Raw genomic sequence first — 56,646 nt, 5'->3', positions numbered from 1 at the left:
GCCGATCAGGGGGCTGGGTGCCTCGTGCGGTTCGTAGTACCCGGACCGCCAGTGCAGTATTCCCGCGAAGGCGGCGCTGCGGTCGGGTGCGTAGCCCTTCGCGACGAGGGCGTCGGCGATGTGTGGCCGGCCCAGCGTCGCCCCCGAACTGGCCTGGGCGAGGACGTCGCCCCAGGTGAGGTCGTAGTCGGCGGCGATGCGCTCGACGATGCGCTCGGCGCGGTGCAGACGGCTGTCGCGGAGGCGTGCCGTCTCGGCGACCAGACCCGGGTGCGCGGGGTCGAAGAGGTAGCCGAGCATGTGCACGCTGTTCAAGCCGAGCCGGGTGCTGAGCTCCATGCCGGGGACGAGGGTGAGTCCCGTCCCGGCGACGGCGGCCGAGGCCTCGGACCACCCGGCGGTGCTGTCGTGGTCGGTCAGGGCGACGGTGTCGAGCCCCGCCCGCACGGCCGACGCGATCAACGCCGCGGGCGCCTCGGTGCCGTCCGACACGCTCGAGTGAGTGTGCAGGTCGACCAGGCGCGTGGGCATCCCCCCATCGTAGGCGGCGCGCTTCCGAGCCGTCCGTGCGGCGCCCTACCTGCGGTCGGGGGTTCCCCTAGGCTCCAGGGGCCATGATCCGTCGTCTCGTCGCCCTCGTCTTCGTCCTCGCCGTCGCCGCCGTGCTGGTGGCCGCCCTCTGGCCCCAAGCCGTCGGGCTGCAGCGCGTCTTCCCGGTCGCTCAGGTGGTGTCGTTCCGCCTGGTCGCCGCGGCCGTGGCGATCGTCCTGACGGTGCTGTTGCTCGTGCTCGGCCTGATCGCCCGACCGATCCGGTCGTTGACGGCGAGTGCGGCCGTGCTGCTGCTCGTGTTCGGCGTCCTCTCGGCCGGCGTGGTGACGGCTCGAGGCCTCGGCCGCACCGACTTCGTCGAGAAGACGCCCACCGACGTCACCGTCCTGTCGTGGAACACGCTCGGCGCGGCGACCGGGGCCGACGCCGTGGTCGCCCTCGCCACCGAGGTCGGCGCCGACGTGATCGCCCTCCCCGAGACGCGGCAGGAGGTCGGCGTCGCCGTCGCCGAGGCCATGGCCGCCGCCGGCAAACCCATGTGGGTGCACACGGTGGCCTACGACCAGATCGCGAGCGGTCGCTCGACGACCCTGCTGATCAGCGCCGCGCTCGGCGAGTACCAGGTCGCGGTCGGCGACGACGGCACCACCGACGCGCGCACGACGCCCGTGCTCCCGACGGTCGTCGCGACGCCCGTGTCGGGCGAGGGGCCCACCATCGTCGCCGCGCACCCCGTCTCGCCGACGCCCGACAACATGGGGCAGTGGCGTGCCGGCCTCGGCTACCTCGCCGACGTCTGCCGGTCGGGTGACGTGATCATGGCAGGCGACTTCAACGCCACGCTGGACCACATGGCCGGGCTCGGCTCCGACGGTGGAGCCCTCGGCGCCTGCCGTGACACGGCCGAGGCGACCGCCAACGCCGGGGTGGGCACCTGGCCGACCGACGTCCCTCCCCTCCTCGGCGCCCCGATCGACCACGTCATGGCGACCGAGCAGTGGCTGCCGACCGGGTTCCGGGTCGTGACCGAGCTCGACGACGCCGGCAGCGACCATCGTCCGGTCGTCGCGCAGCTCAGTCGCACGGGAGCCTGACCCCGCCGACTGGGCGTCCGGCCCGTTTGGCGGGACAATGGTGGGCATGGCAGATCAGAAGGCGCCGCGCGCGACCACCAACCGCTCCACCACCCCCGGGTCGGACACGTTCAAGGACTACATCTCGTCGCAGTGGGCCGACCGCCCCGACGTCCTGCCCGAGCCGCGAGAGCAGGCGCCGTTCGCCGCCGACCGCCGCGCGCGGCTGTCCGTGCTGCACCCGGGCACCCGCCTGGTCGTGCCGGCCGGCTCCGCCAAGGTCCGCTCGAACGACTGCGACTACCCCTTCCGTGCACACTCGGCGTTCTCGCACCTGACGGGCTGGGGTTCGGACACCGTGCCCGGTTCGGTGCTCGTGCTCGAGCCCACGGCCGACGGGCACGACGCCACCCTGTACCTGCGTGCGAGCGCCGGCCGCGACTCGGACGAGTTCTACGCCAACCCCGAGATCGGCGAGTTCTGGATCGGCCCCCGCCCCTCGTTGACGCAGGTCGCCGCCGACCTGGGTCTGGCCACGCGCGACCTGGCCGACTTCGAGGCCGTGGTCGGCACGGTCGACGCCGAGACCCTCGTCGTCCGCGAAGCCGACCCCGACCTGACCCGTCGTCTCGACGCCGTCGTCGAGGCCGCAGCCGAGCAGTCCCCCGCCTCGGCGGCGGCGGGCGAGGTGACACCCGACGACGACGGCGCCCCCGGGCGGGCGACCTCCGCCGATCTCGCCCGTGACCTGAGCGAGCTCCGGCTCGTCAAGGACGCGTACGAGGTCGCCCAGATGCGCCAGGCGGTGACGGTGACGGGAAAGGGATTCACGGACGTGATCGCCGACTTCGACGACATCGTCGCGCACCCGCGCGGCGAACGCCTCGTCGAGGGCACCTTCAACCGCCGCGCCCGCGCCGACGGCAACACGGTCGGCTACGACACGATCGCCGCGTCGGGCGACCACGCCTGCGTCCTGCACTGGACCCGCAACGACGGTGTCGTGCGCGACGGCGACCTCATCCTGATCGACGCCGGCATCGAGCTCGACAGCCTCTACACGGCCGACATCACCCGCACGCTGCCCGTCTCGGGCCGGTTCACCGACGTGCAGCGCCTGGTCTACGAGGCCGTGCTCGAGGCGGCCGACGCGGCGTTCGCGATCGTGCGCCCGGGCATCGCGTTCCGCGAGATCCACGCGACGGCCATGAAGGTCATCGCCGAACGCACGGCCGAATGGGGCTTCCTGCCGGTCTCCGCCGACGAGTCGCTGAAGCCCGACCACCAGTACCACCGCCGCTACATGGTGCACGGCACGAGCCACCACCTCGGCATCGACGTGCACGACTGCGCCGCCGCCCGCCGCGACCTCTACCTCGACGGCGTCCTCGAGCCCGGCATGGTGTTCACGATCGAGCCCGGCCTGTACTTCCAGCCCGACGACCTCACCGTCCCCGAAGAGTTCCGCGGCATCGGCGTCCGCATCGAGGACGACATCCTCGTGACGGCCGACGGCGCCGAGAACNCCGACGCCGAGGGGCCCCGGGTGCATCGCACCCGGGGCCCTTCGTCCGTCCACGCCGCGATCAGCGAGGCAGGGTCATCGCCCGTCGGACGACTCGTCGCCGTCCGGCACCGACGGGTCGTCGGCATCGGCCTCGGCGGGCGTCCCGTCCCTCCGCCGACCGGTGACGATCGCCACGACCACAGCGGCGGCGGCCAGCACGACGATCGCGACCGCGATGCCGATGACGAGACCGGCGTTGACCGAGCCCGACCCGGACGTGGCCGACGGCGTCGCCACGGTGTCGTCACCCGGGGTCGCCAGGGTCGTCATCTCGGGCTCGGGCGACGCCGAGGGCGAGGCCGCGTCGGTCTCGTCACCGGTGGGCGCGCCGGATGCCCCACCCGCGCCTCCTGCACTGCCGCAGCTCGGACGGGTCGGCGAGCCGACCCCCTCGGCCGTGCCCGCGGCGGGTGCGTAGGTGAACGGGACGGCGTCCGACACGGTGTGACCGTCGGCCGAGACCGCCTGGTAGGTCATCGTGTAGGCACCGGGGGCCCCGAGCGCGACGCCGGTCGTGAGGGTGGGCCCCGAGGTGGTCGAGCAACCGTCCTCGTAGTGCAGGCCCGAGGCGTCGGTCACCTCGAGCACGTTCGAGCTGCCCGTCCCCGAGAGGTCGAGGATCACGTCGTTGAACGTGATCGACACGGTCGACGGGGACGAGTCGACGGTCGAGCCGGCGGCGGGCGTGCTGCTCACGACGTAGTCGTGCGCCGCGGCCGGGCCCGCCGGCACGAGGGCGAGGGCGAGGGTGCCGGTCGCGACGCCGAGGCCGGCGATCGCGAGGACGCCGAGGAGGCGCGGTGCCCGCAGGCGCGCGGCCGTCACGCGTCCACCCGACCGCTCGTCGAGGCACCGGACGCCGCCGCCCGGGGCCGACGGGTCAGCGCCACGACCGAGACGACGAGTGCCAGCGCACCGAGGGCGAGTCCGCCGATGCCGAGGCCGATCGCGAGCGGTCCGACCGCTGCGTCACCGGAACCCGACGCGGAGTCGCCGGAGGTGCTCAGACCCGCGGTCGTCGTGTCGTCGTCCGTCTCGTGCCCGGCGTGCTCGTCCGCCGGCGGGGCGTCGTTGACGTAGAGGGTCGGTGCGGGGTGCTCGGGCTCTTCTCCCGAGGCCGGCGTGGCGTCGGCCCAGTCGACGACCGTGCCGTCCGAGTAGCGCTGGTGGGCCGGCAGGGCGATCGACCCGGTGTCGGGCACCGCACCGGCCGAGATGACGAATTGCTGGAACTGTCCCGGGGCGATCTGCGTGTCGCCCTGGGCCGTCCAGGTCACCTGGGTCGGCGCCTCGGTGATCGTCGCGCCGTCGAGCTCGACAGGCTCGGGCAGCGTGCTGGTGGTGACCTCGGTGGTCCACCCCGGCAGGGGCTCGTAGGACACCGAGGTGAACGGGGTGTCGGTGGGCAGGTCGACGACCAGCCCGACGGTGCCGGCGGTCGCGGACTCGTTCGGCACCTTGAAGGTCAGCGTCTCGTACGAGCCGGCCTCGGCCTGGCCGGGCTCGACGTGGACGTGGGCCGAGGCCGCGAGGGGCGCGGCCAGCGCGAGCAGGGCGGCCGCGCCGAGGGCGGCGGCCGACCGGGCGACGACGACGGACGACCGGGGACGGCGGGTCGTGACGGATGCGGGGACGGTGGTGCGGTTCATGGATCTGGTCCTCTCGATCGCGAGGGCGATCGGTCTGCGGTGCATGACGATGGGGCCCGACGGCGCGGGGCGCGCACGACGGGTTCACCGACGACGGAGTCGACGGCGTGAGGGGTCAGGCAGGGCAGGGCGGACCGCGGCGGGGCCGGGCCGTGAGGTGTCGTCGTCCGGGCGGACGCGGACGGACGCCGGTCGGGGTCGAGGGGCGTCGGACGACGGGCACCTCGGGTCGGTGTCCGGCCGTCAGGAGGCGCGCGACGGTCAGACCGCGGACGGCCAGTCGGACGATGGCCCACGCGGCGCCCTCGCCCCGCCGCAAGGCGACGATCGTGACCACGGCCGCGAGGGCGTGGGCCAGCCACATGGTGGGGCCGCCCATGACCATGGCACCCGCGACCGTGCCGGACACCGACCCGTCGGTGGCCGTCGAGATCACGAGCGCCGCGTGGTGGCCGCCCGTGGCGGAGGCTCCGCCGACGCCCTCGGCACCGAGCGAGAAGAGCAGGTGGAACGCGACCTGGCTGAGCGCGACCGCGACCGCCAGCCGCACGGTCGAGAGATGCACGCCTGCCAGGGCGATCGAGACCGGCACGGCCACGGCCAGGGCGAGGACCACGCCGAGCACGCCGGGTTGCATGCCGCCGCCCGCCACGTGGGAGAAGGCCGCGACCAGGGTCGAGGCGCCGGCGGTCAGCCAACCACGCGCGAAGCGCTCGGCCCGGGTGGCCGTCGTGGAGGGGTCGCGGGGTGCCATGTCGACACCAGGGTACGTCAGCGGCGCGGGGTCTCGGGACGGGCGAGGATCTCGTGCGCCCGACCGGAGACCGCGGGGTCGACCACGATCTGGTAGTTCGAGGCGAGCACCTGGTGCGTCGAGGTGAAGTCGCGGCGACGACGCGTGACCGCGAAGCTGACGATGCCGTAGAGCATGCCGAAGCCCGCACCGAGCAGGGCGGCCGCCCCGACGGTGGCGGCGGTGGCGGTCTCGGTCGCGAAGACGAGCATGACGAGCCCGAAGAAGACGCCGAGCCAGAGTCCGGTCACGGCCCCCGCCAGCGCGGCACGCCCGTAGCTCAGCCGACCGGTGACGCGTTCGACGGTCTTGAGGTCGTTGCCGATGATCGCCAGCTGCTTGATCGGGAACTCGGCCTGCGACAACCGGTCGACCACGCGCTGGGCCTCGGGATACGTGTCGTAGGTGCCGAGCACGTCACCCCGCGGCAGGGTGGGAACCATCGGCGGGCGTCGCCCCACGGGGCCCGGGTTCGTCATCCCTGCATTAAACACGGTGCCCCTGCCGAGCCCCCGTCGGCGGCGTCGGTGCGAGCGACTAAATTGGACGCGTGAGTGCAACCAGAGTCTTCGTCGCCCGCCTGGCCGGTTGCTCCGTCTTCGACCCTGCGGGCGACAAGGTCGGCAAGGTGCGCGACGTGCTGGTGGTCTACCGCCGCACCGGGGCGCCCCGCGTGGTGGGGCTCGTCGTCGAGGTGCCCGGCAAGCGCCGGGTCTTCGTCGGCATCGGCCGCGTCACGAGCATCGGCTCGGGCCAGATCATCACGAACGGCGTCATCACCCTCCGCCGCTTCGAACAGCGGGGCGGCGAGACCCGGGTCATCGCCGACCTGCTCGGTCGTCGGGTGTCGTTCCGGCACGGTGGGGGCCACGCCACGATCGAGGACGTGGCGATCGACGAGGTGAGCGAGGGCGACTGGGAGGTCGGCCAGCTCTTCCTGCGCAAGCCCAAGACGTCGCCGTCCCCGTTCGTCAAACCGCCCACGGCGTTCGCGGCGTGGGACGACGTGGTCGAAGAGGCCGGCCCGGGCGAGGCGCAGAGCGCCGAGCACCTCATCGCCGCGTACTCCGACCTCGTGCCCGCCGACCTGGCGAACACCCTGCTCGACCTCACGCCCGAACGGCGGCTCGAGGTCGCCGGCGAACTGTCCGACGACCGTCTCGCCGACGTGCTCGAAGAGCTGCCCGAGGCCGAGCAGGTCGAGATCTTCACGGGCCTCGACGACCACCGCGCGGCGAGCGTCCTCGACCAGATGCAGCCCGACGACGCGGCCGACCTCATCGCCCAGCTGCCCGACGAGCGCACCGAGCAACTCCTCACGTTGATGGAGCCCGACGAGGCCGACGACGTGCGCATGCTGCTCAGCTACGACTCCGACACCGCCGGCGGCCTCATGACGACCGAGCCCGTCATCGTCTCGGCCGACGCGACCGTCGCCGAGGGCCTGGCCCTCATCCGTCGCCACGAGCTGGCCCCCGCGCTCGGCGCGGCCGTCTGCGTGGTCCTGCCACCCTACGAGCCGCCCACCGGCCGGTTCCTCGGCATGGTGCACTTCCAGCGGATGCTCCGCTACCCGCCGAACGAGCGCCTGGGCACGATCCTCGACCAGACCACCGAGCCGGTCCGCGTCGACGCGACGGCCCTCGAGGTCACGCGGGTCATGGCGACCTACAACCTCGTCTCGGTGCCCGTCGTCGATTCGGCCCACCGCCTGGTCGGCGTCGTCACCATCGACGACGTGCTCGACCACGTGCTGCCCGACGACTGGCGCAGTCAAGACCCCGACCAACCCCTGACCGCGAGCCGACCGCGTGGTCGCGCCCGTCGCCCGGCGATCGGTCAGAGCACGAGGAGCGACGATGGCCCGCGATAACCGCAACGACGTCCGCCTCGACGCTCCGAAGGGTCTGCGCACCAGGGTCCTGCCCGGGCGGAAGCGGGTCAGCAGCGACCGTTTCGGCCGGGCCACCGAGTCCATCGCCCGCGGCATGGGCACGCCCTACTTCCTGATCGCCCTCACCCTGTTCTGCGTCGTCTGGATGATCTACAACACGGTCGCTCCCGTCGACATCCGGTTCGACAGCGCCGCCATCGGATTCACGGCCCTGACGCTGATCCTCTCGCTGCAGGCGTCGTACGCCGCTCCCCTGATCCTGCTCGCGCAGAACCGTCAGGACGACCGCGACCGTGTGCAGTTCGAACAGGACCGCCAGCGCGCCGAGCGCAACCTGGCCGACACCGAGTACCTGGCCCGCGAGGTCGTCGCCCTCCGCATCGCGATCCGCGACATGGCGAGCAAGGACTTCATCCGGGCCGAGCTGCGCTCGCTGCTCGACGAGCTCGACCGCCGCGACGACGACGAGCCCTCCGGGGTCGAGGCGACCCGCGCCTCCTCGTCCCCCTCGCGACGCGAGGCCCGGCGCGACGGGCACCGTGGCTGAGCCGGCACCGGCACCCCGGCCGCCGGTGCCGACGCCGGACGACGTCCGCCGTGCGCTCGGTCGCGTGCTCGACCCCGAGATCCGCAAGCCCGTCACCGAGCTCGACATGATCGGCGACGTCGCCGTCGACGCAGGAGGCGCGGCGACGGTGGCCGTGAAGCTCACGATCGTGGGCTGTCCCGCCGCCGACACGATCGAACGCGACGTCCGCGAGGCCACCGCCTCGGTGGCCGGCGTCACCGCCGTCACCGTCGACGTGACCGTCATGACCAAGGACGAACGACACGCCCTCACCGAGAAGCTCCGGGCGGGCCGGGCGGCGCGGGGCATGCAGTTCGGGCCCGACACGCTGACCCGGGTGTACGCCGTCACGAGCGGCAAGGGCGGTGTCGGCAAGTCCACCGTCACCGCGAACCTCGCCGTCGCCCTCGCGGCCCGCGGCCTGGCGGTCGGCATCGTCGACGCCGACGTCTACGGCTTCAGCATCCCCGGGTTGCTGGGCCTCGTCGGCCCCGACGGCGCGTCCGTCAAGCCGACCCGCGTCGACGACATGATCCTGCCCCCCGTGGCCCACGGCGTGAAGGTCATCTCGATCGGCATGTTCGTCGACGACGCCTCGACGGCGGTCGCCTGGCGGGGTCCGATGCTGCACCGCACGATCCAGCAGTTCCTCACCGACGTGTACTTCGGCGACCTCGACGTCCTGCTGCTCGACCTGCCTCCCGGCACGGGCGACGTCGCCATCTCGGTGGGGCAGTTGCTGCCGCACGCCGAGGTGCTGGTCGTCACGACGCCCCAACCGGCCGCCGCCGACGTCGCCGAGCGCAGCGGGCTCGTGGCGCGCCAGACGGGTCAGCGGTTGCTCGGGGTGGTCGAGAACATGGCGGGCCTGCCGCAGTCCGACGGCAGCGTGCTCGAGCTCTTCGGGTCGGGCGGTGGCGCCGAGACGGCACGCCGACTGTCGACCGGGCAAGAGGCCGAGGTGCCGTTGCTCGCCAGCGTGCCGCTGAGCCTGGGCCTGCGGCAGGGCGGTGACGACGGCGTCCCGGTCGTGCTCGCCGCTCCCGACGATCCCGCGGCCGCGGCCATCGACGACTTGGCGGGCCGACTGGCCGTGCGGGCACGCGGTCTGGCGGGCCGCAAGCTCGGACTCAGCGTCAGCTGACCTCCGGCCCGACTCCCGGAACCGCAGAAAGGGCACCTCGCGTGGCGAGGTGCCCTTTCGTCACAGCGTCTCGCCCGGGGGCGGCGACGTGCTCGTGCCGCACCCCAGCACAGGGGCGGCAGACGCGGTGACGGCACGCTCAGGAGGGAGACGAGCCTGTCACCGCGAAGTCGACTACGACCAGCGGTTGTAGGTCTTGGTCGGGATGGCGCGGAAGCCGTCGCGGGCGACCGAGACGAGCGAGCCGGCGATTCCGACGACTGCGGCGATGATGAGGACGATGATTCCGGTGAGCATGGGGGACTCTTTCTGGCGCGGTTCGGCGCGCGGTTCTGCGTGGTGGGATGGATTCGCCACCGAGCCCGGGACCAGGTCGACCGGAGCTCGGGAGCGCTACGACGCGCTCCGGGGACTCTTCAATGATGCGCCTCGGGAAGCGGTAGATCAATCTCACGTTTCTACCGAAACAGAGTAGTTTTGCTACATGGATGTCAAGCGCCTCGAACTCCTCCGCGAACTCGCCGAACGAGGCAGCGTGGCCGCCGTCGCCCGGGCCACCCACCGCACCCCGAGCGCCGTCTCGCAGCAGCTCAAGGTGCTCGAGCGCGAAGCAGGGGTCGCACTGACCGAGCGGGTGGGACGCGGCATCGTGCTCACCGGCTCCGGGCGCGTGCTGGCCCAGACGGCCACCGACGTCGCCGTCGCACTCGAACGCGCCCAGGCGGTCTGGGACGACTTCGTCGCGACCCCCCAGGGCGAGGTCACGCTGGCCACCTTTCCCACGGGCGGGCAGATGCTGCTGCCGGGCCTGCTGCGCACGGTGGCCGAGACCCCGGGCCTGGTGGTCGTCGCGAGCGACCACGACCCGTCGATCCGTGAGTTCCCCGAACTGGCCGCCGACCACGACGTCGTCGTCGCGCACTCGTCCGACGACAAGCCCTGGCCCGGCCGTGGACTCGTCACCGTCCCGCTGCTGACCGAACCCCTCGACATCGCCCTGCCCGCCGACCACCGACTGGCCGGTCGCGCCTCGCTCGCGCCCGGCGACCTCGAGGGAGAGAACTGGATCGGCGTGCCGCACGACTTCCCGTTCGAGTGGGTCTACCGCGAGATCGAGCGGGTGACCGGCAGCCCCGTCCGTGTCGCCCAACGCTTCAGCGACACCAAGGTGACCGAGTCGCTCGTCGGAGCCGGCCTCGGCATCGCCGTGCTGCCGCGCTTCACGGCCAAGGACGCCCGTGACGACATGGTGCTCGTGCCCCTCGAGAGCATCCGGGCAGTGCGCTGGGTGTCGGCCGTGATGCGGCGCGACCGGGCCGAGCGCCCCTCCGTCCGGCGGGTCGTCGATGCGCTCCGCGCCGAGGCCTCCCGCGTGGCGGCGCTGCACGGCGGCGTCTGACCCGTCGCCGGGGCAACCGTGCACGAGGCCGGAGGGGCGACCGGGCGCCGGATCAGGAGGCGCGGCGCGGCAAGAGCGTCAGGTCGCCTCGGAGTCGTAGGGCGGCACCTCGCCCGTCGCCAAGGGCACGACCTGAGCGGAGGAGCGGCCCCCGGGCAACCCTGCGGACACCGCCGCGGCTGCGGCACCGGCCGTCGCCATGCTCGGCGCCGAAGGCTTGGGAGCGGCGTCCGTGCCGTCCAGCAGCGCGTCGCGGATGATGCGACGCGGATCGTACTGGCGCGGGTCGAGCTTCTGCCACTCGACGTCGTCGAACTCGGGGCCCATCTCGTCGCGCATGCGGGTCTTCGCGCCGTTGGCCATGTCCCGCACCGTCCGGACGAGCTGGGCGAGCTTCGAGGCGTAACCGGGCAGCCGTTCGGGACCGAGCAGGAAGACCGCGAGCACACCGATGATGAGCAGCTTGTCGAACGTCAGACCGAACATGGACACGCATGCAGACTAACCGGTGACGACTCGGGGAACCCCCTAGAGTTGGCCTTTCGAGGAGTGGGTGTGTCGCAGATAGAGTCAAGTTGGAAGTTCGCGGAAGAACTCGTCACCGAGAGCGACGCGATCGCCGAGGCTCGACAGCATTCGCTCGAGGTCGGCGTCGAAGCCGTCTCACCGGCGGTCGGTGCCCAGCTCGCTGTCGTCGCCGCCGCCTCGAACGCCTCGTCGATCATCGAGGTCGGTACGGGCCTGGGCGTGAGCGGGCTCTGGCTGCTCTCGGGCGCCCCCGGTGCCGTCCTGACGACCATCGACCGTGAGATCGAGCACCAGCAGGCCGCCCGCGACGCCTACCTGCAGGCGGGGGTCCCGGCCAGCCGGTTCCGCCTGATCGCGGGCCGCGCAGCCGACGTGCTGCCTCGCATGAACGAGAACTCGTACGACATCGTCTTCGTCGACGCCGACCCCGGTTCGGTCATCGAGTACGTCGAGCACGGCCTGCGACTCGCCCGTCCCGGCGGACTCGTCCTCGTCGCGCACGCGCTCTGGCACGGCAGGGTGGCCAATCCCGCCGTCCGCGACGCCACGACCACGGGCTTCCGCACCTTGCTGACCGAGGTGTCGACCTCACCGGCCGTGATCAGTTCGCTCTCGACCGCGGGCGACGGCCTGCTCTCGCTCGTCAAGCGCTGAGACGCTCGCGCCCGGCGACGCACGCGAGCGCAGGGGCTGGCAGCGGACGGCGGGCACGCGCACGAACGCCCCGCGCGTCGCAGGTGCGACGGGCGGGGCGTCCGGGGCTATTAAGGAGGTGGCCGACTAGGCGCTCACGACGCCGGCGAGGGCGTCGTGCAACTCTTTGGCTTCGTCGTCGTTGACCGACACCACGAGGCGTCCCCCACCCTCGAGCGGAACACGCACGATGATGAGACGGCCCTCCTTAACGGCTTCCATAGGCCCGTCGCCGGTCCTCGGCTTCATGGCTGCCATCAGATAGTCCCCTTTCGCAAGATGCTGGACCCATTATCCGTGATTTCCAGCCCCCGACCTAAACGACGCCGTTCGACCACCGATCACGGCGGCGTCCAGTCGTACCCGTTCACCCACCAGCAGTAGTAGAGCCACACCCACTGGGCGGCCACGAACACGGCGACGAGCAGCACTCGGTAGACCTTCGACCGTGGCACCGCGAGCACGCCCAGCAACGGGAAGAGCGGCATCAACAGCCGGAAGGTGCTGGACTGCGGGAAGAACACGGCCAGCAGGTAGAGCGCGTAGGCGACACCCCAGAGCCTCAGGTCGACACTCGTCCTGCGCGCCCACGGCGACAGCATCAGGGCCGTGAAGGCGAGGACCGACAGGACGAGCAAGGCGATGCCGGAACCACCCGGAAACCACCAGTTCGCCCCGTCGACCCAGGGGGTGAACGGCACCAGCGGCCCGTAGCCGATGTACGGCGCCCGCCAGGCGAGCTCGGTCTCGGTGTAGGCACCCGGCACGCCGGTCACCGCTCCGGCGACGACGAGCCAGGCGATGCCGAACACGGCCGTGGTCGCGGCGACCGCCGCCACACGGACCCGCTCGCGCACCGGGAAGGGGTCGTCGTGCCGCCGCCACCACCGCAACAGCCCGTGCAGTCCGATCGCGAGGGCGAGCGGAAGCGCCCCTGGCCGCGTGAACGACATGACCAGCACGACCGGCAGCATCGCCAGGTACTGTCGCCGCACCAGCAGGAGCAGGCTCGCGCAGAGCAGCAGCAGGAACATCGACTCGGCGTAGGCCACCTGCAGCAGCGGCGACAGGGGCGCCACACAGAACAGGACGACCGCGAACAAAGAGGTCGACTCGGACAGCGAGTGCCGCATGAGGCGGTAGAACAGCAGAGCCGTCCCCGCGGCGCAGGCGACCGACACGACGACCGCGAGCGTCGCGAAGGGCAGGCCGGTCAGGGCCATCAGCCCACGGACGACGAACGGGTAGACGGGCATGAACGCCCAGGCGTTCTCGCCCACGTGACCGTCGCCGGTGATCGGCAGGTCGCTCGGGTACCCCACCACGGCGATGATGTAGTACCAGTGACCGTCCCAGATGGTGGCGAAGCTGCCGTAGTCGGGGCTCGCGAGGGTCCACGCGTTGGCCTGCTGGGCGCCGGCGAAGGTGAGCAGGGCGACCGTGCTGACGACGCGTGACAGCACGAACACCACGAGCACGCGCGCCCACCACGGCGTGAGGCGGTAGCGCAGCACGAGACTCCTCGACGGCGAGATCGGTCGTCGGGGGGCGTGACTCGGGAGCGGGGACGAGGAGGCGCGGCTCGCCTCGTCGACGGTCAGTTCGTCAGCCACGCCCGCAGTCCGCGCTCGTTGTCGAGGATCTGCTGCACGGGCACGCGCTCGTCGTCGTGGTGGGCCAGCATCGGGTCGCCGGGACCGTAGTTGACGGCGGGCACGCCGAGGGCGGAGAAGCGCGCGACGTCCGTCCAGCCGTACTTGGGCTTGGCCTCGCCGCCGACGGCGCGCAGGAACTGCTGCGCCAGCGGGGCGTCCAGGCCGGGCCGGGCGCCGGGGGCGAGGTCGACGATCGTGACGTCGAAGCCCTCGAAGAGTTCGCGCACGTGGGCGACGGCCTCGTCGGCGCTGCGGCTCGGGGCGAAGCGGTAGTTGACGTGCACCATGCACTCGTCGGGGATGACGTTGCCGGCCACGCCACCCGTGATGCCGACGGCGTTGAGGCCCTCGCGGTAGACGAGCCCGTCGACCTCGACCTCGCGCGCCTCGTAGGCCGCCAGCACGTCGAGGATCGGCGCGGCCTTGTGGATGGCGTTGTCGCCCACCCACGACCGCGCGCTGTGCGACCGGGCGCCGAAGGTGCGGATCTCGGCGCGCAGGTTGCCGTTGCAGCCGCCCTCGACCCCGCTGTTGCTCGGTTCGCCGAGGACGGCGAAGTCGCCGGCCAGCAGGTCGGGCCGGAGGCGTGCGAGGCGTCCCAGACCGTTCAGCGCGTCGGAGACCTCTTCGTGGTCGTACCAGACCCACGTGACGTCGACGTTCGGTTCGGTCAGCTCGACCGCGAGTCGGAGGTGGACGGCGCAGCCTGCCTTCATGTCGACCGTCCCCCGGCCCCACAGGTACTCGACGTCGCCCTCGGTCTCGTAGCGCGTGGGGACGTTGTCGTTGACGGGCACGGTGTCGACGTGACCGGCGATCACGACCCGCGAGTCCCGGCCCAGCCGTGTCCGAGCGACGATCGCGTCACCGTCGCGGAACAGCTCGAGGTGGTCGCAACCGTCGAGCGTGGCCCAGATCTCGTCGGCGACGCGACGTTCGTCGCCCGACTCGGACCGGATGTCGCAGAGCTGCTTCGTGACGTCGACGGGCGAGACGGAGAGGTCGATCGGTGCCATGCGGGCGAGTTTACGGGCCGACGGCACGGGTCGCCTCCAACCGGGTCGTCGGCGGCTGCCGATACGCTCGGGTCCATGACTTCCGACGCCACCGCCACCGCCCCGACCCGCGCCTACGGGTACGGCCTCGCGACCGTCTCGCACGACGGCACCACGCTCGACACCTGGTTCCCCTCCCCTCGGCTCGGCGCCCTGCCGGCCGACCGCGACCCCGAGATCGTCCCGGGCGAGCTGGCCGACGCCGCCGGGCCCGACGAGCGCCGCGCGGTGGACCTCGTCCCGGTGACCGTCGAGATCGACCTGAGCGCGCCTCCTGCGTCCACCCCCGACGCGTACCTCCGCCTGCACCTGCTCAGCCACCTGCTGGTGAAGCCCAACACGATCAACCTCGACGGCGTGTTCGCGCACCTGCCGATCGTCACCTGGACCAACGCCGGGCCGGTCCACCCCGACGACTTCGCGCGCCTGCGTCCGACGCTGCAGCGTGCGGGCATCGTCGCGACCGGCATCGACAAGTTCCCGCGCATGCTCGACTACGTCTCACCCGACCGAGTCCGCATCGCCGACGCCTCGCGGGTGCGGCTCGGTGCGCACCTGGCCCCGGGCACCACGGTCATGCACGAGGGCTTCGTGAACTTCAACGCCGGCACCCTCGGGTCGTCCATGGTCGAGGGCCGCATCTCGCAGGGCGTCGTCGTGGGTGACGGGTCCGACATCGGTGGTGGCGCCTCGATCATGGGCACGCTGTCGGGGGGCGGCACCCAGCGGGTCACCATCGGTGCCCGTGCCCTGCTCGGCGCCAACGCCGGCATCGGCATCGCAATCGGCGACGACACCGTCGTCGAGGCCGGTCTCTACGTGACGGCGGGCACCAAGGTCGTCGTCGTGGGCGGCACCCCCACCAACGACGGCTCGCCGCAGACCGTCAAGGCGGTCGAGCTCTCGGGCCAGCCCGGGCTGCTCTTCCGCCGCAACTCGCTGACCGGCGCCGTCGAGGTGCTGCCCCGCAAGGGCCACGGCATCACGCTGAACTCGCAGCTGCACGCGTAGCCGGGCGGGGCAGCAGCACCACGCCCCCGCAACGCCGGAAGATGGGCACCACGCCGGGTCATCGCCTGGCATGGTGCCCATCTACCGGTGTGGCAGCCGATCGCCCCGACGGGTCAGCGCTGCGGCCAGTCGCGCTCGGTCGCGCCCAGGTACAACTGCTGGGGGCGGCCGATCTTGGTCGTCGGGTCGGTGTTCATCTCGCGCCAGTGGGCGATCCAGCCGGGCAGGCGTCCGATCGCGAAGAGCACGGTGAACATGCGCGGCGGGAACCCCATCGCCTTGTAGATGACGCCCGTGTAGAAGTCGACGTTCGGGTAGAGCTTGCGCTCGACGAAGTAGTCGTCGGCCAGGGCGATGCCCTCGAGCTCCATCGCGATGTCGAGCAGGTCGTCCTTCACGCCGAGCGACTCGAGCACCTCGGTGGCGCTCTCTTTGACCAGTTTGGCGCGCGGGTCGTAGTTCTTGTAGACGCGGTGCCCGAAGCCCATCAGCTTGACGCCGGCCTCTTTGTTCTTGACCCGCTCGACGAAGCGTTCGACGCCCTGGCCGCTGTCGCGGATCTCGGCGAGCATCTTGAGGACGGCCTCGTTGGCCCCGCCGTGCAGCGGCCCGTAGAGGGCGCTGATGCCGGCCGAGATCGACGAGAACATGTTGGCCTGCGTCGAGCCGACGAGACGCACGGTCGAGGTCGACGCGTTCTGTTCGTGGTCCTCGTGGAGGATGAGCAGGCGCTCGAGCGCCTTCGACAGGACGGGGTTCACCTCGTACGGCTCGGCCATCGTGCCGAAGTTCAGCTTGAGGAAGTTGTCGACGAAGCTGAGCGAGTTGTCAGGGTAGAGGAACGCCTGGCCGAGGCTCTTCTTGTGCGCGTAGGCGGCGATGACCGGCAGCTTGGCCAGCAGTCGCACGGTCTGCAGCTCGACCTGCTCGGGGTCGTGCACGCTCATGCTGTCTTCGTAGAACGTCGACAGGGCACCGACCGCGCTCGACAGCACCGACATGGGGTGGGCGTTGTGCGGCAGGGCGTCGAAGAAGCGACGCAGGTCTTCGTGCAGCAGCGTGTGCCGCCGGATGCGCGCGTCGAAGTCGGCGAGCTGGTCGGGGGTGGGCAGTTCGCCGTAGATCAACAGCCAGGCCGTCTCGAGGTAGGTCGAGTTCTCGGCGACTTGTTCGATCGGGTAGCCCCGGTAGCGCAGGATGCCCTGATCACCGTCGATGTAGGTGATCGTGCTTCGGGCATTGGAGGTGTTCACGAATCCCGTGTCGAGGGTCGTGTAACCGGTCTGCTTGGTGAACGTCGAGATGTCGATCGACGAGGCACCTTCGGTGCTCGCGACGATCGGGAACTCGGCTGTTCCCCCCGGGAACTGCAGCGTGGCCTTCTGGGCGTCGTTGGCAGTGTCAGTCACCCGGTCAGCCTAGCGGTCAGCTGCCGAGGCGCCCCACGGCGGCGTCGATGCGCTCGTCGGTCGTCGTGAGCGCCACGCGGACGTGACGATCGCCGGCCGGCCCGTAGAACGACCCGGGGGCGACGAGCACACCGCGCTCGGCCAGCCAGGAGACCGTGACCCAGGCGTCCTCGTCCCGCGTGGCCCAGAGGTAGAGCCCGGCCTCGCTGCGGTCGATGCGGAACCCTGCCCCTTCGAGAGCGGGAAGGAGGCGCGCCCGGCGGGCCGCGTACCGCGCCTTCTGCTCGACCACGTGGGCCTCGTCGGCCAGCGCGACCACCATGGCTTGTTGCACCGGGGCCGGTGGCATGAGTCCGGCGTGCTTGCGCACGGCGAGCAGCTGCCCGAGGACGTGGTCGCAGCCCGCGACGAAGCCCGCGCGGTACCCGGCGAGATTGGACTGCTTGCTGAGCGAGTACACCGAGACGACGCCACGGAGGTCGTCACCCACGACGCGGGGGTCGAGGATGCAGGGCGTGGGGTGATCGGCCCATTCGCCCGTCCAGCCGAGTTCGGCGTAGCACTCGTCGCCCGCGATCACGGCCCCGAGTTCGCGCGCACGGGCGACGGCGGCCCGCAGGGCCTCGACGCCGAGGACGGCTCCGTCGGGGTTGCCCGGGCTGTTCAGCCAGACCAGCTTCGTCGAGGCGGGCCACTCGGCCGGGTCGTCGGAGGCGAGGGCCGTCGCGCCGACGAGAGCCGCACCGAGCGCGTAGGTCGGGTAGGCGTTGGTCGGGTAGACCACCGTGTCGCCCGCACCGATGCCGAGCCAGAGCGCCATGCCGGCGATGAGTTCTTTCGAGCCGATGGTCGGCAGCACGTGGGCGTCACCGAGGCCGGTCACTCCGCGGCGCCGCTCGTACCACTCGGCGATGGCCGACCGCAGGGCCGGGGTACCGGCGACCTGCGGGTACGAGTGGGCGTCGGTCGCGACGGCGAGGGCCTCGCGGACGACGTCGGGGGTCGGGTCGACGGGCGAGCCGACGCTGAGGTCGACGATGCCACCGGGGTGACGCCGCGCGGTCGCCGCGTACGGCACCAGGGCGTCCCAGGGGAACTCGGGCAGGTCGAGCGCCACGGAGGCCGACCTAGGCGCCGGCGCCCTGAGGGGGCAGCGCCGAGATCACGGGGTGGTCCTTGGCGATGACGCCGACCTTGGCCGCGCCACCGGGCGAACCGATCTCGTCGAAGAACTCGACGTTGGCCTTGTAGTACTCGGCCCACTTGTCGGGCAGGTCGTCTTCGTAGTAGATGGCCTCGACGGGGCACACCGGCTCGCAGGCACCGCAGTCGACGCATTCGTCGGGGTGGATGTAGAGCGAGCGTTCGCCCTCGTAGATGCAGTCGACGGGGCACTCGTCGATGCAGGCACGGTCTTTGACATCGACACAGGGAAGTGCGATCACGTACGTCACGTCTGGGGGGTTCCCTTCGCGTCGGGCAGGGCGTCCAGCCTATCGTCTGCCGGCTGTGCCTCGACCGAGGAGGCGCGGGTCGAGTCGCCGGGCGACGTCGGGCCCCCGGCGACCGGGTCTCGCAACCGCGGCCACCCGAGCACCACGAGGCAGATGAGGAACACGCCGCCGAGCCAGACCAGGGCGGGCGTGTTGTCGGGCACGAGGATCGATCCGCCCGGACTCGCCTGCCACAGGACCACGAGTGCCCCGAGCAGTCCGACGGCGGCGGCGCCGGCCATGGCCCGCGAACCGAAGACCGAGCGGAGACCGGCGAGGAGCGCGAGGCTCATCAGCAGCGCGAGGACGAGCCCGGACCACACCGGCGAACCGGCGACGGTGATCGTCGACTGGTGCATCACGGTGCCGATGGTGCCGAACACGGCCCCGGCGGCGAGCGCCAGCACGAGCGCGGCGACGCGACCGCCCGTCGTCATCTGCGCCATCTCGGAGGCGCCCCGGTCGTCCGTCGGCTCGGGCACGAAGCGGAACGACTCACGGACCGTCACGGGCTCGACGGCCCCGTGGGGGAAGCGGATGCCGGCCCGGCCGCCCGGGAGGTCGACCACCTCGACCTGGCTGCGGTGGTCCCGCAGCGCCGCGAGCTTGCGGGGTGCGACGTGCCGTGCGTCCATCGTCAGCACGGTGTCGTCGGTGGCGAGGGCCTCGGCCTCGGCGCCCTCGGCCGACTCGGCGCCGGCCACGATCGCGAAGTACGGCACGCCGACGAGGCGCGCGGCGCGCACGGCGACCCGGTTGGCCCGGACGTGGTCGGGGTGGTGGTAGCCGCCGTCCTCGTCGTAGCTGATGACGGCGGTCGGGCGCACGGACTGCACGACGGCCGACAGGTCGCTGACGACCTCGCCGAACTCGGCGGCGCAGAAGGCGGCGGGGTGCAGGTCCGGCGTCGGCCCGGCCACGCCGTCGGACCGCCAGACCATGCCGCTGTCGCGGTAGGCCCGTTCGGGGAGGCCGGGCGTGCGGGCTCCGGGCGAACCGAGGAACCGATGGTCGTCGACGCCGAGGTCGTGCACGGCGGCGGCGATCTCGCCCTCGCGGTGGACGGCGAGGGCGGCCTGGTCGTCTCGCAGGGCGGCGAGGTCGTCGGGGATGACCTCGCCCAGTTCACCCCGGGTGCAGGTCACCACGGTGACGGCGGCACCGGCCTCGACCAGCGCGGCGATCGTGCCACCCGTGGTGATGGTCTCGTCGTCGGGGTGGGCGTGGACGAAGAGCACGCGCTCGAGCCGCGGGTCGCCGGCGGTCGAGGGCGACGCGGGCGTCGGCGAGGCGGAGGAGTTCATCACTGGACAGGATATGCCGCGCCGCACTACTGTCGGTCTGGCTCAGGGTGCCCTTAGTGAGGTTAGCCTAACCATACCGGCCCGTTCGGTCCCGTCTCGGCACCGTTCGGCGCAGTGCACCGTGAGCCCACTCCCGCCCCTGCTCGACGACGAGCTCCACTCCCCTCCGAGAAAGCCGTCCCCGTGCTCGCCAACTACCTCATCGGACTCCGGGAGGGCCTCGAGGCCGCTCTCGTGGTCGGCATCCTCATCGCCTACGTGGTCAAGGTCGGCCGACGTGACGTCCTCCCCCGCCTCTGGCTGGGCGTCGGCGCCGCGGTCGCCCTCTCCCTCGGACTCGGCGCCGTGCTGACCTTCGGCACCTACGGGCTCACCTTCCAGGCCCAGGAGATCATCGGCGGCGGACTCTCGATCGTGGCCGTGGGCTTCGTCACCTGGATGGTCTTCTGGATGGCCCGGACCGCGCGGGGCCTGCGCGGCGAGCTCGAATCCGGCCTCGACCGGGCGCTCGTCGGCGGTGCCGGGGCGATCGTCGCCCTGGCCTTCCTCTCGGTCGGGCGCGAGGGCATCGAGACCGCACTCTTCGTCTGGGCCACCGTGCAGTCGACCGGCGGCGGCGCGACGCCCCTCGTGGGCGCCCTGCTCGGCATCCTCACGGCGGTCGCGATCCAGGTGGCGATCTACCGCGGCGTGGTCCGCCTCGACGTCGCCCGGTTCTTCCGGGTGACCGGCTACTTCCTCGTCGTCGTCGCGGCGGGCGTCCTCGCCTACGGGGTGGGCGACCTGCAGGAGGCGTCCGTGCTGCCGGGCCGCGCCTCCCTGGCCTTCGACGTGAGCGCGGCCGTGCCGCCGACCAGCTGGTACGGCACCCTGCTCCAAGGGCTCGTCAACTTCACGCCGACGCCCAGCTGGCTTCAGGTGATCGTCTGGCTCGCTTACCTGGCCGTCGTCGTCCCCTTCTTCGTGCGTGCGACCCGCCGCCGACGCCCCGGCGCCCCGAGCACGTCCGACCCGTCCACGACCCGCGGCACCTCCGCCGCCCCGACCACCCCGTCCCCCCGCACCGCAGGAGCATCCCGATGATCGCCAGCCCCCTCCGCCCCCTCGCCGTCGCCTCGGGCGTCGCCGCGCTCGCACTGGCCCTGACCGGGTGCGTCGCGAACTCCCCCGCCGGCTCCTCGTCGGCCACCGCGGTGACCGTCGACGGCTCCGACGACTCCTGCTCGCTGTCGACGACCTCGGTGCCGAGCGGCCCCGTGACGTTCACCATGACGAACTCCGGCAGCGACAACAGCGAGTTCGAACTGCTCGCCGAGGACGGTCTCCGCATCATCAGCGAGAAGGAGAACATCGGCCCCGGCACGTCGGGCTCGATGACCGTCTCGGTGCCGGCCGGCGAGTACTACACCGCCTGCGTCCCGGGGCTCGTCGGAGAAGGCGTGCGCGCCTCCTTCACGGTGACCGACTCGGGCACGGCCGTCGAGGCCACGGGCAGCGAGAAGCAGCAGATCGACGCCGCGGCGACGGCCTACGTCGGCTACGTCAAGGACCAGACCGGGCAGCTCGTCACGGCCACCGACGAGTTCCTCGCCGCCTACACCGCCGGCGACGACGAGAAGGCACGGTCGCTCTACCCCTCCGCACGGGCACACTACGAGCGCATCGAGCCCGTGGCCGAGTCCTTCGGCGACCTCGACCCGAAGATCGACTTCCGCGAGGCCGACGTCGAACCCGGCACCGAGTGGACCGGCTGGCACCGCATCGAGAAGGACCTCTGGCAGCCCGCGGCGTCAGAGAACGGAGGGGCGGCGTACGTCCCCCTGACGGCCGACGAACGCACGCACTACGCCGACCTGCTGACGAGCGACACGAAGGACCTCTACGACGAGGTCACGGCGAGCGACTTCACGGTCGGCATCGACACGATCGCCAACGGTGCGGTCGGCCTGATGGACGAGGTGGCCACCGGCAAGATCACCGGCGAGGAAGAGATCTGGTCGCACACCGACCTCTACGACTTCCAGGGCAACCTCGAGGGTGCCCGGGTGGCGTTCGACGGCGTGCGCGACGTCGTCGACCAGAAGGACCCCGAGCTGGCGACCTCCATCGACGCGCAGCTGACGAAGGTCGAGACGCTGCTCGCCGGTCACGGCAGCCTCGACGCGGGCTACCCGTCGTACACCGACCTGACCGACGCCGACAAGAAGAAGCTGTCGGACGCCGTCAACGCCCTCAGCGAGCCGCTCAGCAAGCTGACCTCGGCACTGGTCGCCTGACGGTGACGGACGGAGGCGGCCTCTCGCGCCGCGGTCTGCTGGGGCTCGTCGGCACGGGCGTCGGGGCCGGCGTCCTGGGCCTCGGGGTCGGGATCGGCACCGACCGCGCCGTGCAGGCGCACGCCGGCGGGTCGTCCGGGGCCTCGGCGTCGTACCCGTTCTTCGGTGACCACCAGTCGGGCATCGTGACGGCTGCCCAGGACCGCCTGCACTTCGCGTCGTTCGACGTCGCGGACGGCGTCACGCGCACCGAGCTCGTCGAACTGTTGAAGGACTGGAGCTACGCGGCCTCGCGCCTGACCGCCGGACTCGACGTGAGCCCCACCGGTGCCACGGGCGGCAGCCTCCTGGCTCCGCCGGACGACACGGGCGAGGCCATGGGCCTGCCCGCCGCAGGGCTCACGGTCACGATCGGCTTCGGGCCGACCCTGTTCACCACCGCCGACGGCACCGACCGCTTCGGGCTCGCCTCGAAGCGGCCTCCGGCCCTCGTCGACCTGCCGCACTTCTCGGGCGACCAGCTCGTCGCGGCCGCGAGCGGCGGCGACCTCTGCGTCCAGGCCTGCAGCGACGACCCGCAGGTCGCGGTGCACGCCATCCGCAACCTCTCGCGGATCGCCTTCGGCCGCGCCTCCTTGCGGTGGTCCCAGCTGGGCTTCGGTCGCACCTCGTCGACGACCCGGGGCCAGACGACGCCCCGCAACCTCTTCGGCTTCAAGGACGGGACGGCCAACGTCAAGGCCGAGGACGTCGCCGCGGTGGACGACGGCGTCTGGGCGACCGCGTCCGACGGTGCGGCGTGGATGGACGGCGGGTCGTACCTGGTCGCGCGCAAGATCCGCATGACGATCGAGACCTGGGACCACGCCTCCCTGTCCGAGCAGCAGACGGTCGTCGGCCGCGACAAGGGCGAAGGGGCCCCGCTCTCGGGCGGGACCGAGTTCACCGCCCCCGACTTCGCCGTCGCCGCCTCGACCGGTGGCGGGCCGGCCATCGCACCCGACTCGCACGTCGCGTTGGCACACCCCCGGAACAACGACGGGGCCACGCTGCTGCGCCGCGGGTACAACTTCGTCGACGGCAACGACGAACTCGGCCGCCTGAACGCCGGGCTGTTCTTCATCGCCTTCAACCGCGACCCGCGGCGGCAGTACGTGCCGATCCAGCAGGCGCTGTCGGGGAACGACCGGATGAACGAGTACGTCAAGCACGTCGGGTCGGCGATCTACGCCGTGCCGCCCGGGGCGTCACGCGACGGCTGGGTCGGCGAGACGCTCTTCGGCTGACGCGACTCCCGACGGATCGGGACCCGCCGGGACCGAGGCGCTCACCGCGGGTGGTCAGACGGACGTGACGACGTACGTGGCGATCGCCTGACCCTCGCTGTCGGTCGAGACGGTGAGCACGACGCGGTACGCGGAGCCGGTGAAGGTGCCGAAGCCGCTCTCGGCGTCGGTGTCGACCCCCGAGGCCGTGTAGCCGGCGGCCTCGAGCTGCTGCTGGGCGACGGCGAACTGGTCGGCCCCCGAGACGGTGATCTGGGCGACCCATCCGGTGCCGTAGGGACCTGCTCCCCCACCACGGGTCGTCCCCGGGACGAGCGGCACCTCGGCCGGGAAGCTCGCGGGCAGGGTGCCGTCGGTCGTGATGCCTGCACCGTTCAGCGCCTCGCCTGCCGCATCCTCGACGGCCTTCTGCGCGGTGCCCTTGAGGTCTTCGATGCCGCTGTCGACCGCGCCGCCCACGATGTTGTCGACGGGCGAGCCCTCACCGCAGGCGGTGAGGCCGGCCACGAGGCCGGCCGCCAGCGCGAGCGTGGCGGCGGAGCGGGCGAGGGTCGTCTTCTGGATCAGCACTCCGCGAGGTTAACGGTGGCCGCTGGGGACCGGCGCAGAACGTGCCGACCATGCACGAAGGAGGCGGCCCGCGGTGATGCGGACCGCCTCCTCGGCGGATGGTGCTGTGGAGCGCTGCCGCTTACGCGTTCTGCTTCTTCAGGCGAGCGGTGCTGCGCTGGCGAGCCGACGCGTCGAGCTCGACCTTGCGGATGCGGATGGCGTCGGGGGTGACCTCGACGCACTCGTCGTCACCGGCGAACTCGAGGGCTTCCTCGAGGGACAGCACCTTGGAGGGCGTCATCGACTCGAAGTTGTCGGCCGTCGACTGACGCATGTTGGTCAGCTTCTTCTCTTTGGTGATGTTGACGTCCATGTCGTCGGCGCGCGAGTTCTCGCCCACGACCATGCCCTCGTAGACCTCTTCGGTCGGCTGCACGAAGAACGACATGCGCTCTTGCAGGTTGATGATCGCGAAGGGCGTGACGACGCCCGAGCGGTCGGCGATGATCGAGCCGTTGGTGCGGGTCGAGATCTCGCCGGCCCAGGGGCCGTAGCCGTGGCTGATGCCGTTGGCGATGCCGGTGCCGCGCGTGTCGGTGAGGAACTGCGTGCGGAAGCCGATCAGGCCGCGCGAGGGGACGATGAACTCCATGCGCACCCAGCCCGAGCCGTGGTTCGCCATGTTCTCCATGCGGCCCTTGCGGGCGGCCATGAGCTGCGTGACGGCACCGAGGTACTCGTCGGGCACGTCGATGGTCATGTGCTCGAACGGCTCTTGCAGCTTGCCGTTCTCGTCACGACGCGTGACGACCTGGGGCTTGCCGACGGTGAGCTCGAAGCCCTCGCGACGCATCTGCTCGACGAGGATGGCCAGCGCGAGCTCGCCGCGGCCCTGGACCTCCCACGCGTCGGGGCGTCCGACGTCGAGGACCTTGAGCGAGACGTTGCCGACCAGTTCGCGGTCGAGGCGGTCCTTCACCATGCGGGCGGTCAGCTTGTGGCCCTTGACCTTGCCGATGATGGGCGAGGTGTTCGTGCCGATGGTCATCGAGATGGCCGGGTCGTCGACCGTGATGGTCGGCAGCGGGCGGACGTCGTCCGGGTCGGACAGCGTCTCGCCGATGGTGATGGTGTCGAAGCCGGCGACGGCGACGATGTCACCGGGGCCCGCGCTCTCGGCGGGGTAGCGGCTGAGGGCCTTCGTGATCAACAGCTCGGTGATGCGTGCGTTCTGGACCGAGCCGTCGGACTTGACCCAGGCGACCGTCTGGCCCTTCTGCAGGGTGCCGTGGAAGACGCGGAGGAGCGCGAGACGACCGAGGAACGGCGAGGCGTCGAGGTTGGTGACGTGCGCCTGCAGGGGGTGCTCGTCGTCGTAGCGCGGCGCCGGCACGTGGGTGAGGATCGCCTCGAAGAGGGGCTCGAGGTCGGGGTTGTCGGGCAGCGAGCCGTCGTCGGGCTTGTTCGTCGACGCGGCGCCGTTGCGACCCGAGGCGTAGACGACGGGCACGTTGAGGATGGCGTCGAGGTCGAGGTCGTCGACCTCTTCGCTCAGGTCGCTGGCGAGGCCGAGCAGGAGGTCCTGGCTCTCGGCGACGACCTCGTCGATGCGCGCGTCGGGACGGTCGGTCTTGTTGACCAGCAGGATGACGGGCAGCTTGGCCGCGAGGGCCTTACGGAGCACGAAGCGCGTCTGGGGCAGCGGGCCCTCGGACGCGTCGACGAGCAGCACGACGCCGTCGACCATCGACAGGCCGCGCTCGACCTCGCCGCCGAAGTCGGCGTGGCCGGGGGTGTCGATCACGTTGATGGTGATCGGGCCGTCGGTCGCGTGGGCACCGTTGTAGAGCACCGAGGTGTTCTTCGCGAGGATCGTGATGCCCTTCTCACGCTCGAGCTCGTTGCCGTCCATCATGCGGTCTTCGGTGTCGAAGTGCGCGTCGAACGAGTTGGTCTGCTTGAGCATGGCGTCGACGAGGGTCGTCTTGCCGTGGTCGACGTGGGCCACGATCGCCACGTTGCGCAGGTCGCTGCGGATGGCAGTCGCCATGGATGTATTCCTTACGAGAAGAGAGAGGGGGAAGTGGTCGGGTCAGAGCCCGGCGAAGACAGTCTACGGCACGTGGTAAAGGGACCCCTCCGCCGAGGGTTTCCCGAGGGCGAGGGGGACGCTTCCGGTCCCCCACATGACCTCTTGTCACCTTTTGGTCCCGGTGGGAGCGTGAAGTCCTGGGCCACTCGCCCACCGAACGGAGGACACCATGAAGAAGCGCATCGCATCCGTGTTGTTGGGTCTCGGCCTCGTCGCCGGCGCCGTCGCCGCCCCTGCTGCCGCACAAGCGGCGGTCGCCAGCACCTCACCCGGTTACTCGTCCCTGAACGCCTGCAACGCCGGGGCCAAGACGTACCGCCAGACCGGACTCACGATCACGTCGGCCTGCACGTACTACTCGGGGTCCAAGACCTGGAACTTCACCTACAGCGCCTGACGCCGACCGTCGTCCGCGACCACGAAGGGCCCCGCCGTCCGGCGGGGCCCTTCGTGGTCGCGAACGACTCAGCGGCCGAACTCGAAGTTCGCGCCGGGGATCGCTTCGAGCAGTTCGCGCGTGTACTGCTGGGCCGGGTTCGCGAAGATGTCGTCGGTCGTGCCCGCCTCGACGACGCGACCCTTCTGCATGACGCTGACGTTGTCCGCGATGAGGCGGACGACGGCGAGGTCGTGCGTGATGAAGAGGTAGGTCAGCCCGAGTTCGGTCTGCAGGTCGGTGAGCAGGTCGAGGATCTGCCCCTGGACGAGGACGTCCAGGGCCGAGACCGCCTCGTCGAGGACGATGACGTCGGGCTTGAGCGCGAGCGCCCGAGCGACGGCGATGCGCTGGCGCTGACCACCGGAGAGCTCGTTCGGGTACCGGTTGACCGTCGACGCGGGCAGGGACACCTGATCGAGCAACTCGCGGACGCGGGCCTGACGACTGGACCGGTCGCCGATGCCGTGCGTGACGAGCGGTTCGGCGATCGTGTTGCCCACGCTGTACATGGGGTCGAGCGAACCGTAGGGGTCCTGGAAGACCGGCTGGACCCGACGACGGAAGTCGAAGAGGTCTCGGCCCTTCAGGGCTCCGACGCTCTGCCCGTCGACCGACACGGTGCCCGACGTGATCGACTCGAGCTGGAGGACGAGCTTGGCCACGGTCGACTTGCCCGAGCCGGACTCGCCCACGAGCGCCATGGTCGTGCCCCGCGGGATCGAGAACGACACGTCGTCGACGGCCCGCAGATCGGTGGTCTTGAACCCGCCCTGACGGATCTTGTAGACCTTGGACAGGTTCGTCACCGAGATGTACTCGGAGTCCTTCTTGCCGGCCTCCTCGCGCTGACGGGCGCGAGCGATGAGCTCGGCGTCGTCGGCGCCTTCGTCGGAGATCGCGAGCCCGTGGGAGTGCGTGGGCGCGATGCTCGACTGGATGCGCTGGCTGGCCAACGAAGGAGCGGCGGCGACGAGTCGCTGCGTGTAGGGGTGCTGAGGGTTGGCGAGGATCTCTTGAGAAGGCCCCGACTCGACGACGCGACCCTTGTACATGACGACGAGCTTCTCGGCCCGTTCGGCGGCGAGGCCGAGGTCGTGCGTGATGAAGAGCACCGAGGTGCCGTAGTCGCGGGTCAGGGTCTCGAGGTGGTCGAGGATGCGTCGCTGGACGGTCACGTCGAGGGCCGAGGTGGGCTCGTCCGCGATCAGGAGCTTGGGCCGCGACGACAGGCCGATCCCGATCAGCACGCGCTGGCGCATGCCGCCCGAGAACTGGTGCGGGAACTGCTTGAGGCGGTCGCCCGCGTCGTTGAGTCCGGCCTCTTTCAGGACGTCGACGGCTCGCTGGCGCACGGCCTGCTTGCCCGTCGCGACGCCGTTCGCCCGGATGGCCTCCTCGACCTGGAAGCCGATGCTCCACACGGGGTTGAGGTTCGACATGGGGTCCTGCGGCACGTAACCGATGTCGCGACCGCGGATGGCCTGCATCTCGGACGCGCTGACCTTCGTGAGGTCCTTGCCCTCGAAGAGGATCTGGCCACCCGTGACCTCACCCGTGCCGGGCAGCAGGTCGATGATCGACGTGGCGGTCGTCGACTTGCCCGAGCCGGACTCGCCCACGATCGCGAGGCTCTCGCCCTGGCGGATCGTCAGGTCGACCCCGCGCACGGCGTCGACGTATCCGGCCTGCGTCTTGAAGCCGATCTTGAGGCCCTTGATCTCGAGCAGGGGCGTCGACGACGACGCGGTGCCGGCCGTCTCGGGTCGGGTTGAGGTGTCGGTCATCGACGTGCCCTCGCCTTCGGGTCGAGGGCGTCGCGCACGACGTCGCCCATGAGGAGGAACGACAGCACCGTCACGGACAGCGCCGCCGCGGGCCAGAACAGGGGCATCGGCGCGACACGGAGCGAGTTGCGGGCCGCGTTGATGTCGTTGCCCCAGGACATGGTGCTCGGCGGCAGCCCGATGCCGAGGAACGACAGCGTCGCCTCGGCCACGATGAACGTTCCGAGCGAGACGGTCGCCACGACGATGACCGGGGTGATGGCGTTCGGCACGACGTGCCGGACCAGGATGCGGAAGCGGGACACCCCGAGCGCGGCCGAGGCCGTCACGTAGTCGGCGGCCCGGGCGCTGAGGACCGAACCGCGCATGACACGCGCGATCTGGGGCCAGGCGAACACCGACAGCACGAGAGCAACGGTGAGCGGCGTCCGAGTCGGCAGGATCGACATCAGCACGATGGCACCGAGGACGGTGGGGATCGCGAAGAAGATGTCGCCGATGCGCGAGACGACCGCGTCGAGCCATCCGCCGTAGAAGCCGGCCAGCGAGCCGATCACGATGCCGACGACGGTGACGATGATCGTCGCGATCAGACCGACGGTCAGCGAGGCACGGGTGCCCCAGACGATGCGGGCGAACACGTCGGTGCCCTGGAACGTGAAACCGAGCAGATGGCCGGCCGACGGGCCCTCGTTGCTCCGGGGCAGGTCGGCGGCGGTCGGCGAGACGCTGGTGAACAGCCCGGGGAAGAGCGCCACCACGATGACGACGACGATGAGGAACGCCGCGATCCAGAACGTCGGGCGACGCTTCATGGCGTCCCACGCGTCGTTCCAGCTGCTGCGGGGTTTCTCGGACTCGTCGATCGCGTCGACGGCCTTGACGGGCGTCTCGTCGAGATCGGCGACGAAGTGGTCGGCGGACAACGCCGACGAGTCGTTACTTGGCATAGCGGATCCTCGGGTCGAGAAGGGCGTACAGCAGGTCGACGAGGAGGTTGGCGATCATGAAGATGATCACCATCACGGCGACGAACGAGACGACGGTGGGGCCCTCGCCGAGCGTGATCGCCCGGTAGACGGTGCCGCCGACGCCCTGGATGTTGAAGATTCCCTCGGTGACGATGGCACCGACCATCAGCGAACCGATGTCGACACCGAGATAGGTGACGACGGGGACGAGCGAGTTGCGCAGGATGTGCACGGTGACGACGCGGCCACGGGTGAGCCCCTTGGCCGAGGCGGTGCGCACGAAGTCGGCGCTCGAGTTCTCGGACACGGAGGCGCGGGTCAGCCGCACGATGTACGCGAACGACACCGAGGCGAGCACGATGGCCGGCAGGACCAGTTCGTCCCACGGCGCCTGAGAGCTGACCGTCGTGCGGAACAGGCCGAGCTGGATGCCGAAGACGTACTGCAGCAGGAAGCCGATGACGAACGTCGGCACCGAGATCAGCAACAGGCTGACGACGAGGGCGCTCGTGTCGAAGAGCTTGCCCTTGCGGAGGCCCGCGATCAGACCGACGACGATGCCGGCGACGGCCTCGAAGAGCAGGGCGAGCATCGCGAGTCGGAACGTGATGGGGAACGCCCGGATCAGCTCGTCGACCACGGGACGACCGGAGAAGGTCGTGCCGAGGTCGCCGGTGAAGAGGCCGCCGATGTACAGCAGGTACTGCACGATGAACGGCTGGTCGAGGTTGTACTCGGCGCGGATGGCCTCGATGACGGCCGGCGACGGGGTCTTGTCACCGAACAGCGCCGCCACGGGGTCACCGGGCAGCGCGAAGACCATGAAGTAGATGAGGAACGTCGCCCCGAAGAAGACGGGGATCAGTTGGAGGAGCCGGCGTCCGGTGTACCAGAGCATCAGGCTTCCTCGGACGTCTGCGCGTGCATCGTTATCGCAATCGTGTGGAGGGAGGGGTGGGTGGGCCCGCCGAAGGGGCCCGGACAGTGCGAACACTGCCCGGACCCCCTCGAGCGTCGGTCGAGCGCGTGAGCGACGACCTTACTTGGTTACTTGGTGATGTTCTCGTAGATCGGCACGGAGTCCCAGCCGTACTCGACGTTGCTCACCGTGTCGGCCCAGACGCCGTTGACGTTCGCATACCACAGCGGGATGATCGGCAGGTCCTTGAGCAGGACCTCCTGAGCCTTCTGGTACGAAGCGTTCGCGTCGTCGACGTCGCTCGCCGCGCTGCCCTCGGCGAGCAGGTCGTCGAACTCGGGGTTCGAGTACTTGCCGTCGTTCGAGCTGCCGCTCGTGGCCATCGTCGGGTACAGGAAGTTGTACAGCGACGGGTAGTCGGCCTGCCAGCCCGAACGGAAGGCGCCGGTCATGGCACCACCCGAGGCGTCGGTGCGGAACTCGGCGAAGGTCGGGTAGGGCTTGCCCTCGGCCTTGATGCCCAGCGTCTTCGAGATGTTCGCGGTGACCGCGTCCACCCACTCCTGGTGTCCACCGTCGGAGTTGTAGCCGATGGTGAACGTGGTGTCGCCGTAGGGCGAGATCGCGTCGGCCTGGTCCCAGAGGTCCTTGGCCTTGTCGGCGTCGAACGAGAGGACGCTCTCGCCCTCGAGCTCGTCGGTGTAACCGGGGATGACGGGCGAGGTGAAGTCCTTGGCCGGCGTCCGCGTGCCCTGGAAGATGACCTTCGTGACGTCGTCGCGGTTGATGGACATCGAGATGGCCTGACGACGCAGGTTGCCCTCTTCGTCGTCGCCGAAGTGCGCGAGGTACTGCGGGATCGTCATGCCCTGGAAGACCGCGGCGGGCTGGTTGACGTTCGTGTCGGGGAAGTCGCTCTGGTACGTCTGGAACGCCGCCGGGCCGATCTGGTCGAGCACGTCGAGGTTGCCACCCTGCACGTCGGCGTAGGCCGAGTCGAGCGAGGTGTAGAAGTTGATGTCGAGCCCGCCGTTCTTCGGCTTGCGGTTGCCGTCGTAGTCGGGGTTCGTCTTGAGCTTGATGCCCTGGTTGTGCGTCCAGGCGCCTTCACCGTCGAGCATGTACGGACCGTTGCCGACCGGGTTCTCACCGAACGCGGCGGGGTCGGCGTAGAACGATTCCGGCAGCGGCGAGTAGGCCGAGTAGCCGAGGCGCAGGGGGAAGTCGGCCTCGGGGGTGTTGAGCGTGACCGTGAACTCGGTCGGGCTCTCGACGGTGAGGTCGAGGTCGCTCTGCGCGGTGTCGCTGTAGCCCTTGAAGTTCTCGAAGAACGAGCTGCCGGACGAGTTCGCGACGTTGTCGAAGCTGGCCGCCCAGTTCCAGGCCTTCGTGAACGACTCGCTCGTGACGTCGGTGCCGTCGGTGAACTTCCAGCCGTCCTTGAGGGTGACGGTCCACACGGTGGCGTCGTCGCTCTCGATGCTCTCGGCGACCTCGTTCTTGGTGGTGCCGTCGGCGTTGTAGCTGACCAGACCGGCGAAGATCGAGGTGACGATGCGGCCACCGCCGGTCTCGGTGGTGTTCGACGGGACGAGCGGGTTCTCGGGCTCGGTGCCGTTCGTCTTGATGATCGCGGAAGCGTCACCGGACGACGAGTTGTCGTCCCCGCTGCCGCTGGCGCAACCGGTGAGGACGAGTGCTGCCGTCCCCACGACGGCGACGGCCGACAGGCCCATGCGCGTCTTCTTCAATGTTCCTCCTGATGCGGGAAAGGACGCAGCACTGTGCCCAGGGGCCGTGCCGCGTTGGATGGTGTGAGCCTAGGCATCCCGTTCGGGCATCACCAAACCCCGACGACAACGGTTACACGACGGAAACCAACTCGCCGGATCGTTGCGTCGGCATGCAGTTCGTTGCGCGTGAGGCCTGAAGTTCGCATGAATCGGCTGCGAGAAATCCGCCACCTGGCAGGTATTGTTCTCCACCACGGCAGGAGGCGCGGGTCGGCCCACCCACGCCGGTCCCGTACGATCGCCCCCGTGAGCCGCCCCCACGACCCCACCCCCGCCGCGACACCACCCGATGACCTCGCACCGCGCCCGGCACGGATGACCCGAGCGCGCCTCCGGGTCGAGATCGCGATCGTCCTCGGTCTCTCGCTCGGCGCGTCGGCCGTGTACTCGGTGCTCTCGATCGTGAACCGCCTCACCCAGCAGACCGCGCTGTCGCAGCAGACCGCCACGCTGAACTCGCCGCTCAGCAGTCGCGAGTTCTTCGACCTCGCCTACCAGGTGCTCGGCGTGGCGGTCGACCTCGTGCCGGTGCTGCTCGTGGCCTTCCTGCTGTGGCGCGAGGAGCGGCCACACCTGGGTCGGCTCGGCGTCGACTTCTCGCGCGCCGGCCGGGACACCCTCGGTGGCGTCGGCCTGGCCCTCGCGATCGGCATCCCGGGCATCGGCCTCTACCTCGCGGGCAAAGCCCTCGACCTCACCGTCACGGTGGTGCCGACGAACCTCGGCGAGCACTGGTGGACCGTCCCCGTGCTGCTGCTCTCGGCCCTGCGGGCCGGCGTGACGGAAGAGGTGATCGTCGTCGCGTACCTGTTCGCGCGCCTCCGCGACCTCGGCTGGCGGACCTGGTCGATCATCGTGACGGCGGCCCTGCTGCGGGGCAGCTACCACCTCTACCAGGGGTTCGGCGCGTTCGTGGGCAACGTCGTCATGGGCGTCGCGTTCGGCTGGCTCTACGTGCGCTTCGGCCGGGTGCTGCCGCTCGTCGTCGCGCACGTCCTGATGGACGCGGCCGTCTTCGTGGGCTACCCGTGGGCCGCCACGACCTTCCCGGCGCTCTTCGGCCTCCCGTCCTGACGCCCCGGGTGGGCCGAACCGGACCGCCACGGCCGGAACCGGGTCTTGACGCCCGTCCGGGGGGCGAGTCTGATGGACGCACGGGTCACGGCGATCCGAGCTAGCCACACAGCGTGAGCTGTCCCCCGGGCGTCGATCGGGACGGTCGCCGCTACGTGAACGCCCTCCGCGACACTCGGCGGCCGACGTCCGAGGGACCCAGAGGAAACCGTCACCGCCCGACGGGATCGGGCGGTGACGGTTTCCCGTCCGTGGAGCGGGCCGTGGCCTAGGCGAACGCCTCGGCCGGCGGGCAGTTGCAGAACAGGTTGCGGTCACCGTAGGCCTGGTCGATCCGGCGCACCGGCGGCCAGTACTTGCCGCGCACGAGCGAGCGGACCGGGTACACGGCCTCTTCGCGACCGTACTCGGCGGTCCACTCGCCGACCACGACCGACTCGGCCGTGTGCGGCGCCCCGCGCAACGGGCTCGACTCGGCGGTGTACCGACCGGAGGCCACCTCGTCGGCCTCGCCCTTGATCGCGATCATGGCATCGACGAAGCGGTCGATCTCGGCCAGGTCCTCGCTCTCGGTCGGCTCGACCATGAGGGTGCCCGCGACGGGGAACGACATGGTCGGGGCGTGGAAGCCGTAGTCGATGAGGCGTTTGGCCACGTCGTCGACGGTGACCCCGGTCGCGTCGCGCAACGGTCGCAGGTCGAGGATGCACTCGTGCGCCACGAGGCCGTTCTCGCCCGCGTACAGCACCGGGAAGTGCTCACGCAGGCGGGCGGCGACGTAGTTGGCCGCCAGGACGGCCGCCCCGGTCGCCCGGGTGAGGCCCTCGGTGCCCATCATGCGCACGTACGCCCAGCTGATCGGCAGGATGCTCGGCGACCCGTACGGAGCGCTCGAGACCGGCACGCCGGCGTGGGCGAGGCGGTCGCCGTCGGCCGCGGGGGCGGCCCCGGTGCGGCGGTCGGCCTGCTGGGCCATCGGGTGGCCGGGCAGGAAGGGTGCGAGGTGGGCCTTGGCCGCGACCGGCCCCACGCCCGGACCGCCGCCACCGTGCGGGATGCAGAAGGTCTTGTGCAGGTTGAGGTGCGAGACGTCCCCGCCGAAGTCGCCGAAGCGCGCGACCCCGAGCAGGGCGTTGAGGTTCGCCCCGTCCACGTAGACCTGCCCGCCCGCCGCGTGGACCGCGTCGGTGAGGGCGACGATGTCGTGCTCGTACACGCCGTGCGTCGACGGATAGGTGATCATGAGAGCCGCGAGCTGGGCCGCGTGCTGCTCGACCTTGGCCCGCAGGTCGTCGAGGTCGACGTTGCCGCCCTCGTCGCAGGCGACCACGACGACGCGCATGCCCGCGAGCACCGCGCTGGCCGCGTTGGTGCCGTGCGCGCTCTGCGGGATCAGGCAGACCGTGCGCTCGACGTCGCCGTTCGACAGGTGGTAGCCGCGGATCGCGAGCAGACCGGCCAGCTCGCCCTGGCTGCCGGCGTTGGGCTGCAGCGAGACGGTGTCGTAGCCCGTGACCTCGGCCAGCCACCCTTCGAGCTGGCCTATCAGGTCGAGGTAACCCGCCACGTCGTCCGCCGGGGCGAACGGGTGCACGCCGGCGAACTCGGGCCAGGTGACCGCGGCCATCTCGGTCGCCGCGTTGAGCTTCATCGTGCAGCTGCCGAGCGGGATCATGCCGCGGTCGAGCGCGTAGTCCTTGTCGGCGAGGTGCTTGAGGTATCGCATCATGCTGGTCTCGCTGCGATGGGTGCGGAAGACCGGGTGCGTGAGGTAGTCGCTCGTCCGCAGCAGCGCCTCCTGCAGGCCCGAGGGCGCGGCGCCGTCGAGCAGGTCGACGCCGAGCACCTCGGCGACGGCCCGGACGTCGTCGGCCGTCGTGGTCTCGTCGAACGAGAGACGGACGCAGTCGTCGTCGACGGCGTGCAGCAGGTAGCCCCGATCGTGGGCCGCGGCGACGATCTCGGCCGCCCGACCCGGGACGAAGACCTGGAGGGTGTCGAAGAACGAGTCCCGCTCGAGCTCGAGCTCGCTCGCCCCGATCGCGGCCGCCAGGTCGGAGGCGTGGCCGTGCACGCGCGTCGCGATGTGCCGCAGCCCCCAGGGGCCGTGGTAGACCGCGTACATCGACGCCATCACGGCGAGCAGCACCTGCGCGGTGCAGATGTTCGACGTGGCCTTCTCGCGGCGGATGTGCTGCTCGCGGGTCTGCAGGCTGAGGCGGTAGGCGGGCTGGCCGACGGCGTCCTGCGAGACCCCGACCAGGCGACCGGGCAGCTGACGCTCGAGCCCGGTGCGGACGGCCATGTAGCCCGCGTGCGGGCCGCCGAAGCCCATCGGCACGCCGAACCGCTGGCTCGTGCCGACGGCGACGTCCGCCCCGAACTCGCCGGGTGCCTCGATCAGCGTGAGCGCGAGCAGGTCGGCGGCGACGACGGCCAGGCCGCCCTGGGCGTGGACCGCCTCGACGACGGCGCGAGGGCTCCAGACGGACCCGGACGCCGCGGGGTACTGCACGAAGAGGCCGAACGACTCGGGCAACTCGGAGGGGTCGAGCACCGAGAGGTCGAGCTCGACGAGTTCGATCCCGACGGCCTCGGCGCGGCCGGCGAGCAGGGCCTTGGTCTGCGGGAAGGTGTCGCTGTCGACGACGAAGACGTCGGTCTTCGCCTTCGACGCCCGGCGGGCCAGCAGCATGCCCTCGACGACGGCCGTGCCCTCGTCGAGCATCGACGCGTTGGCCGTCGTGAGCCCGGTCAGCTCGGCCACCATCGTCTGGAAGTTGATGAGGGCCTCGAGTCGACCCTGCGAGATCTCGGGCTGGTACGGCGTGTACGCGGTGTACCAGCTGGGGTTCTCGAGCACGTTGCGCTGGATGACGGCCGGGGTGACGGTGTCGTAGTACCCGAGACCGAGGAGGCTGCGCGAGACGCGGTTGCGCCCCGCCAGGGCGCGCAGCTCGGCGAGCGCCTCTTCTTCGCCGATCGGCTCGGGCAGCACGCTGCCCTCGACGGCCGCGGCGTGGATCGCGTCGGGCACGGCGGCCGCGACGAGCGACTCGACGCTGTCGTGCCCCACGGCGGCGAGCATCGTCGCCTGGTCACCCGGCGTGGTGCCGACGTGGCGGTCGACGAAGCCGGTGGCGACCTGGTCGGACCAGCCGCCGAAGACGGACCCGCCCGTCTGCCCGGCGCTCATTCGGCGGTCAGCGCGACGTACTCGTCGCGCGAGAGCAGGCCCTGGCCGTCGGTCGACGACAGGGTGATCTTGATGAGCCAGCCCTCGCCGAACGGGTCGCTGTTGACGAGGTCGGGGCTGTCGACGACGGCCTGGTTGGCCTCGAGCACGGTGCCGAGCGCGGGGGCGAAGAGCTCGCCGACCGACTTCGTCGACTCGATCTCGCCGACCACCGTGCCGGTCTCGACCTCGGTGCCCTCGGCGGGAAGGTCGACGTAGACGACGTCGCCCAGCTTGTCGGCCGCGTAGTCGGTGATGCCCACGGTGGCGGTGTCGCCGTCGATCAGGAGCCACTCGTGCTCGGCGGTGTACTTCAGTGCGGTGAGATCGGTCATGGCCGGTCCTTTCGAGGGAGGGGGTGCCTAGGAGCGCTTGTAGAAGGGCAGCGGGACGACGGTGGCGGCGACGGCGGTGCCGCGGACGTCGACGGCCAGTGCGGGACCGCGGTCGACGACGTCGGGGTCGACGTAGGCCATGGCCACCGGGTGGCCGAGGGTGGGCGACAGCGCGCCGCTCGTGACCTCGCCGACGACGGTGCCGTCGTCGGTGACGACCGGGTAGCCCGCCCGCGCCGCCCGACGCCCGGTGAGCGTCAGTCCGACGAGGACGCGGGCGCCGGCGGTGGGCTCGACGTTCGAGCGCCCGACGAAGTCCTTCGAGGTGTCGACGACCCGGCCGAGCCCCGCCTGGTCGGGGCGGACGTCGAGGCCGAGCTCGTGGCCGTAGAGCGGCATGCCGGCCTCGAGGCGGAGCGTGTCGCGGCTGGCCAGCCCCGCGGGGACGAGCCCTCGGGGTCCGCCGGCCTCGGCGATCGCGGCCCACAGCGACGGGGCGGTCTCGGGGTCGACGTAGAGCTCGAAGCCGTCCTCGCCGGTGTACCCGGTGCGCGCGATCAGCACGGGGGCGTCGTCGAAGGTGGCCTGCAGCACGCGGTAGTACCGCAGCGTCGACAGCGGGGCGTCGGGCTGGAGGCGGTCGGCCGTGACGAGTTCGTCGAGCACGCCCTCGCTCTCGGGCCCCTGGACCGCGATCAGCGCGGTGTCGTCGCTCTCGTCGTCGACCGTGACGTCGAACCCGGAGGCGCGGGTCGCGAGGGCCGCGAACGCCACCTCGCGGTTTCCCGCGTTGGCCACCACGAGGTAGTCGTGCTCGTCGAGGCGGTAGACGACGAGGTCGTCGACGATCCCGCCCTCGGCGGCCAGCAGGAGCGAGTACTTCGCCCGCCCGACGGCGATGGTCGAGAGCGTGCCGGCCAGGGCGTGGTCGAGGAAGGCGCCGGCGTCCGGCCCGACGACGGCGATCTCGGCCATGTGCGAGAGGTCGAAGAGCCCGGCGGCGGTGCGGACCGCGTGGTGCTCGCCGAGGTCGGAGTCGTACCGGACCGGCATCTGCCACCCCGCGAAGTCGGTGAAGACGGCACCGGCGGCGACGTGCACCTCGTGCAGCGGACTGAAGCGCTCGTCGGGTTCGTCGGAACCGCTCAGGTCGGGGTCGCCGCCCGGCCCCGTGGCGATGCCCTCGGTGCCGTCGTCGGAGAGGACGACGTCGCCGTCGAGCACGGCGGACGCCTCGGCACCGCGGAGGTCGTCGTCGTCGGGCCCGGGGGCGGCGGGAAGGTTCGAGGCTGCGTCGGACATCGGTGCTCCTGAGAGGGACGGACCGGCCGCCAGGTGTCTCGGCCGGGAACGGTGCCGTGCGGATGGCGCACGACGGGGCAGCCCTGTCCGGCGGTCCGCCGGTCGGGGCTCCCCCTCTGTCATGGGCCTGAGAGCTTCACCGGCCGGGGCCGGTTTTCACCGTGGGCGAGGACCGGCGAGGGGTCTGTCGACCGCCTCGCGCCTCCTGCTTTTCAGAGTGGCCAGTCCGTCGCGGTACGCGTACCTGAGAGATTGGCGGGGAGCTTGCTCCTTCGGTGCCCGGTCGGCGCAGTCTCTGCGCACCGGAGCTCTCCCGCGACGTGTTCGTGGCCCGATGTTCGGTTGTGGCGTCAGCCTAGCGTCGTCGTGTGACGCGCAGGTTTCGGGTGTGCACGCGATTCCGGTCGCCCTGACGACGACCGGCGCCCCGACCGGGTGGGGTCGGGGCGCCGGGAGGTCGTCGCGGGAGGCGTCAGACGGTGCGCGAGGGCTGCCCCGGCTCGGGCGATCCGGCGGCCTCGTGCTCGGCGACGAGCTTGCGCACGTCGTCCGCCAGCTGGGCGACGCCCTCGGGCAGCATCTCGAAGCCCTCGCGGTTGCCCGGGTTGACGACGAGGCCGGTCTCGGCCGGGATGGCCTGCACGAGCTCGGCAGCAGGGAGGGTAGCCGAGAACTCGGCCACGCCCTTGACCTGTTCGCCGATCATGTCGACGTGGGTGAAGGCGGCCAGCATCGGCACGCCCTCGCGGTCGAAGAGAACGGGCTGCAGGTCGTTCAGCGACTCTTGCGCGTCGGTGGCCGTGGCGACGACGACCTGGGCGTTGACGAACTCGGCGAGCACGCTGTTCATGTCGCCCTCACCCGCCTGGCCCTTGCTGATGGCCTGTTCGAGTGCGGTCTTTTCGCGGTTGTCCGTGTCGGTCATCCGACCAGCCTGCCGGGCGAACCTCCGTGTCGGCTCAGCGTCGCGCGTGGTGGGCGGCCCGGCCACTCGCTACCCTGTGCAACACCCCGCCGTGTCGCACCCACCTCGAGGAGCCCTCGTGCCCCGCAGCCTCCGCCTCCGCCCCTCCCCCCGATCCGCCGCGCCGGCCCTGGCCACCGCGGGTCTCGCCCTCGTGCTGCTCGTGTCCGGGTGCGCCGGCGGCGAGCCGGCCTCGTCGCCGAGCCCGACGAGCACCGCGTCGGTCACGCCCACGCCGACGGCCTCGGACGACGCGACGGCCCTGCCCGACGCCACCGCGCTGCCGACGACCGAGCCGCCCGCTCCCTCCACGGCCCAGGCCCAGGAGGCGCCCCCCGCGTGGCACGCGTGCGTCACGGCGGTCGGTCAGCAGTACCCCGACCTGCCGTACCTGGGCGACGTCTGGGCCTACGAGGCCGACGACGTCCGCGACAGTGACGTCGGCGCGATCGCCACCGTCACGATGGGCCACCTCGCCGACGGTCGCCCCGCCACCGAGTGGACCTGCCAGATCTCGGGCACCCCCGAGTCCCCCGTCGTCGACCGGGTCTCGCCGGCCGACCTCTGAGCCACGGTCGCCCCTGCCGTCGCCGGTCCGGCTAGGCCGCGACGGCGACGACGACCGTGCCGTCGATCTCGTGGTCGCGGACGACCCGGGCCCGGAGACCCGCGGCGGCCAGCGCCTCCTTCGTGTCGGCCGCCTGACGTCCGCTCGTCTCGAGGACCAGGGTGCCGCCGGGCGCCAGCCAGTCGCCGACCTCGGCGGCGATCCGCCGGTGCAGGTCGAGCCCGTCGGCTCCGCCGTCGAGGGCGAGCGAGGACTCGTGGAGGCGCGCCTCGGGGGGCAGGGACGGGATCGCGTCGGTCGGCACGTAGGGCGCGTTCGCCGCGATCACCCGGAACCGACCGCGCAGCGACACCGGCAGGCCGTCGAACAGGTCACCCCGGACGACCGTCCCCCGTTCGTCGAGGTTGCGTCGGGCGCAGCGCACGGCCGCCGGGTCGAGGTCGGTGGCCCAGAGGTCGAGACCGGGGTGCTCGGCGGCGAGCACGGCCGCGACGGCGGCGGCACCGCAGCAGAGCTCGAGCACGGCGAGGGGACCGGTGGCGAGACCCCGCGCGGCACCCGCCTCGGCGAGCGCCACCTCGGCCTGCCGCAGGACCAGCTCGGTCCGGCGGCGGGGCACGAAGACGCCGGGCTCGACGACGACCCGCCGCCCGGCGAAGGCCGCCCAGCCGAGGACCTGCTCGAGCGGTCGGCCTGCGACGCGGTCGGCGACCATCGTCTCGAGCGCCTCGCCGTCGGCGGCCTCGTCGAGCAGCAGCCGCGCCTCGTCCTCGGCGAAGACGCAGCCCGCGGCCCGCAGTCGTCGGGTGACGACCTGCTCACGGTCGGCCCCGGGGATGGTCACGCGCCCACGCTAGACCGACGCGTAGGCTGACGAGACCCGACGGCACGAGGGAGAACATGAAGCCGCTGACCGAGAACGACATCCGCGAGTCGTTCGTCAACGCCCTGCCGGGCGACCTCGACCGCCTCCCGATCCCCGGACTGCACGAGATGCTCTGGGAGGACCGGGAGTTCCTGGGCTGGCGTGACCCCCAGGCCCACCACCGGGGCTACATCGTCCACTGGATGGACGGCCGGCCCGTCGGTCTCGTCGTCCGGTCGTCGAGCAGCTCGCTGCGCCCCGGCATCGCCGCCATGTGCTCGCTCTGCCACTCGCCCCAGCCGGCCACGCAGGTGCGCCTCTTCACCGCTCCCAAGGCCGGCGAGGCCGGACTGAACGGCAACACGCTCGGCACCTACATCTGCGAGGACCTCGCCTGTTCGCTGCTGATCCGGGTCGCTCCCCCGCACCTCAACCCGCCCGAGCAGATCGCCCAGCGTTCGGCCGGCCTCGCCGAGCGGGTGCAGGGCTTCACGGCCAACGTCATGAAGACCGCCTGACGCACGGCCGTCCCGCACGCCGTCACCGCACCTCCTACGGTCCCCTCACGCCCCCAGCCCCTCCACCGAAAGGCACCGTCGTGTCCGTCGTCAAGATCAACGCCATCCACGTCCCCGCAGGCTCGGGCGCCGAGCTCGAGAAGCGCTTCGCCGCGCGCAAGCACTCGGTCGACGGAGCGGAGGGGTTCGAGGGATTCCAGCTGCTGCGCCCCGTCAAGGGCGACGACCGCTACTTCGTCGTGACGACCTGGCGCAGCGAAGAGGACTTCGCGGCCTGGTCGGCCGACGGCGCGAAGGCCGCCCACGCCCGTCCCGCCGGATCGGGAGAGGCTCCGCGCGGCCCCGTCGCCACCGGTGCCGACCTGCTCGAGTTCGAGGTCGTCGAGCTCTGATCCCCACTTCGCTCGACGTCGAGCCATGTCGGTCACGGTGACAGCGATCTCCAGGCTTCGCGCGTAGTCTCCTGCCCAATCGCCGACCCGCTCGGGGCCCGGCGTGAGAGGTCGCGATCGTCATGAAGAAGTCCACCCGCTGGGCCACCGCCGCCGCCGTCCCCGTGGCCGTCATCGCCGCGAGCATCGTGGTCCCCGCCGTCTCGGCCACGGCCGACGTCGACCTGCCCGACAAGACGCCGCAGCAGGTGCTGGCCCTCGCCGCCTCGAGCTCGGAGGCGTCCTACTCGGGCACGATCGAGCAGACCTCCGACCTCGGGCTGCCCGACGTGTCGGCCCAGGCCACGGGCGGCGGGTCGTCGTCCGACGCCGCCGGCGCCCTCGAACTGCTCACCGGCAGTCACACCGCCAAGGTGTACGCCGACGGCGCCTCGAAGCAGCGCGTCCAGGTGATCGACCAGCTCGCCGAGCGCGACGTCATCCGTGACGGATCGAGCGTCTGGGCCTACGACTCGAAGACGAAGGAAGCGACGCACGCGACGCTGCCCGCCCAGGGGACCACCGAGAAGCCGAGCGCCCTGCCCGACGGCACCTCCGTCCCGCAGACCCCGGCCGAACTGGCCGACCTCGTCCTGTCGTCGCTCGAGCCCACGACGACCGTCACGGCCGACTCCGACGTCAGGGTGGCCGGACGGGACGCGTACCAGGTCGTCCTGACCCCGAAGGACTCCTCGACGCTCGTCGCGAGCGCGACCCTCACCGTCGACGCCGAGACCGGCGTCCCGCTCAAGGTCGTCGTCGCCGCGAAGGGGCAGAGCGACCCGGCCCTGTCGGCCGGGTTCACCTCGGTCGACTTCGGCGCCCCTGCGGCGTCCGTCTTCGCGTTCACTCCGCCGGCGGACGCGACCGTGACCGACGTGACCGTGCCGACCGGCGCCTCCGGACGGTCGCACGGTGACGCGGCGCACGCCGAGAAGACCGTGATCGGCTCCGGGTGGAGCACGATCGTCGGGGTCACCCCGGCGGCGGGGTCGACCGACGGCACCTCGTCGGCCGACGCCGACACCACGGGGTTGCTCGACCAGCTCACGACGAAGGTCGACGGCGGTCGCGTGCTCGAGACCTCTCTGGTCTCGGTCCTGCTCACCGACGACGGCCGGGTCTTCGCCGGGGCGGTCGACGCCTCGACGCTGCAGGCCGCCGTCGCCGGTCAGTGACCTCCGGCCGGTGAGCCACGACACCGCCACCGTCCCGGCGTCGACCGACGGTGACGAGTCCCGAGGGGCGTTCGCCGTCGAGACGACCGGTCTGACGAAGCAGTTCGGGCATCAGCGTGCCGTCGACGGCGTCGACCTCGCGGTCCCCTACGGCAGCGTCTACGGGTTCCTCGGCCCGAACGGCTCGGGCAAGACCAGCACGATCCGCATGTTGCTGGGGCTCACCTCGGCGTCGAGTGGCGACATCCGGGTGCTCGGCGGGTCCATGCCCGACGACCTGCGCCGCGTCCTGCCCCGCGTCGGCGCGCTCGTCGAGGGTCCGGCGTTCTATCCGTTCCTGTCGGGCCGGGCGAACCTGCACCGCCTCGACTCGGGTGACCGCTCGGCCCCGGCCGCCACGCGCCGTGCCCGGGTCGACGCCGCCCTCGACCGCGTCGGGCTCGGTCACGCCGCCTCGAAGAAGGCCCACGCGTACTCGCTCGGCATGAAGCAGCGCCTCGGCATCGCGAACGCCCTTCTCATGCCGCGAGACCTGCTGGTGCTCGACGAGCCCAGCAATGGCCTCGACCCGCAGGGCACGCGCGAGGTCCGCACCCTCATCCGCTCCCTCGCCGACGAGGGCACGACCGTCTTCGTCTCGAGCCACCTGCTCAGCGAGGTCGAGCAGATGTGCACGCACATCGGCGTGATGAGCGCCGGCCGGCTGCTGACCCAGGGCACGCTCGACGACCTGCGCGCGCTCGGCACGCACCGGGTCCGCCTGCTCACGCCGGACCCGGACGCCGCCCGCGACGTCCTCGTGCGCCTGGGACTCGCCCCGGAGGCGCGGGCCCGGCCGGACGCGACGCCCGCGACCGCAGGCGGTTCGGTGAGCGTGGAGGCCGAGCTCGCCGTCGAGGGGCTCTCGCCCGAGTCGATCGTCGTCGCCCTCGTCGCCGCGGACGTGCGCGTGCGCGGATTCGAGGTGGCCGGAGCCAGCCTCGAGGACCGCTTCGTCGACCTGACCGGGGAGGGCTTCGATGTCGCCGGCTGACCCCAGGGACTCGCGTCCCGACGCCGTCCTGCCCGCCGACCGCACGCGGGGCGGTCTGGGTCTCGCCCTGCTGGGAAGCGAACTGGCGGTGCTCTTCCGCCGCGTCCGCACGATCGCGCTGCTCGCCGCGCTGGCCCTGATCCCGGTGCTGCTCGCCGTCGCCGTCCGGGTCACGTCGTCCGACGGCGGCAGTGGTCGAGGGCCGGCCTTCCTCGGCGACATCACGCAGAACGGCCTCTTCGTCTCGCTCACCGCCCTGACGGTGGCGATCCCGCTCTTCCTCCCGCTGACCGTGGGGGTCGTCGCGGGCGACACGATCGCGGGCGAGGCGAGCCTCGGCACCCTGCGGTACCTGCTGGTGACCCCGGTGGGCCGGGTGCGCCTCCTGCTCGTCAAGTACGCGGCCGCGGCCGCGTTCTGCCTTGCCGCCACGCTGGTCGTGGTGGTCTTCGGGGCGATCGCCGGTGCCGCGTTGTTCCCGGTCGGGCCGGTCACGCTGCTCTCGGGGCAGACGATCGGCCTGGGCGACTACGCACTGAGGCTGCTGCTGATGGCGCTGTACGTGACCGTGTCGCTGCTCGGCCTCACGGCGATCGGCGTCTTCGCCTCGACGCTGACGAGCGTGCCGGTGGGGGCCATGGCTGCCACGATCGTGCTCTCGACCGTCGCGCAGATCGTCGATGCGCTGCCGCAACTGGACGTCCTGGACCCCTGGCTGTTCACGCACCACTGGCTGGGCTTCGCCGACCTGATGCGCGACCCGGTCTCGTGGGACTCGTTCGGCGCCAACGCCCTGCTGCAAGCCGGCTACGTCGTCGTCTTCGGTGCCCTGGCGCTCGGTCGGTTCACCACCAAGGACGTCCTGAGCTGACCCGTGGGTGCGCCGGTGTCGGCGGTCGCGGTTACCGTGGATCGGTGATTCCCCGTATCCGCCGCTCTCCTGTCACCTCCCGACCGGTCCGCCTGACCGTGGCGGCGTCGCTCGCCGCGACGGCCCTGTTCGCCGTGGCCGGCTGCACCTCCACCGGGGTCGACGACGCCGACGGGCGCACGGCCCTCGTCACCCACGAACAGGAGGCGCGGGTCACCGTGGTCGGCGCCGCCACCGCCCCCGAGAGGGCCGTCGAGGCCAGCCGGGCGATGTTCGCGTCGAGTCCGGTGGCCGTCGTCGCCCCGGACGGCGACCAGGCAGGCCAGGCCGAGGCGGCCGACGAGGCCGCTCGACTGGGCGTGCCGATGCTGCTCGCCCCGGCGGGCACCTCGACCGGGTCGCCGTCCGGCGGCCCGTCGAGCGGGGGCCCGTCGAGCAGCGGCCCGTCGAGCGGGCCGTCCGTCCTGGCGGCGGAGCTCGACCGGCTCGGTGTCGAGACGGTGCTGGCGGTGGGCGACGTGGGGGCGATCGACGGGGCGGGCGTCGAGATCGCGACCACCGCCTCCTCGGTCGACGTGCCCGACGCGGCGACGCCCCTCGACGACGTCCTCGCCGTCGTGGCAGGGGGCGACGACGTCGCGGCCACGGCCACCGCACGGGCCGCGGGTGCCGAGGTGCAGGCCCTGCCCGACGGGGTCGTCGACCTGCAGTCCTCCGGTGAGGCGATCGACGCACTGCACGCCTCGACGACGACCGACACGGTGTTGATCGGGTCGACGTTCACGGCGGTGCGCGACCCCGGGTGGTCGGTCGCGGCGGCCCGGTCCGGGGCACAGCTGCCCGGCGGCGGCCAGCGGTTCTTCCCGGACCGACGGTTCGTGGCGCTCTACGGCGCTCCCGGCACCGGGGCGCTCGGCGTGCTCGGCGAGCAGGACGTCGCCGCGACCGTGCAGCGCGCCACCGACGTCGCGGCGAGCTACGACGCGGCGAGCGACCGTCCCGTGGTGCCGATGCTCGAGGTCATCGCGACGGTCGCCGCCGGTGCCGCGGGGGACGACGGCGACTACTCGAACGAGCTGTCGGTCGAGAGCATCGAGCCCTACGTGGACGCGGCCGCCGCCGCCGGACAGTACGTGGTGATCGACCTGCAGCCGGGTCGGGCGGACTTCCTCAGCCAGGCGAAACGCTACGAGTCGCTCCTGTCGCGGCCGAACGTCGGCTTGGCGCTCGACCCCGAATGGCGCCTCGAGGCCGACCAGGTGCCGTTGCGCCAGATCGGCGGCGTCGAGGCGAGCGAGGTGAACGCCGTGTCGACCTGGCTGGCCGACCTCGTGGCCTCGAAGGGTCTGCCGCCGAAGATGTTCGTCCTGCACCAGTTCCGTCTCGACATGCTGCGCGACCGGCCGTCGATCGACACGTCCCGACCCGAGCTGGCCACGCTGATCCACGCCGACGGCCAGGGCTCGCAGCCCGACAAGCAGGCCACCTGGCGCACGCTGCACGACGGCGCTCCGGCCGGGGTCGCCTGGGGCTGGAAGAACTTCTACGACGAGGACACCCCGATGCTCTCCCCCGAGCAGACCATGGCCGACGTGTCGCCGACGCCCGACCTGGTGACGTACCAGTAGCGCGTCGTCGAGGTCGCTCCGGCGACCCGTGCGGACGATTCACCGGCAGGTGGACGAAGATGAGGAGTCCGAAACCGACCGATGGGAACGCAGCACCGTGGCCACGAACGACGAAGTCGACCTGATCATCGACGCCTGGGCCCGCGAGCGCCCCGACATCGACTTCGCACCCCTCGACGTCTTCTCGCGCCTCCGCCGCCTGTCGCGGCGCCTCGACCGCATCCGCAGCGAGGCGTTCGCCCACGCGGGCCTCGAGATCTGGGAGTTCGACGTGCTCTCGGCCCTGCGTCGGGCCGGTGACCCCTTCCAGCTCAGCCCGAAACACCTCGTCACGGCGACCATGGTCACGAGCGGCACCATGACGAACCGACTCGACCGTCTGGTCGAGCGTGGCCTCGTCGAACGCCACGGCGACCCGAGCGACGGCCGCGGTGTGCTGGTGCGCGTGACCGAGGACGGCATCGCGCGGGTCGACGCCGCCATGTTGAGCTTGGTCGATGCCGAGAGCGCCAGGTTGCACTCTCTCTCGCCAGCCCAGCAGGCCCAGCTCGCCGACCTGTTGCGCCTGGTCGGCGACGAGTTCAGCTAGCAGCAGCGTCGGGCCGGTCGTGGATCAGCTCGAGAACGCCGAGCTGGGCAGGTCCTTCTCGCCGTCGACGATCGCGCGCACGATGCGCTCGGCCACCGCGTCCGGGTCGAGGGCCGCACCGAACGCCGGCGCCGTCCCGGCGACCGCCCGCGTGGCGAGGCCGGTGTCGGTGTGCCCCGGGCGTGCGTCGAGCACGCGGATGCCGTCGCGCCGGTACTCGCGTCCGGCGGCCGACGCGAAGGCCGCCAGGGCCGCCTTGGACGCCGAGTAGGCGGCCATCCCCACGGTCGCGGCCTCGGACACGACGCCGCTGATCGTCACGACGAAGGGTTCGCGACCGGCCGCCGCGGACTCCGCGAGGGCGGCGTGCGCGGCGCGCACCAGACGGATGGGCCCGAGAGCGTTCGTCTCGACGAGTTCGTCGAGCGTGTCGTCGTCGAGGTCCTTCGCCGCTCCGAAGGCGACGACGCCCGCGGCGACCACGACTCCGTCGAGGCGTCCGTGCTCGTCGAGCGCCGACCGGACCAGCGCCGCGCCTCCCGACCGGTCGCGCAGGTCGGCGAGGTAGGCGCCGGTACCCGACAGCGACTCGGGGCGTCGGGCCGCACGGACGACGACGGCCCCTTCGTCCTCGAGCATCGCGGCGACACGCACGCCGAGTCCGCCGGACGCGCCGGCCACGAGCACCACGGCTCCGTCGAGATCGGTCATGCCGCCGACCCTACGCGCGCGCCGCCGTCCGACGCCGGGGAGGACACCGCAGGAGGCGCGGGTCGCGTCAGGCGGACGCGCGCACCACCAGCTCGGTCGGCAACGTCATCGCGGCGGGCTTCTCGCCGTCGATCACCTGCAACAGCAGGCGCACCATCTCGTTGCTGATGCGGTCGAACGGCTGACGCATGGTCGTCAGCGCCGGTGTCGTCTCGGTCGCGACGCGGGAGTCGTCGAACCCGGCCACGGCGACGTCCTCGGGCACCCGACGGCCGGCGGCCCGCAGGGCGTCGATCGCCCCGGCGGCCATGCGGTCGTTGCCCGCGAACACGGCGTCGACGTCGGGGTGGTCGGCGAGCAGCGAGGCCATCGCGACGCGACCGCTCTCGCGCCCGTAGTCGCCGTGACGCACGAGCGACTCGTCGAGGTCGCCACCCAGCTCGGCGCGGTAGCCCTCGAGCCGGGTGATGCCGCCGGGGGTGTCGGCGGGGCCCGTGATGGTGGCGATGCGGCGACGCCCGAGACCGCGGAGGTAGGCCACCATCTCGCGGGCACCCTCACGGTCGTCGGCCGCGACCCAGCCCATCTTCTTCTCGTGTCCGAGCGGGATGCCACAGGCGATCGCCGGCACCCCCGACTCGACGACGTCCGTCAGCAGGCGGCCGCCGCTGTGTGCTGAGACGAGCAGGACGCCGTCGACGTGGCCGGCGCCGATGTACGCCAGCGCCCGCTGCTGTTCGGCCGGCGACCCGGCCATGATCAGCACGAGCGAGACGTCGCGGTCGGCGAGGGCCGCGGCGGCCCCGCGCAGCAGGATCGAGAAGTTGGGGTCCTCGAAGAGCTGCTGGTGGTCCTCGGTGAGCAGGAAGGCGACCGAGCCGGTGCGGTTCGTCGCGAGGCTGCGCGCATGCGGGTTGACGCGGTACCCGGTGGCCTTGATGGCCGCCTCGACGGCGGTCTTGGCCTCGGGGCTGACCCACCGGCCGCCGTTGAGCGCCCGCGAGACGGTGCCCCGCGAGACGCCCGCCGCCGTCGCGACGTCGTCGATGGTCGGTCGTCCCCGACCCGTCGCGCTGCTCACGCGGCCAGCATAGGGTGCCGCCGGCGCCGGGCCCGCCGGCACTACTTGACCGCGCCGGCGGCGAGGTCGACCTTCCAGAAGCGCTGCAGCACCAGGAAGATGGCGATCAGCGGGATGACCGACAGCAACGCCCCGGTGATGACGAGCGTGTAGAGCGCCGGCGCCGACGCCCCCTGGTTGAGCAGGCCGTTGAGGCCGACCGTCAACGGGAACAGCGAGTCGTCGCCGAGCATGATGTACGGCAGCATGAAGTTGTTCCAGATGGCGACGAACTGGAACAGGAAGATCGTCACCAGTCCCGGCAGCAGCATCGGGACCGCGATGCGACCGAAGATGCCCATCTCACGGGCCCCCTCGGTGCGCGCGGCCTCGATCACGTCGGTCGGCACGGCGGCCGCGGCGTAGATGCGGGCGAGGTAGATGCCGTAGGGGCTGATGATCTGCGGCAGCAGCACGCCCCAGAAGGTGTTCGTCAGGCCGACGTTCGCCAGCAGGAAGTACTGCGGGATCGCCAGGATGACGCCGGGCACGAGCACGCCCATCAGCAGCACGTTGAACACGACCTTCTTGCCGGGGAACTCGAACTTCGCGAGCACGTAGCCCGAGAGCGCCGAGACGAACGTCGACGCGATCGCACCGATGCCGGCGTAGAGGGCCGTGTTGAGCATCCACCGCCAGAACAGGCCGTCGCGGTACTGCGTGAGGGCGACGACGTTGTCGAGCAGGTGACCGCTCGGCGCGAGCGTGAAGGTCGAGAAGAGCTCGCCGCCGTCCTTGGTCGAGGCCATGACGACCCAGAGCACCGGGAACAGGCAGTAGACGGCGCCGATCAGCAGCAGCACCGTCGAGACGACGCTCGTCCGTTCGGCGTGCAGGCGCGGGGCGGCCGGGTCGCGCGGCACCTTGCCCGAGGCTCCGCGGCCCGTCGAGGAGGCGCGGGTCGGGTCGGGCACCGGGGCCGCCGCGTCGCGGGAGCCGTCGAGGTCGATCGTGGTCATGGTCAGTCCTCCTGGCCGAACGCGCGCTTCTGGACGACCCGGAGGAAGAAGAAGCTGACGATGAAGGTGGCGAGCGCGATGACGACCGAGGTCGCCGCCGCCGAGTAGATGTCGTCGCGGGTGAACGCGTCGCGGTAGACGAGCATGAGCGGCGACCAGCTGGTCGACAGGCTGTTCGTGAGCGGACGCAGGGTGGTCGGCTCGGCGAACACCTGCAGGGTGGCCACCATCGAGAAGAGCGCGGTCATGACGAGCGCGGGAGCCACCATGGGGATCTTGATGCGCAGGGCGATCTGCACCTCGCTGGCGCCGTCGAGGCGGGCGGCCTCGTAGACGTCGGTCGGCACGGCCTTGAGCGAGGTGTAGATGACGATCATGTTGAAGCCGACGCCGCCCCACAGGGCGATGTTGGCGATCGCGAACAGGACGGTGCCCGAGCCGAGCACGCCGTCGACGTCCCAGCCCAGCCGGTCGAACACGTAGTAGAAGGGGCTCACGGCGGGCAGGTACAAGAAGCCCCACAGCAGCGAACTGATCACGGCGGGCACGGCGTAGGGCATGAAGATCGACACACGCGAGAACGCCGTGGCCCGGGTGCGCTTCGAGTCGAGCAGCAGGGCGAAGAGCAGCGCGAGACCGAGCATGCACGGGATCAGCACGACGCCGTAGAGCAGGACCCGCCCGACGCTGGCGGCGAACTCGGGGTCGGTGAGCGAACCGACGTAGTTCTCGAAGCCGGCGAACACCTGGCTGTCGCCGCCCGAACCGAGCCCGAGGCCGACGACCTGCTTCTTCCGGAAGCTGAGGAACAGCGTGTAGACGATGGGCGCCGCCATGAACAGCACGAAGAGCACGATGCCGGGGGCGAGCATGGCGTAGGGCGTCAGCACCCGGGTGCGGAAGCTTCCGTTGCCCTTGCGCGTCGCGGGCCGGGGCGCCTCGCGACCGGTCGACGACGGCGGGGGGCCGGCGCCGTAGGTGCGGGGGCTGAGGGGGGTGAGGGTGTCGGCCATGCCGGGTCCTTGGGTCGAGACGGGTGTGACGGAGGGGTGACGGGGCGGGCGGGGCGACCCCGACCGCCCCGCCCGATGTCGCTACTCGACCGAGAAACCGCTCTTGGTCAGGTCGTCGACGGTGATCTTCTGCATGGCCGTGACCGCGTCCTCGAACGCCGCCTGGGTCTTCGCGTCGGCGGCCTTGGCGAACTCGTCGTTGTAGGCGCTGAAGGCCACGTTGACGTTGGGACCGTAGGTGAACGGGTTCACCGACTCGGACGCCTCGGCCGCGATGTCGTAGAAGTCGTCCTGCTGGCTGAAGAACTCGGGGCTGGTGGTCAGCGCGTCCTTCGCGGCGTCGGTCGCGGCCGGGTAGACGCCGGCGATGTCGGCGAGCGCCGCCACCGCCGTGGGGTCGGTGTTGAGCCACGTCGCGAACTCGACCGCCGCCTCCTTGTGCTCGGACTGGGTCGTGACGGCCGTGGTCGAGCCGCCCCAGTTGCCGTCCGCCGGCTTCGAGGCGTCCCACTGCGGCATCGGGGCCGCGGTCCACTTGCCGGCGGTGTCGGGGGCGTTGCCGCCCAGCACGCCGGGGGCCCAGACCGAGCTGATCCAGCCGACCTGGCTGCCGTCGTTCAGACCGGCGTTCCACTCGGGCGTGTACATCGGCTTGTTGTCGATCGCCCCGCTCTCGACGAGCCCGCCCCAGTACGAGGCGACCTTCTCCGTCGGGCCGCCCTCGATGTCGACGCCCCAGCTGTCGCCGTCGATCGACCACCACGAGGCACCGGCCTGCTGCGTGAGGCCGGCGAACCAGCCGGCGTCGTTGGCCGAGAAGGTGCCGAGGTACTTCGTCGGGTCGGCGGCGTGGAGCTTCGTGGCGACGTCGGCGTACTCGTCCCACGTGGTCGGGACGCTCAGGCCGTACTGGTCGAGGACGTCGGTGCGGTAGTACGCCATCATCGGGCCGGAGTCCTGCGGGATGGCGTAGACGCCGTCACCGCCGAGGGTCACCGACGACCAGGTGCCCTCCGAGAAGTCGCCCTCGAGGTCGGCGGCGCCCTGGTCGGAGATGTCGGCGAGCGCGTCCGAGGACACGAGCGTCGGGATCTTCTGGTACTCGGCCTGGATCAGGTCCGGTGCGCCGCTCCCGGCCTTGATGGCGGTGAGCAGCTTGGTGATGGCCGGGTCTCCGCCGTCCTGTTTGTTGACGGTGACCTGGATGTCGGGGTTGTCCTGGTTCCAGAGGTCGACGACCTTGTCGAGGTTCGGGGCCCAGGCCCAGTAGCTGAGCTCGACGGGACCGTCGTCGGCCGCGCCTCCCCCGGCGCCGGAGCACCCGGCGGTGAGCAGTAGGGCGGCGGTCGCGACCGTGGCGACACCGAGACGGCGGAATGAGCTGCGCATTCGTCCTCCTTGAGGAAAGCAAGAGCTGTGGTGGGGGCGGGACAGCGCGTGCTTCGGAGAACCACGTCGCTGTGCCTGTGAGCGGTTACAGTTACGCACAGCGGTTTTCGCTTGTCAACACCGTTATGGGCCCTTTTGCTGCTCGATACCGGTGTGTTACAACTGGGAGCGCACACAGTCAAAGGAGATCACCGCATGTCACTCGAGCTCGACGCCCGACCCACGCCCCAGGCCACCACGACCTGGCTGCCCGGCCGAGCCGACCTGCGCTACGGCGGCGACTACAACCCCGAACAGTGGCCGCGCGAGGTCTGGCTCGAGGACATCGCCCTGATGAAGCAGGCGGGCGTCAACCTGGTCAGCGTCGGCATCTTCTCGTGGGCCCTGCTCGAACCCCGCGAGGGCGAGTACGACTTCGGTTTCCTCGACGACATCCTGGGCCTGCTGCACGACGCCGACATCGACGTCGACCTGGCCACCCCGACGACCGTCCCGCCGGCCTGGTTCTGGAAGGCCTACCCCGACTCCCACCCGGTCACGCGGGACGGCGTCACCCTGGGTCGCGGCTCCCGCGGCATGGTCAGCCCGAGCAGCCCCGACTACCGCCGGGCGGCCCTCGCGATCACCGAGCGGCTGGCCGAGCGCTACGCGAACCACCCCGCGGTCGTGCTCTGGCACGTCCACAACGAGTACGGCGCCCCGATCAGCGAGGACTACGGCCCCCACTCGGTGCTCGCCTTCCGCACCTGGCTCGAGGAGAAGTACGTCACCCTCGACGCGCTCAACGAGGCCTGGGGCACCCGCTTCTGGGGCCAGACCTACGGCGAGTGGGACGAGATCGACGCCCCGCGCACCTCGGCCACGGTCGTGAACCAGACCTCGCGCCTCGACTTCGCCCGCTTCACCTCCGACGCCCTGCTGGCCTGCTTCACCGCCGAACGCGACGCGATCAAACGACACGCGCCGCACCTCCCGGTCACCACGAACTTCATGGCCACGAACTGCCCCTCGATCGACTACTGGAGGTGGGCCCGCGAGGTCGACGTCGTCGCGAACGACCACTACCTCGTGGCCGAGCGCCGCGACAACCACGTGCTGCTCGCCATGGACGCCGACCTCACCCGTTCGCTCGCCGGCGGTGCCCCGTGGATGCTGATGGAGCACTCGACCTCGGCCGTCAACTGGCAACCACGCAACATCGCCAAGCGCCCCGGCGAGCTCGCCCGGAACGCCGCGAGCCACCTGGCCCGGGGCGCCGACGCGATCCTGTTCTTCCAGTTCCGGGCGTCGCGGTACGGCGCCGAGAAGTTCCACTCCGCGATGCTGCCGCACGCCGGCACCTCGACCCGCACCTGGCGCGAGGTCGTCGACTTCGGCGCCGACCTGGGTCGGCTCTCGGCCGTCCGCGGCAGCCGGGTGGAGGCGCGGGTCGCGATCCTCTGGGACGTCGAGTCCTTCTGGGCCCACGACCTCGAATGGCGGCCGTCGGTCGAACTCCAGCACCGCGAGCGCGTCGTCGCCTGGTACTCCGCCCTGTGGCAGCTCGGCGTGACGGTGGACTTCCGCCACCCGCACGACGACCTCTCGGGCTACGACCTCGTGCTCGCCCCCTCGCTGTACCTGGCCGACCGGCGGACGACCGACGGCCTCGGCGCGTTCGTCCGCGGGGGCGGCACCTTCGTCGCGTCGTACTTCTCGGGCGTCGTCGACGAGAACGACACCGTCCACGCCGGTGGTGCACCCGGCGCCCTGCGCGAGGTGCTCGGCCTCTCGGTGCCCGAGTTCCTCCCCCTGTACGCCGACCAGGTCGTCACCCTCGACGACGGCACGACGGGCACGGGCTGGTCCGACGACATCGTGCTCGAGGGCGCCGTGGCGGTCGCGAGCTACGTCGACGGCCCGGCGGCGGGAGGTCCGGCGGTCACCCGCCACGCCCACGGCGAGGGCTCGGCCTGGTACGTCTCGACGCGCACGACCGGGGCCGATCTCGAGGGTCTCGTCCGGTCGGTGCTCGACGACGCCGGGGTGCCGCTGCCGGTGGACCACCCCGAGGGGCTCGAGGTCGTCGTGCGCCACGGGGACGACGTCGACTTCACCTTCCTGGTCAACCACGCCGAGACCGCGACCGACGTCGTGGTCGGTCAGGGCACCGAGCTGATCACCGGCGCCGCCGTCGACGGCCGCGTGGGCGTCCCCGCCGGTGCGGTCCGCGTCGTGAGCCGCCCGCGCGGCTGAGCCGCGACGCGAGGCGACCGCAGGAGGCGCGCTGCCGGCGTCGAGACCGGCACCGCGCCTCCTGCACCCACCCCTCGAGAGCCCCACCCGGCAGCCGCAGCCCCCGCCACACCGATCGTCAAGGAGGACGACACGATGACACGACCCACCAGCACACCCCGGCCCCGCGTCGATCGGAGGGGCCGGCGCGGTCTCGCCGTCGGCGCCGCCCTCGCCACGGCGGCCCTGGGAGCCGGCCTGCTGTCGGGAGCCCCCGCGACCGCGGCCCCCGGCGGCCCGGCTCCCCGCCCGGTCGTCGTGCAGGACCCCGGCTTCGAGCAGGGCGCGGCGGGCTGGGTCTCGAAGGGGAAGGACACCACGACGCTCGAGGCGGGCGGGCACGACTCGGCCACGCGCCTGACGCACGTGCTGTCGACGGCCGGCACGGCCACGACCAGCCAGAAGCTCAAGAAGGTCACGCCCGGCTGGTGGACCTTCTCGGCGTGGGTGAAGAGCGGTGGCGGGCTCGCCACGAGCACGCTCTCGCTGACCGGGTGCGGCTCCAGCTCGAGCACGGACGCCGCGGGCACGACGGTCGTCCCCTCGACCGAGTCCGACGACGGCTGGCTGCACCTGTCGGTCTCGGCCGAGGTGACGCACAGCCAGTGCACGCCCACGCTCACCACGTCGGGCGCCGCGGGGGCCTGGGCGAGCATCGACGACGTGACCTTCACACCCGGTCGTGTCACCCGTGACGTCCGCGGGGCCGACCTCTCGGGCCTGCCCCGCAACGAGGACCGCGGAGCCGTCTACCTCGACGCCGCCGGTCGTCCGACGGATGCCGTGCAGCAGCTCGCCGACCACGGCGCGAACATGGTGCGGCTGAAGGTCTGGGTCGATCCGACCGACGGCTACAACGACCAGGACGACGTCGTCGCGATGGCCGCGCGGGTGAAGGCGGCGGGCATGCAGCTGCTCGTGGACTTCCACTACAGCGACCGCTGGACCGACCCGGGCGCCCAGACCATGCCGAAGGCCTGGCTCGGGCTGAGCGCCCCCGAGGTCGCCACGAAGATCCACGACCACACCCGCAGCGTGCTCGACGCCCTCGCCGCCGAGGGCATCACCGCGGACGCCGTGCAGGTCGGAAACGAGATCAACCCCGGCATGGTCTGGCCGCTGGGCCAGACCTGGGACGTCGACCCGAGCGACGGCGTCAGCGGCGCGCAGTGGAGCAACCTGGCGATGTTCCTCACGGCCGGAGCGACGGCGGTGAAGGAGGTCTCGCCGACGACGCAGGTCGTGCTGCACCTGACGAACATCAACAACGGGGTCGACGGCCTGACCTGGTGGTTCGACGAGGCGACCTCACGCGGGGTGCCGTTCGACCTGATCGGCCTCTCGTACTACGGCTACTGGCACGGCGGGCTGTCGGGCATGCAGCAGGCGGTCACGACGCTCTCGGCGCGCTACGACCGCGACGTGCTCATCGTCGAGACCTCGTACCCGTGGACGCTCGAGGACGACCCCGACCACACCTGGGAGAACGTCGTCGTCGACCCGTCGCAGCTGGTCGCCGGCTACCCCGCGACGCCCGAGGGGCAGGCCGCGAACTTCCGCGCGATCCAGGACGTCGTGGCCTCGGCCCCGGGCGGCCGCGGAATCGGCGTGGTCGCGTGGGAACCCGCGTGGACCGCGGTCGACGGTGCCGGGTGGGACCCGGACGACCCGACCTCGGGCAACGCGTGGGAGAACCAGGCGATGTGGGACCACGACGGTCGCCCGCTGCCCGCACTCGACGAGTACGCGGCCGACTGACCCGGGCGAACGCCGGGTGATCCCGGTCGGCCACGTCACGGACCGCGATCGGGGACCCCCAAGATGGGCTCATGCCCTCCTCCCCGCGTCCGCGAGCCCGCGTCGACCGACGCACCGTGTTGCTCGGCGTGGGCGGCGTGGCCGTCCTCGGTGCCGTGGGGGCCGGCGTGGCCCTGCGGACCGCGCGGACGAGCGGGGAGGCGCAGGTCACGCCGACCGCGCCTCCTCGGCCGGTCGACGCCCTGCGGGCCGCGCGTCCCGCCACCGTCGCGCACCGCGGCGGATCACGTGACTGGCCCGAGATGTCGCTGTACGCCTATCGGCAGTCGGTCGCGGCCGGGGTCGACGCGCTCGAGATGTCGCTCTCCCGGACGTCGGACGGAGTGTGGTTCGGGCTGCACGACGAGACCCTCGACCGCACCTCGGGCACGTCCGGCTTCGTCGCCGCCGAGCACACCTGGAGCGAGGTGCAGCGGTACCGCATCTCGGCGGCCGGGACGACCGACCCCGGGCAGTCGGACCAGCCCTACGCCCGCTTCGACGAGATCGTGCGCGAGTTCGGCCGTGACCACGCCCTGTTCGTCGACCCTAAGTACGTCGGGGCCGATTTCTACCCCGAACTGTTCGAGATCGCGCGGACCCAGCTCGGCACGGCCGACCTCACGCAGACCCTGGTCGGCAAGGGCTACTGCACGCAGACCGAGTGGGGCGACCTCGCCAGCGCGCGGGGGTGCGAGACCTGGGGGTACTACTACGCCGACGAGCTGGCGGGCGATCCCGAGTTGCTGACCCGCACCTCCGGCTCCTGGAGCCTGCTCGGCCTCGACTGGTCGGCCCCGGCCGACACCTGGTCGACCCTCGCGGCGACCGGCAAGCCCGTGTACGGCCACATCGTGCCCGACCTCGACGCGGCGCACACCGCCCTCGACCAG

At 71.5% G+C, this 56,646-nt stretch carries 53 protein-coding genes, 1 pseudogene and 1 riboswitch (2 of these 55 running past the window's edge); of the genes and pseudogenes, 24 read left to right on the top strand and 30 right to left on the bottom strand.

Annotation, left to right across the window (positions count from 1 at the left end):
* Positions 1–531, bottom strand: partial view of a PHP domain-containing protein gene (locus tag IFT88_RS05430; protein ID WP_192119263.1) — the 5' portion only. The gene continues 324 nt to the left of window position 1, outside the view; 531 of the gene's 855 nt are visible here — the first part of the coding sequence; its start codon is at positions 529–531; the stop codon falls past the left edge of the window.
* A gap of 83 nt (positions 532–614) precedes the next feature.
* Between IFT88_RS05430 and IFT88_RS05425 the strand changes: the two genes are divergently transcribed.
* The gene (locus IFT88_RS05425; RefSeq protein WP_192119261.1) at positions 615–1,646 is read left to right on the top strand and encodes an endonuclease/exonuclease/phosphatase family protein; all 1,032 of its coding nucleotides are present in this window, start codon (positions 615–617) and stop codon (positions 1,644–1,646) included.
* 46 nt (positions 1,647–1,692) lie between these two features.
* Positions 1,693–3,150: pseudogene (locus tag IFT88_RS05420) on the top strand (aminopeptidase P family protein); the annotation flags it as partial.
* Positions 3,151–3,225: 75 nt separating this feature from the next.
* Here IFT88_RS05420 and IFT88_RS05415 read toward each other — a convergent pair.
* The 4 genes from IFT88_RS05415 to IFT88_RS05400 all read right to left on the bottom strand — a co-directional run bounded on the left by IFT88_RS05415 (position 3,226) and on the right by IFT88_RS05400 (position 6,113).
* Positions 3,226–4,017, bottom strand: a complete 792-nt coding sequence (locus IFT88_RS05415; RefSeq protein WP_342212073.1) for a copper resistance CopC family protein — start codon at positions 4,015–4,017, stop codon at positions 3,226–3,228.
* Positions 4,014–4,841, bottom strand: coding sequence for a YcnI family copper-binding membrane protein (locus IFT88_RS05410; protein ID WP_192119259.1), 828 nt, complete (start codon positions 4,839–4,841; stop codon positions 4,014–4,016). The genes IFT88_RS05415 and IFT88_RS05410 overlap by 4 nt, the downstream gene beginning before the upstream one ends.
* 115 nt (positions 4,842–4,956) lie before the next feature.
* Complete coding sequence (locus tag IFT88_RS05405; protein WP_192119257.1) at positions 4,957–5,595, bottom strand: hypothetical protein; 639 nt, start codon at positions 5,593–5,595, stop codon at positions 4,957–4,959.
* A 17-nt stretch (positions 5,596–5,612) separates the two neighbouring features.
* Complete coding sequence (locus IFT88_RS05400; RefSeq protein ID WP_137848078.1) at positions 5,613–6,113, bottom strand: general stress protein; 501 nt, start codon at positions 6,111–6,113, stop codon at positions 5,613–5,615.
* 71 nt (positions 6,114–6,184) lie between these two features.
* On the opposite strand from IFT88_RS05400, the gene IFT88_RS05395 reads away from it, so the two are divergent.
* From IFT88_RS05395 to IFT88_RS05385, 3 genes are read left to right on the top strand one after another with little or no spacing between them, the layout of a single operon-like run.
* A complete protein-coding gene (locus tag IFT88_RS05395; RefSeq protein WP_043595448.1) occupies positions 6,185–7,507 on the top strand; it encodes a magnesium transporter MgtE N-terminal domain-containing protein in 1,323 nt (440 codons plus the stop codon).
* The gene (locus IFT88_RS05390; protein WP_043595450.1) at positions 7,494–8,075 is read left to right on the top strand and encodes a DUF1003 domain-containing protein; all 582 of its coding nucleotides are present in this window, start codon (positions 7,494–7,496) and stop codon (positions 8,073–8,075) included. Before IFT88_RS05395 ends, IFT88_RS05390 begins: the two co-directional genes overlap by 14 nt.
* Entirely contained in the window at positions 8,068–9,240 is a 1,173-nt protein-coding gene (locus IFT88_RS05385) for an Mrp/NBP35 family ATP-binding protein (RefSeq protein ID WP_342212072.1), read from the top strand. The genes IFT88_RS05390 and IFT88_RS05385 overlap by 8 nt, the downstream gene beginning before the upstream one ends.
* A 174-nt stretch (positions 9,241–9,414) precedes the next feature.
* On the opposite strand, the gene IFT88_RS17355 is transcribed toward IFT88_RS05385, so the two are convergent.
* Entirely contained in the window at positions 9,415–9,537 is a 123-nt protein-coding gene (locus tag IFT88_RS17355) for a hypothetical protein (RefSeq protein WP_255349708.1), read from the bottom strand.
* 187 nt (positions 9,538–9,724) lie between these two features.
* Here IFT88_RS17355 and IFT88_RS05380 point away from each other — a divergent pair, with 187 nt between their 5' ends.
* A complete protein-coding gene (locus tag IFT88_RS05380; RefSeq protein ID WP_056048675.1) occupies positions 9,725–10,639 on the top strand; it encodes a LysR family transcriptional regulator in 915 nt (304 codons plus the stop codon).
* A gap of 78 nt (positions 10,640–10,717) precedes the next feature.
* Here IFT88_RS05380 and IFT88_RS05375 read toward each other — a convergent pair whose 3' ends face one another.
* The gene (locus tag IFT88_RS05375) at positions 10,718–11,125 is read right to left on the bottom strand and encodes a hypothetical protein (protein ID WP_056229273.1); all 408 of its coding nucleotides are present in this window, start codon (positions 11,123–11,125) and stop codon (positions 10,718–10,720) included.
* Between the two features lie 69 nt (positions 11,126–11,194).
* On the opposite strand from IFT88_RS05375, the gene IFT88_RS05370 reads away from it, so the two are divergent.
* Positions 11,195–11,821, top strand: coding sequence for an O-methyltransferase (locus IFT88_RS05370; RefSeq protein ID WP_043595523.1), 627 nt, complete (start codon positions 11,195–11,197; stop codon positions 11,819–11,821).
* 126 nt (positions 11,822–11,947) lie between these two features.
* Here IFT88_RS05370 and IFT88_RS05365 read toward each other — a convergent pair whose 3' ends face one another.
* From IFT88_RS05365 to dapE, 3 genes are all read right to left on the bottom strand, one after another.
* Positions 11,948–12,118: a DUF3117 domain-containing protein gene (locus IFT88_RS05365; protein WP_071256769.1), complete on the bottom strand. Its 171-nt coding sequence runs from the start codon at positions 12,116–12,118 to the stop codon at positions 11,948–11,950.
* 83 nt (positions 12,119–12,201) lie between these two features.
* Positions 12,202–13,473 (bottom strand): hypothetical protein, encoded by a 1,272-nt coding sequence (locus IFT88_RS05360; RefSeq protein ID WP_342212071.1) that lies wholly within the window; start codon positions 13,471–13,473, stop codon positions 12,202–12,204.
* Complete coding sequence (dapE, locus tag IFT88_RS05355) at positions 13,458–14,531, bottom strand: succinyl-diaminopimelate desuccinylase (RefSeq protein ID WP_192119255.1); 1,074 nt, start codon at positions 14,529–14,531, stop codon at positions 13,458–13,460. Before dapE ends, IFT88_RS05360 begins: the two co-directional genes overlap by 16 nt.
* Positions 14,532–14,606: 75 nt before the next feature.
* Here dapE and dapD point away from each other — a divergent pair, with 75 nt between their 5' ends.
* A complete protein-coding gene (gene dapD, locus IFT88_RS05350) occupies positions 14,607–15,581 on the top strand; it encodes a 2,3,4,5-tetrahydropyridine-2,6-dicarboxylate N-succinyltransferase (RefSeq protein ID WP_192119253.1) in 975 nt (324 codons plus the stop codon).
* 113 nt (positions 15,582–15,694) lie between these two features.
* On the opposite strand, the gene IFT88_RS05345 is transcribed toward dapD, so the two are convergent.
* The 4 genes from IFT88_RS05345 to IFT88_RS05330 are packed head-to-tail and all read right to left on the bottom strand — an operon-like array spanning position 15,695 to position 19,787.
* A complete protein-coding gene (locus IFT88_RS05345; protein WP_082060022.1) occupies positions 15,695–16,990 on the bottom strand; it encodes a citrate synthase in 1,296 nt (431 codons plus the stop codon).
* Positions 16,991–17,006: 16 nt separating this feature from the next.
* The gene (dapC, locus tag IFT88_RS05340) at positions 17,007–18,107 is read right to left on the bottom strand and encodes a succinyldiaminopimelate transaminase (protein WP_192119251.1); all 1,101 of its coding nucleotides are present in this window, start codon (positions 18,105–18,107) and stop codon (positions 17,007–17,009) included.
* A gap of 10 nt (positions 18,108–18,117) precedes the next feature.
* Positions 18,118–18,444 carry a ferredoxin gene (gene fdxA, locus IFT88_RS05335; RefSeq protein ID WP_043595461.1) on the bottom strand — a complete coding sequence of 109 codons (327 nt, stop codon included), beginning with the start codon at positions 18,442–18,444 and terminating at the stop codon, positions 18,118–18,120.
* Entirely contained in the window at positions 18,441–19,787 is a 1,347-nt protein-coding gene (locus IFT88_RS05330; protein WP_192119249.1) for a PIG-L family deacetylase, read from the bottom strand. The genes fdxA and IFT88_RS05330 overlap by 4 nt, the downstream gene beginning before the upstream one ends.
* Before the next feature lie 183 nt (positions 19,788–19,970).
* Between IFT88_RS05330 and efeU the strand changes: the two genes are divergently transcribed.
* Genes efeU through efeB form a run of 3 tightly spaced genes read left to right on the top strand, consistent with a single transcriptional unit; the run spans position 19,971 to position 23,349 of the window.
* Positions 19,971–20,870 (top strand): iron uptake transporter permease EfeU, encoded by a 900-nt coding sequence (efeU, locus tag IFT88_RS05325; RefSeq protein WP_056229255.1) that lies wholly within the window; start codon positions 19,971–19,973, stop codon positions 20,868–20,870.
* Positions 20,867–22,063 carry an iron uptake system protein EfeO gene (gene efeO / locus IFT88_RS05320; RefSeq protein WP_192119246.1) on the top strand — a complete coding sequence of 399 codons (1,197 nt, stop codon included), beginning with the start codon at positions 20,867–20,869 and terminating at the stop codon, positions 22,061–22,063. The genes efeU and efeO overlap by 4 nt, the downstream gene beginning before the upstream one ends.
* A complete protein-coding gene (efeB, locus tag IFT88_RS05315; RefSeq protein WP_192119477.1) occupies positions 22,060–23,349 on the top strand; it encodes an iron uptake transporter deferrochelatase/peroxidase subunit in 1,290 nt (429 codons plus the stop codon). Before efeO ends, efeB begins: the two co-directional genes overlap by 4 nt.
* Positions 23,350–23,403: 54 nt before the next feature.
* Here the strand turns inward: efeB and IFT88_RS05310 are convergent, their stop codons facing one another.
* On the bottom strand, positions 23,404–23,919 hold the full coding sequence (locus IFT88_RS05310; protein ID WP_192119245.1) for a hypothetical protein: 516 nt from the start codon (positions 23,917–23,919) through the stop codon (positions 23,404–23,406).
* Between the two features lie 121 nt (positions 23,920–24,040).
* Positions 24,041–25,951, bottom strand: coding sequence for a translational GTPase TypA (gene typA, locus IFT88_RS05305; protein WP_043595466.1), 1,911 nt, complete (start codon positions 25,949–25,951; stop codon positions 24,041–24,043).
* 211 nt (positions 25,952–26,162) lie between these two features.
* Here typA and IFT88_RS05300 point away from each other — a divergent pair, with 211 nt between their 5' ends.
* Entirely contained in the window at positions 26,163–26,390 is a 228-nt protein-coding gene (locus tag IFT88_RS05300; protein ID WP_043595467.1) for a hypothetical protein, read from the top strand.
* A gap of 68 nt (positions 26,391–26,458) precedes the next feature.
* Here the strand turns inward: IFT88_RS05300 and IFT88_RS05295 are convergent, their stop codons facing one another.
* The 4 genes from IFT88_RS05295 to IFT88_RS05280 all read right to left on the bottom strand — a co-directional run bounded on the left by IFT88_RS05295 (position 26,459) and on the right by IFT88_RS05280 (position 31,857).
* A complete protein-coding gene (locus tag IFT88_RS05295) occupies positions 26,459–28,216 on the bottom strand; it encodes a dipeptide ABC transporter ATP-binding protein (RefSeq protein WP_043595469.1) in 1,758 nt (585 codons plus the stop codon).
* Entirely contained in the window at positions 28,213–29,166 is a 954-nt protein-coding gene (locus tag IFT88_RS05290; protein ID WP_043595470.1) for an ABC transporter permease, read from the bottom strand. Before IFT88_RS05290 ends, IFT88_RS05295 begins: the two co-directional genes overlap by 4 nt.
* A complete protein-coding gene (locus IFT88_RS05285; protein WP_043595472.1) occupies positions 29,156–30,085 on the bottom strand; it encodes an ABC transporter permease in 930 nt (309 codons plus the stop codon). Before IFT88_RS05285 ends, IFT88_RS05290 begins: the two co-directional genes overlap by 11 nt.
* 149 nt (positions 30,086–30,234) lie before the next feature.
* On the bottom strand, positions 30,235–31,857 hold the full coding sequence (locus IFT88_RS05280; RefSeq protein WP_043595473.1) for a peptide ABC transporter substrate-binding protein: 1,623 nt from the start codon (positions 31,855–31,857) through the stop codon (positions 30,235–30,237).
* 357 nt (positions 31,858–32,214) lie between these two features.
* Here IFT88_RS05280 and IFT88_RS05275 point away from each other — a divergent pair, with 357 nt between their 5' ends.
* Positions 32,215–32,973 carry a CPBP family intramembrane glutamic endopeptidase gene (locus tag IFT88_RS05275; RefSeq protein WP_043595475.1) on the top strand — a complete coding sequence of 253 codons (759 nt, stop codon included), beginning with the start codon at positions 32,215–32,217 and terminating at the stop codon, positions 32,971–32,973.
* 268 nt (positions 32,974–33,241) lie between these two features.
* Here IFT88_RS05275 and gcvP read toward each other — a convergent pair whose 3' ends face one another.
* From gcvP to IFT88_RS05255, 4 genes are all read right to left on the bottom strand, one after another.
* Positions 33,242–36,169 carry an aminomethyl-transferring glycine dehydrogenase gene (gene gcvP / locus IFT88_RS05270; RefSeq protein WP_192119243.1) on the bottom strand — a complete coding sequence of 976 codons (2,928 nt, stop codon included), beginning with the start codon at positions 36,167–36,169 and terminating at the stop codon, positions 33,242–33,244.
* Positions 36,166–36,543 (bottom strand): glycine cleavage system protein GcvH, encoded by a 378-nt coding sequence (gene gcvH, locus IFT88_RS05265; RefSeq protein ID WP_043595477.1) that lies wholly within the window; start codon positions 36,541–36,543, stop codon positions 36,166–36,168. Before gcvH ends, gcvP begins: the two co-directional genes overlap by 4 nt.
* 27 nt (positions 36,544–36,570) lie before the next feature.
* Positions 36,571–37,692 (bottom strand): glycine cleavage system aminomethyltransferase GcvT, encoded by a 1,122-nt coding sequence (gcvT, locus tag IFT88_RS05260; protein WP_199858984.1) that lies wholly within the window; start codon positions 37,690–37,692, stop codon positions 36,571–36,573.
* Between the two features lie 375 nt (positions 37,693–38,067).
* Positions 38,068–38,171, bottom strand: a riboswitch (glycine riboswitch).
* Between the two features lie 146 nt (positions 38,172–38,317).
* A complete protein-coding gene (locus IFT88_RS05255) occupies positions 38,318–38,770 on the bottom strand; it encodes an SseB family protein (protein WP_043595479.1) in 453 nt (150 codons plus the stop codon).
* A gap of 118 nt (positions 38,771–38,888) precedes the next feature.
* On the opposite strand from IFT88_RS05255, the gene IFT88_RS05250 reads away from it, so the two are divergent.
* Positions 38,889–39,377: a hypothetical protein gene (locus IFT88_RS05250; RefSeq protein ID WP_192119239.1), complete on the top strand. Its 489-nt coding sequence runs from the start codon at positions 38,889–38,891 to the stop codon at positions 39,375–39,377.
* Positions 39,378–39,408: 31 nt separating this feature from the next.
* On the opposite strand, the gene IFT88_RS05245 is transcribed toward IFT88_RS05250, so the two are convergent.
* A complete protein-coding gene (locus IFT88_RS05245; protein ID WP_342212069.1) occupies positions 39,409–40,221 on the bottom strand; it encodes a putative protein N(5)-glutamine methyltransferase in 813 nt (270 codons plus the stop codon).
* Positions 40,222–40,277: 56 nt separating this feature from the next.
* On the opposite strand from IFT88_RS05245, the gene IFT88_RS05240 reads away from it, so the two are divergent.
* The 7 genes from IFT88_RS05240 to IFT88_RS05210 all read left to right on the top strand — a co-directional run bounded on the left by IFT88_RS05240 (position 40,278) and on the right by IFT88_RS05210 (position 46,490).
* On the top strand, positions 40,278–40,760 hold the full coding sequence (locus IFT88_RS05240; RefSeq protein ID WP_192119237.1) for an FBP domain-containing protein: 483 nt from the start codon (positions 40,278–40,280) through the stop codon (positions 40,758–40,760).
* 80 nt (positions 40,761–40,840) lie between these two features.
* Positions 40,841–41,152, top strand: a complete 312-nt coding sequence (locus IFT88_RS05235) for an antibiotic biosynthesis monooxygenase family protein (protein WP_056229235.1) — start codon at positions 40,841–40,843, stop codon at positions 41,150–41,152.
* Positions 41,153–41,274: 122 nt separating this feature from the next.
* Positions 41,275–42,369 carry a LolA family protein gene (locus IFT88_RS05230; protein WP_192119234.1) on the top strand — a complete coding sequence of 365 codons (1,095 nt, stop codon included), beginning with the start codon at positions 41,275–41,277 and terminating at the stop codon, positions 42,367–42,369.
* A 91-nt stretch (positions 42,370–42,460) separates the two neighbouring features.
* Positions 42,461–43,402, top strand: a complete 942-nt coding sequence (locus tag IFT88_RS05225) for an ABC transporter ATP-binding protein (RefSeq protein ID WP_199858981.1) — start codon at positions 42,461–42,463, stop codon at positions 43,400–43,402.
* A complete protein-coding gene (locus IFT88_RS05220; protein WP_192119230.1) occupies positions 43,389–44,273 on the top strand; it encodes an ABC transporter permease in 885 nt (294 codons plus the stop codon). The genes IFT88_RS05225 and IFT88_RS05220 overlap by 14 nt, the downstream gene beginning before the upstream one ends.
* A 44-nt stretch (positions 44,274–44,317) precedes the next feature.
* Positions 44,318–45,901, top strand: coding sequence for a hypothetical protein (locus IFT88_RS05215; RefSeq protein WP_342212068.1), 1,584 nt, complete (start codon positions 44,318–44,320; stop codon positions 45,899–45,901).
* Positions 45,902–45,998: 97 nt separating this feature from the next.
* Positions 45,999–46,490 (top strand): MarR family winged helix-turn-helix transcriptional regulator, encoded by a 492-nt coding sequence (locus tag IFT88_RS05210; protein ID WP_043596034.1) that lies wholly within the window; start codon positions 45,999–46,001, stop codon positions 46,488–46,490.
* A gap of 24 nt (positions 46,491–46,514) precedes the next feature.
* On the opposite strand, the gene IFT88_RS05205 is transcribed toward IFT88_RS05210, so the two are convergent.
* The 5 genes from IFT88_RS05205 to IFT88_RS05185 all read right to left on the bottom strand — a co-directional run bounded on the left by IFT88_RS05205 (position 46,515) and on the right by IFT88_RS05185 (position 51,682).
* Positions 46,515–47,201: an SDR family NAD(P)-dependent oxidoreductase gene (locus IFT88_RS05205; RefSeq protein ID WP_192119228.1), complete on the bottom strand. Its 687-nt coding sequence runs from the start codon at positions 47,199–47,201 to the stop codon at positions 46,515–46,517.
* Positions 47,202–47,268: 67 nt separating this feature from the next.
* Positions 47,269–48,282 carry a LacI family DNA-binding transcriptional regulator gene (locus IFT88_RS05200; protein ID WP_043596035.1) on the bottom strand — a complete coding sequence of 338 codons (1,014 nt, stop codon included), beginning with the start codon at positions 48,280–48,282 and terminating at the stop codon, positions 47,269–47,271.
* Between the two features lie 41 nt (positions 48,283–48,323).
* The gene (locus IFT88_RS05195) at positions 48,324–49,280 is read right to left on the bottom strand and encodes a carbohydrate ABC transporter permease (RefSeq protein WP_192119226.1); all 957 of its coding nucleotides are present in this window, start codon (positions 49,278–49,280) and stop codon (positions 48,324–48,326) included.
* A gap of 2 nt (positions 49,281–49,282) precedes the next feature.
* Positions 49,283–50,293: a carbohydrate ABC transporter permease gene (locus IFT88_RS05190; RefSeq protein WP_213016674.1), complete on the bottom strand. Its 1,011-nt coding sequence runs from the start codon at positions 50,291–50,293 to the stop codon at positions 49,283–49,285.
* An 81-nt stretch (positions 50,294–50,374) separates the two neighbouring features.
* Positions 50,375–51,682: an ABC transporter substrate-binding protein gene (locus IFT88_RS05185; RefSeq protein WP_192119223.1), complete on the bottom strand. Its 1,308-nt coding sequence runs from the start codon at positions 51,680–51,682 to the stop codon at positions 50,375–50,377.
* A gap of 195 nt (positions 51,683–51,877) precedes the next feature.
* Between IFT88_RS05185 and IFT88_RS05180 the strand changes: the two genes are divergently transcribed.
* The 3 genes from IFT88_RS05180 to IFT88_RS05170 form a co-directional block, all read left to right on the top strand.
* The gene (locus tag IFT88_RS05180; protein ID WP_192119221.1) at positions 51,878–53,917 is read left to right on the top strand and encodes a beta-galactosidase; all 2,040 of its coding nucleotides are present in this window, start codon (positions 51,878–51,880) and stop codon (positions 53,915–53,917) included.
* A 135-nt stretch (positions 53,918–54,052) separates the two neighbouring features.
* The gene (locus tag IFT88_RS05175) at positions 54,053–55,714 is read left to right on the top strand and encodes a glycoside hydrolase family 53 protein (RefSeq protein ID WP_192119220.1); all 1,662 of its coding nucleotides are present in this window, start codon (positions 54,053–54,055) and stop codon (positions 55,712–55,714) included.
* A 71-nt stretch (positions 55,715–55,785) separates the two neighbouring features.
* Positions 55,786–56,646: the 5' portion of a glycerophosphodiester phosphodiesterase gene (locus IFT88_RS05170; RefSeq protein WP_192119218.1), read on the top strand. 66 nt of this gene lie beyond the right edge of the window; only the first 861 of its 927 coding nucleotides appear in the window; it begins with the start codon at positions 55,786–55,788; its stop codon lies off the right edge, out of view.

Origin of the sequence: Frigoribacterium sp. CFBP 8751 (assembly GCF_014841545.1) — a bacterium.
Lineage (GTDB): Bacteria > Actinomycetota > Actinomycetes > Actinomycetales > Microbacteriaceae > Frigoribacterium.
The sequence above is the reverse complement of the archived record's forward strand: the minus strand, read 5'-3'. Positions and strand labels throughout refer to the sequence as shown.

Excerpts from the sequence above, each read along its gene's own strand:
- IFT88_RS05255 (WP_043595479.1), bottom strand. The coding sequence starts at position 38,770 with ATGACCGACACGGACAACCGCGAAAAGACCGCACTCGAACAGGCCATC.
- gcvH (WP_043595477.1), bottom strand. The coding sequence starts at position 36,543 with ATGACCGATCTCACCGCACTGAAGTACACCGCCGAGCACGAGTGGCTC.
- IFT88_RS05375 (WP_056229273.1), bottom strand. The coding sequence starts at position 11,125 with ATGTTCGGTCTGACGTTCGACAAGCTGCTCATCATCGGTGTGCTCGCG.
- efeO (WP_192119246.1), top strand. The coding sequence starts at position 20,867 with ATGATCGCCAGCCCCCTCCGCCCCCTCGCCGTCGCCTCGGGCGTCGCC.
- IFT88_RS05230 (WP_192119234.1), top strand. The coding sequence starts at position 41,275 with ATGAAGAAGTCCACCCGCTGGGCCACCGCCGCCGCCGTCCCCGTGGCC.
- IFT88_RS05195 (WP_192119226.1), bottom strand. The coding sequence starts at position 49,280 with ATGACCACGATCGACCTCGACGGCTCCCGCGACGCGGCGGCCCCGGTG.
- IFT88_RS05330 (WP_192119249.1), bottom strand. The coding sequence starts at position 19,787 with ATGAACTCCTCCGCCTCGCCGACGCCCGCGTCGCCCTCGACCGCCGGC.
- IFT88_RS05205 (WP_192119228.1), bottom strand. The coding sequence starts at position 47,201 with ATGACCGATCTCGACGGAGCCGTGGTGCTCGTGGCCGGCGCGTCCGGC.
- IFT88_RS05240 (WP_192119237.1), top strand. The coding sequence starts at position 40,278 with ATGAAGCCGCTGACCGAGAACGACATCCGCGAGTCGTTCGTCAACGCC.
- IFT88_RS05290 (WP_043595470.1), bottom strand. The coding sequence starts at position 29,166 with ATGCCAAGTAACGACTCGTCGGCGTTGTCCGCCGACCACTTCGTCGCC.
- IFT88_RS05405 (WP_192119257.1), bottom strand. The coding sequence starts at position 5,595 with ATGGCACCCCGCGACCCCTCCACGACGGCCACCCGGGCCGAGCGCTTC.
- IFT88_RS05220 (WP_192119230.1), top strand. The coding sequence starts at position 43,389 with ATGTCGCCGGCTGACCCCAGGGACTCGCGTCCCGACGCCGTCCTGCCC.
- gcvP (WP_192119243.1), bottom strand. The coding sequence starts at position 36,169 with ATGAGCGCCGGGCAGACGGGCGGGTCCGTCTTCGGCGGCTGGTCCGAC.
- IFT88_RS05190 (WP_213016674.1), bottom strand. The coding sequence starts at position 50,293 with ATGGCCGACACCCTCACCCCCCTCAGCCCCCGCACCTACGGCGCCGGC.
- typA (WP_043595466.1), bottom strand. The coding sequence starts at position 25,951 with ATGGCGACTGCCATCCGCAGCGACCTGCGCAACGTGGCGATCGTGGCC.
- dapD (WP_192119253.1), top strand. The coding sequence starts at position 14,607 with ATGACTTCCGACGCCACCGCCACCGCCCCGACCCGCGCCTACGGGTAC.
- IFT88_RS05390 (WP_043595450.1), top strand. The coding sequence starts at position 7,494 with ATGGCCCGCGATAACCGCAACGACGTCCGCCTCGACGCTCCGAAGGGT.
- IFT88_RS05185 (WP_192119223.1), bottom strand. The coding sequence starts at position 51,682 with ATGCGCAGCTCATTCCGCCGTCTCGGTGTCGCCACGGTCGCGACCGCC.
- IFT88_RS05300 (WP_043595467.1), top strand. The coding sequence starts at position 26,163 with ATGAAGAAGCGCATCGCATCCGTGTTGTTGGGTCTCGGCCTCGTCGCC.
- IFT88_RS05275 (WP_043595475.1), top strand. The coding sequence starts at position 32,215 with ATGACCCGAGCGCGCCTCCGGGTCGAGATCGCGATCGTCCTCGGTCTC.
- IFT88_RS05365 (WP_071256769.1), bottom strand. The coding sequence starts at position 12,118 with ATGGCAGCCATGAAGCCGAGGACCGGCGACGGGCCTATGGAAGCCGTT.
- IFT88_RS05180 (WP_192119221.1), top strand. The coding sequence starts at position 51,878 with ATGTCACTCGAGCTCGACGCCCGACCCACGCCCCAGGCCACCACGACC.
- IFT88_RS17355 (WP_255349708.1), bottom strand. The coding sequence starts at position 9,537 with ATGCTCACCGGAATCATCGTCCTCATCATCGCCGCAGTCGTCGGAATC.
- IFT88_RS05410 (WP_192119259.1), bottom strand. The coding sequence starts at position 4,841 with ATGAACCGCACCACCGTCCCCGCATCCGTCACGACCCGCCGTCCCCGG.
- IFT88_RS05175 (WP_192119220.1), top strand. The coding sequence starts at position 54,053 with ATGACACGACCCACCAGCACACCCCGGCCCCGCGTCGATCGGAGGGGC.
- dapE (WP_192119255.1), bottom strand. The coding sequence starts at position 14,531 with ATGGCACCGATCGACCTCTCCGTCTCGCCCGTCGACGTCACGAAGCAG.
- IFT88_RS05295 (WP_043595469.1), bottom strand. The coding sequence starts at position 28,216 with ATGACCGACACCTCAACCCGACCCGAGACGGCCGGCACCGCGTCGTCG.
- IFT88_RS05400 (WP_137848078.1), bottom strand. The coding sequence starts at position 6,113 with ATGACGAACCCGGGCCCCGTGGGGCGACGCCCGCCGATGGTTCCCACC.
- IFT88_RS05425 (WP_192119261.1), top strand. The coding sequence starts at position 615 with ATGATCCGTCGTCTCGTCGCCCTCGTCTTCGTCCTCGCCGTCGCCGCC.
- IFT88_RS05380 (WP_056048675.1), top strand. The coding sequence starts at position 9,725 with ATGGATGTCAAGCGCCTCGAACTCCTCCGCGAACTCGCCGAACGAGGC.
- IFT88_RS05285 (WP_043595472.1), bottom strand. The coding sequence starts at position 30,085 with ATGCTCTGGTACACCGGACGCCGGCTCCTCCAACTGATCCCCGTCTTC.